General features: G+C 73.0%; 53 protein-coding genes. 27 read left to right on the forward strand and 26 right to left on the reverse strand.

Features of this window, described 5'->3' with window-relative positions:
- Positions 1-794, reverse strand: a 794-nt coding sequence (locus AKI01S_RS28675) for an N-acetylglucosamine kinase (protein ID WP_245681819.1), incomplete at its 3' end; no start/stop codon positions are given.
- A gap of 61 nt (positions 795-855) precedes the next feature.
- Between AKI01S_RS28675 and AKI01S_RS28680 the strand changes: the two genes are divergently transcribed.
- Both AKI01S_RS28680 and AKI01S_RS28685 read left to right on the forward strand, forming a co-directional pair.
- Positions 856-1,854, forward strand: a complete 999-nt coding sequence (locus AKI01S_RS28680; RefSeq protein ID WP_245681820.1) for a MurR/RpiR family transcriptional regulator — start codon at positions 856-858, stop codon at positions 1,852-1,854.
- On the forward strand, positions 1,851-2,747 hold the full coding sequence (locus AKI01S_RS28685) for an N-acetylmuramic acid 6-phosphate etherase (RefSeq protein WP_067824762.1): 897 nt from the start codon (positions 1,851-1,853) through the stop codon (positions 2,745-2,747). Before AKI01S_RS28680 ends, AKI01S_RS28685 begins: the two co-directional genes overlap by 4 nt.
- 159 nt (positions 2,748-2,906) lie before the next feature.
- Here the strand turns inward: AKI01S_RS28685 and AKI01S_RS28690 are convergent, their stop codons facing one another.
- Entirely contained in the window at positions 2,907-4,109 is a 1,203-nt protein-coding gene (locus AKI01S_RS28690) for an acyl-CoA dehydrogenase family protein (protein ID WP_067824764.1), read from the reverse strand.
- 71 nt (positions 4,110-4,180) lie between these two features.
- Between AKI01S_RS28690 and AKI01S_RS53730 the strand changes: the two genes are divergently transcribed.
- The 5 genes from AKI01S_RS53730 to AKI01S_RS28715 all read left to right on the forward strand — a co-directional run bounded on the left by AKI01S_RS53730 (position 4,181) and on the right by AKI01S_RS28715 (position 9,442).
- Entirely contained in the window at positions 4,181-5,590 is a 1,410-nt protein-coding gene (locus AKI01S_RS53730; protein ID WP_067824766.1) for a hypothetical protein, read from the forward strand.
- A gap of 20 nt (positions 5,591-5,610) precedes the next feature.
- Positions 5,611-6,243, forward strand: a complete 633-nt coding sequence (locus tag AKI01S_RS53735) for an HAD family hydrolase (RefSeq protein WP_067824768.1) — start codon at positions 5,611-5,613, stop codon at positions 6,241-6,243.
- Positions 6,244-6,261: 18 nt separating this feature from the next.
- Positions 6,262-6,768, forward strand: coding sequence for a DUF6912 family protein (locus tag AKI01S_RS28705; RefSeq protein ID WP_067824770.1), 507 nt, complete (start codon positions 6,262-6,264; stop codon positions 6,766-6,768).
- A gap of 171 nt (positions 6,769-6,939) precedes the next feature.
- Positions 6,940-8,571, forward strand: coding sequence for an L-glutamate gamma-semialdehyde dehydrogenase (pruA, locus tag AKI01S_RS28710; RefSeq protein ID WP_067824772.1), 1,632 nt, complete (start codon positions 6,940-6,942; stop codon positions 8,569-8,571).
- Positions 8,572-8,728: 157 nt separating this feature from the next.
- A complete protein-coding gene (locus tag AKI01S_RS28715) occupies positions 8,729-9,442 on the forward strand; it encodes an HAD family hydrolase (RefSeq protein ID WP_084000349.1) in 714 nt (237 codons plus the stop codon).
- Here AKI01S_RS28715 and AKI01S_RS28720 read toward each other — a convergent pair.
- The 4 genes from AKI01S_RS28720 to AKI01S_RS28735 form a co-directional block, all read right to left on the reverse strand.
- On the reverse strand, positions 9,423-10,091 hold the full coding sequence (locus AKI01S_RS28720) for an SMI1/KNR4 family protein (RefSeq protein WP_067824776.1): 669 nt from the start codon (positions 10,089-10,091) through the stop codon (positions 9,423-9,425). The two genes, AKI01S_RS28715 and AKI01S_RS28720, sit on opposite strands and share 20 nt — an antisense overlap.
- A 112-nt stretch (positions 10,092-10,203) precedes the next feature.
- The gene (locus AKI01S_RS28725; protein WP_218009844.1) at positions 10,204-10,863 is read right to left on the reverse strand and encodes a tRNA(His) guanylyltransferase Thg1 family protein; all 660 of its coding nucleotides are present in this window, start codon (positions 10,861-10,863) and stop codon (positions 10,204-10,206) included.
- Between the two features lie 81 nt (positions 10,864-10,944).
- The gene (locus AKI01S_RS28730) at positions 10,945-11,424 is read right to left on the reverse strand and encodes an ATP-binding protein (RefSeq protein ID WP_067824778.1); all 480 of its coding nucleotides are present in this window, start codon (positions 11,422-11,424) and stop codon (positions 10,945-10,947) included.
- 13 nt (positions 11,425-11,437) lie between these two features.
- Complete coding sequence (locus AKI01S_RS28735) at positions 11,438-12,664, reverse strand: L,D-transpeptidase (RefSeq protein WP_067824780.1); 1,227 nt, start codon at positions 12,662-12,664, stop codon at positions 11,438-11,440.
- A 254-nt stretch (positions 12,665-12,918) separates the two neighbouring features.
- Here AKI01S_RS28735 and AKI01S_RS28740 point away from each other — a divergent pair, with 254 nt between their 5' ends.
- On the forward strand, positions 12,919-14,862 hold the full coding sequence (locus tag AKI01S_RS28740) for an acetoacetate--CoA ligase (RefSeq protein ID WP_067824782.1): 1,944 nt from the start codon (positions 12,919-12,921) through the stop codon (positions 14,860-14,862).
- A gap of 51 nt (positions 14,863-14,913) precedes the next feature.
- On the opposite strand, the gene AKI01S_RS50935 is transcribed toward AKI01S_RS28740, so the two are convergent.
- From AKI01S_RS50935 to AKI01S_RS28775, 8 genes are all read right to left on the reverse strand, one after another.
- Positions 14,914-15,072 carry a hypothetical protein gene (locus AKI01S_RS50935; protein ID WP_218009845.1) on the reverse strand — a complete coding sequence of 53 codons (159 nt, stop codon included), beginning with the start codon at positions 15,070-15,072 and terminating at the stop codon, positions 14,914-14,916.
- Positions 15,069-15,605, reverse strand: a complete 537-nt coding sequence (locus AKI01S_RS28745; protein WP_067824789.1) for a glycosyltransferase — start codon at positions 15,603-15,605, stop codon at positions 15,069-15,071. Before AKI01S_RS28745 ends, AKI01S_RS50935 begins: the two co-directional genes overlap by 4 nt.
- A 59-nt stretch (positions 15,606-15,664) precedes the next feature.
- Entirely contained in the window at positions 15,665-16,270 is a 606-nt protein-coding gene (locus tag AKI01S_RS28750) for a dihydrofolate reductase family protein (protein WP_067824791.1), read from the reverse strand.
- Complete coding sequence (locus AKI01S_RS28755) at positions 16,267-17,175, reverse strand: GNAT family N-acetyltransferase (protein WP_067824793.1); 909 nt, start codon at positions 17,173-17,175, stop codon at positions 16,267-16,269. The genes AKI01S_RS28750 and AKI01S_RS28755 overlap by 4 nt, the downstream gene beginning before the upstream one ends.
- Before the next feature lie 65 nt (positions 17,176-17,240).
- Positions 17,241-17,831, reverse strand: a complete 591-nt coding sequence (locus tag AKI01S_RS28760) for a dihydrofolate reductase family protein (RefSeq protein ID WP_067824795.1) — start codon at positions 17,829-17,831, stop codon at positions 17,241-17,243.
- 54 nt (positions 17,832-17,885) lie between these two features.
- The gene (locus tag AKI01S_RS28765) at positions 17,886-18,404 is read right to left on the reverse strand and encodes a hypothetical protein (protein ID WP_157420215.1); all 519 of its coding nucleotides are present in this window, start codon (positions 18,402-18,404) and stop codon (positions 17,886-17,888) included.
- Positions 18,405-18,734: 330 nt separating this feature from the next.
- Positions 18,735-19,040 (reverse strand): AzlD domain-containing protein, encoded by a 306-nt coding sequence (locus AKI01S_RS28770; RefSeq protein WP_067824800.1) that lies wholly within the window; start codon positions 19,038-19,040, stop codon positions 18,735-18,737.
- The gene (locus AKI01S_RS28775; protein ID WP_218009846.1) at positions 19,040-19,759 is read right to left on the reverse strand and encodes an AzlC family ABC transporter permease; all 720 of its coding nucleotides are present in this window, start codon (positions 19,757-19,759) and stop codon (positions 19,040-19,042) included. The genes AKI01S_RS28770 and AKI01S_RS28775 overlap by 1 nt, the downstream gene beginning before the upstream one ends.
- A 17-nt stretch (positions 19,760-19,776) precedes the next feature.
- On the opposite strand from AKI01S_RS28775, the gene AKI01S_RS28780 reads away from it, so the two are divergent.
- Entirely contained in the window at positions 19,777-20,676 is a 900-nt protein-coding gene (locus AKI01S_RS28780) for a LysR family transcriptional regulator (RefSeq protein ID WP_067824804.1), read from the forward strand.
- Here AKI01S_RS28780 and AKI01S_RS28785 read toward each other — a convergent pair.
- The gene (locus AKI01S_RS28785; protein WP_067824806.1) at positions 20,666-21,442 is read right to left on the reverse strand and encodes a phytanoyl-CoA dioxygenase family protein; all 777 of its coding nucleotides are present in this window, start codon (positions 21,440-21,442) and stop codon (positions 20,666-20,668) included. The genes AKI01S_RS28780 and AKI01S_RS28785 overlap by 11 nt on opposite strands.
- A gap of 128 nt (positions 21,443-21,570) precedes the next feature.
- Here AKI01S_RS28785 and AKI01S_RS28790 point away from each other — a divergent pair, with 128 nt between their 5' ends.
- From AKI01S_RS28790 to AKI01S_RS28800, 3 genes are all read left to right on the forward strand, one after another.
- Positions 21,571-22,434, forward strand: coding sequence for an AraC family transcriptional regulator (locus AKI01S_RS28790; RefSeq protein ID WP_067824808.1), 864 nt, complete (start codon positions 21,571-21,573; stop codon positions 22,432-22,434).
- A gap of 238 nt (positions 22,435-22,672) precedes the next feature.
- Entirely contained in the window at positions 22,673-23,203 is a 531-nt protein-coding gene (locus AKI01S_RS28795; protein ID WP_067824810.1) for a hypothetical protein, read from the forward strand.
- 115 nt (positions 23,204-23,318) lie between these two features.
- The gene (locus tag AKI01S_RS28800) at positions 23,319-24,419 is read left to right on the forward strand and encodes a WD40 repeat domain-containing protein (protein ID WP_157420216.1); all 1,101 of its coding nucleotides are present in this window, start codon (positions 23,319-23,321) and stop codon (positions 24,417-24,419) included.
- On the opposite strand, the gene AKI01S_RS28805 is transcribed toward AKI01S_RS28800, so the two are convergent.
- Complete coding sequence (locus AKI01S_RS28805) at positions 24,412-25,161, reverse strand: SDR family NAD(P)-dependent oxidoreductase (RefSeq protein ID WP_067824814.1); 750 nt, start codon at positions 25,159-25,161, stop codon at positions 24,412-24,414. The two genes, AKI01S_RS28800 and AKI01S_RS28805, sit on opposite strands and share 8 nt — an antisense overlap.
- A 236-nt stretch (positions 25,162-25,397) precedes the next feature.
- Complete coding sequence (locus tag AKI01S_RS28810; RefSeq protein ID WP_067824816.1) at positions 25,398-26,144, reverse strand: dienelactone hydrolase family protein; 747 nt, start codon at positions 26,142-26,144, stop codon at positions 25,398-25,400.
- 109 nt (positions 26,145-26,253) lie between these two features.
- Here AKI01S_RS28810 and AKI01S_RS28815 point away from each other — a divergent pair, with 109 nt between their 5' ends.
- The gene (locus tag AKI01S_RS28815) at positions 26,254-26,736 is read left to right on the forward strand and encodes a MarR family winged helix-turn-helix transcriptional regulator (protein ID WP_067824859.1); all 483 of its coding nucleotides are present in this window, start codon (positions 26,254-26,256) and stop codon (positions 26,734-26,736) included.
- Positions 26,737-26,829: 93 nt separating this feature from the next.
- Here AKI01S_RS28815 and AKI01S_RS28820 read toward each other — a convergent pair whose 3' ends face one another.
- Entirely contained in the window at positions 26,830-27,393 is a 564-nt protein-coding gene (locus AKI01S_RS28820; RefSeq protein WP_218009847.1) for a MarR family winged helix-turn-helix transcriptional regulator, read from the reverse strand.
- 71 nt (positions 27,394-27,464) lie between these two features.
- Between AKI01S_RS28820 and AKI01S_RS28825 the strand changes: the two genes are divergently transcribed.
- Together AKI01S_RS28825 and AKI01S_RS28830 are read left to right on the forward strand one after the other, a co-directional pair.
- Positions 27,465-28,727: an MFS transporter gene (locus AKI01S_RS28825; protein WP_084000350.1), complete on the forward strand. Its 1,263-nt coding sequence runs from the start codon at positions 27,465-27,467 to the stop codon at positions 28,725-28,727.
- 42 nt (positions 28,728-28,769) lie between these two features.
- On the forward strand, positions 28,770-29,630 hold the full coding sequence (locus AKI01S_RS28830) for an oxidoreductase (protein ID WP_067824819.1): 861 nt from the start codon (positions 28,770-28,772) through the stop codon (positions 29,628-29,630).
- A gap of 5 nt (positions 29,631-29,635) precedes the next feature.
- Here AKI01S_RS28830 and AKI01S_RS28835 read toward each other — a convergent pair whose 3' ends face one another.
- Both AKI01S_RS28835 and AKI01S_RS28840 read right to left on the reverse strand, forming a co-directional pair.
- The gene (locus tag AKI01S_RS28835) at positions 29,636-29,830 is read right to left on the reverse strand and encodes a hypothetical protein (RefSeq protein ID WP_067824821.1); all 195 of its coding nucleotides are present in this window, start codon (positions 29,828-29,830) and stop codon (positions 29,636-29,638) included.
- Positions 29,827-30,135: a hypothetical protein gene (locus tag AKI01S_RS28840; RefSeq protein ID WP_067824823.1), complete on the reverse strand. Its 309-nt coding sequence runs from the start codon at positions 30,133-30,135 to the stop codon at positions 29,827-29,829. Before AKI01S_RS28840 ends, AKI01S_RS28835 begins: the two co-directional genes overlap by 4 nt.
- A 163-nt stretch (positions 30,136-30,298) precedes the next feature.
- On the opposite strand from AKI01S_RS28840, the gene AKI01S_RS28845 reads away from it, so the two are divergent.
- Both AKI01S_RS28845 and AKI01S_RS28850 read left to right on the forward strand, forming a co-directional pair.
- Entirely contained in the window at positions 30,299-31,120 is an 822-nt protein-coding gene (locus AKI01S_RS28845) for a helix-turn-helix domain-containing protein (RefSeq protein WP_067824825.1), read from the forward strand.
- Positions 31,117-31,374, forward strand: coding sequence for a DUF397 domain-containing protein (locus AKI01S_RS28850; RefSeq protein ID WP_067824827.1), 258 nt, complete (start codon positions 31,117-31,119; stop codon positions 31,372-31,374). The genes AKI01S_RS28845 and AKI01S_RS28850 overlap by 4 nt, the downstream gene beginning before the upstream one ends.
- A 6-nt stretch (positions 31,375-31,380) precedes the next feature.
- Here the strand turns inward: AKI01S_RS28850 and AKI01S_RS28855 are convergent, their stop codons facing one another.
- Together AKI01S_RS28855 and AKI01S_RS28860 are read right to left on the reverse strand one after the other, a co-directional pair.
- The gene (locus AKI01S_RS28855) at positions 31,381-32,277 is read right to left on the reverse strand and encodes a helix-turn-helix domain-containing protein (RefSeq protein WP_067824829.1); all 897 of its coding nucleotides are present in this window, start codon (positions 32,275-32,277) and stop codon (positions 31,381-31,383) included.
- Between the two features lie 59 nt (positions 32,278-32,336).
- The gene (locus AKI01S_RS28860; protein ID WP_067824831.1) at positions 32,337-33,005 is read right to left on the reverse strand and encodes a TetR/AcrR family transcriptional regulator C-terminal domain-containing protein; all 669 of its coding nucleotides are present in this window, start codon (positions 33,003-33,005) and stop codon (positions 32,337-32,339) included.
- An 89-nt stretch (positions 33,006-33,094) separates the two neighbouring features.
- Here AKI01S_RS28860 and AKI01S_RS28865 point away from each other — a divergent pair, with 89 nt between their 5' ends.
- Positions 33,095-33,592, forward strand: coding sequence for a hypothetical protein (locus AKI01S_RS28865; protein WP_067824833.1), 498 nt, complete (start codon positions 33,095-33,097; stop codon positions 33,590-33,592).
- A gap of 403 nt (positions 33,593-33,995) precedes the next feature.
- Positions 33,996-34,823, forward strand: a complete 828-nt coding sequence (locus AKI01S_RS28870; protein ID WP_067824835.1) for an alpha/beta fold hydrolase — start codon at positions 33,996-33,998, stop codon at positions 34,821-34,823.
- 207 nt (positions 34,824-35,030) lie between these two features.
- On the opposite strand, the gene AKI01S_RS28875 is transcribed toward AKI01S_RS28870, so the two are convergent.
- Positions 35,031-35,621 (reverse strand): hypothetical protein, encoded by a 591-nt coding sequence (locus tag AKI01S_RS28875; protein ID WP_067824837.1) that lies wholly within the window; start codon positions 35,619-35,621, stop codon positions 35,031-35,033.
- 120 nt (positions 35,622-35,741) lie between these two features.
- On the opposite strand from AKI01S_RS28875, the gene AKI01S_RS28880 reads away from it, so the two are divergent.
- The 5 genes from AKI01S_RS28880 to AKI01S_RS28900 all read left to right on the forward strand — a co-directional run bounded on the left by AKI01S_RS28880 (position 35,742) and on the right by AKI01S_RS28900 (position 39,844).
- Entirely contained in the window at positions 35,742-36,296 is a 555-nt protein-coding gene (locus AKI01S_RS28880; protein WP_067824839.1) for a TetR/AcrR family transcriptional regulator, read from the forward strand.
- Position 36,297: 1 nt separating this feature from the next.
- A complete protein-coding gene (locus AKI01S_RS28885) occupies positions 36,298-37,503 on the forward strand; it encodes an FAD-dependent oxidoreductase (protein ID WP_067824841.1) in 1,206 nt (401 codons plus the stop codon).
- Between the two features lie 94 nt (positions 37,504-37,597).
- Positions 37,598-38,509, forward strand: coding sequence for an NAD-dependent epimerase/dehydratase family protein (locus AKI01S_RS28890; protein WP_067824863.1), 912 nt, complete (start codon positions 37,598-37,600; stop codon positions 38,507-38,509).
- A gap of 40 nt (positions 38,510-38,549) precedes the next feature.
- The gene (locus AKI01S_RS28895) at positions 38,550-38,933 is read left to right on the forward strand and encodes a hypothetical protein (protein ID WP_067824843.1); all 384 of its coding nucleotides are present in this window, start codon (positions 38,550-38,552) and stop codon (positions 38,931-38,933) included.
- Positions 38,930-39,844 carry an NAD-dependent epimerase/dehydratase family protein gene (locus tag AKI01S_RS28900; protein WP_067824845.1) on the forward strand — a complete coding sequence of 305 codons (915 nt, stop codon included), beginning with the start codon at positions 38,930-38,932 and terminating at the stop codon, positions 39,842-39,844. The genes AKI01S_RS28895 and AKI01S_RS28900 overlap by 4 nt, the downstream gene beginning before the upstream one ends.
- A gap of 31 nt (positions 39,845-39,875) precedes the next feature.
- Here the strand turns inward: AKI01S_RS28900 and AKI01S_RS28905 are convergent, their stop codons facing one another.
- Complete coding sequence (locus tag AKI01S_RS28905; RefSeq protein WP_067824847.1) at positions 39,876-40,871, reverse strand: sigma-70 family RNA polymerase sigma factor; 996 nt, start codon at positions 40,869-40,871, stop codon at positions 39,876-39,878.
- 186 nt (positions 40,872-41,057) lie between these two features.
- Here AKI01S_RS28905 and AKI01S_RS28910 point away from each other — a divergent pair, with 186 nt between their 5' ends.
- Both AKI01S_RS28910 and AKI01S_RS28915 read left to right on the forward strand, forming a co-directional pair.
- Positions 41,058-41,465: a PPOX class F420-dependent oxidoreductase gene (locus AKI01S_RS28910; protein WP_067824849.1), complete on the forward strand. Its 408-nt coding sequence runs from the start codon at positions 41,058-41,060 to the stop codon at positions 41,463-41,465.
- Positions 41,466-41,500: 35 nt separating this feature from the next.
- Positions 41,501-42,058, forward strand: a complete 558-nt coding sequence (locus AKI01S_RS28915) for a dihydrofolate reductase family protein (RefSeq protein WP_067824852.1) — start codon at positions 41,501-41,503, stop codon at positions 42,056-42,058.
- On the opposite strand, the gene AKI01S_RS28920 is transcribed toward AKI01S_RS28915, so the two are convergent.
- Positions 42,042-42,770, reverse strand: a complete 729-nt coding sequence (locus AKI01S_RS28920; RefSeq protein ID WP_067824853.1) for an SDR family NAD(P)-dependent oxidoreductase — start codon at positions 42,768-42,770, stop codon at positions 42,042-42,044. The genes AKI01S_RS28915 and AKI01S_RS28920 overlap by 17 nt on opposite strands.
- 97 nt (positions 42,771-42,867) lie before the next feature.
- On the opposite strand from AKI01S_RS28920, the gene AKI01S_RS28925 reads away from it, so the two are divergent.
- Positions 42,868-43,515: a TetR/AcrR family transcriptional regulator gene (locus AKI01S_RS28925; protein ID WP_067824855.1), complete on the forward strand. Its 648-nt coding sequence runs from the start codon at positions 42,868-42,870 to the stop codon at positions 43,513-43,515.
- 7 nt (positions 43,516-43,522) lie between these two features.
- On the opposite strand, the gene AKI01S_RS51860 is transcribed toward AKI01S_RS28925, so the two are convergent.
- Positions 43,523-43,976 (reverse strand): hypothetical protein (locus AKI01S_RS51860; RefSeq protein ID WP_169814031.1); only part of this gene is annotated, 454 nt, incomplete at its 5' end.

Genomic DNA, 43,976 nt, shown 5'->3' on the forward strand with positions numbered 1-43,976 from the left:
TGGCCGCCCGCGCCGTACCCGGCGGCCAGCGCCGGGCCGGGGACGAGCCCGCCCGGCTGCTCGGGGCCGAGCACCGCCGTTCCGACGCCGTGCGCGACGCCGCCGGAGGACAGCGCCGAGCCGGAGCGGCCGGAGCGGGTCGTCGCCGCGCCGACCGAGGCCAGCGTCCGGTGCCGCCGCCGGTGCCGGGTGTTCTCCAGCTCCGCGATCACCGCCGGGCCGAGCAGGGCGTGCGGCACCGTCTCGGTCAGCACGGTCGGGTGGCTGCGGCCGTCCAGGGCGGCCAGCGTCGCGCGGACCGCCTCGCGGCCCAGCCACACCGCCGATCCCTCGTCGCCGACCAGCCAGCCGTAGGCGTCGGCGCGCCGCACGATCGTGCCGTCGCTGATCACGGCCGCGCCGGCACCGGTGCCGGAGAACACCACGATGCCCTTGTCGGCGTCGGTTCCGGCGGCGAACGCCACGGCGATGTCGGTGACGACGGCCGGGGATCCGCGCAGGCCCACCTCCCTCCACGCCTGTCGCGCGGCGGCGACGGCGGCGGGCCGTCCGGCCGAGCCCGCGCCGGCGATGCCGAACACCCCGGCCAGCACCAGGGAGCGGTCCAGGTCGCCGAGAGCCTCCCGCAGGGCCGTGGTGAGCGCCCCCGCGGTGTCGCCCCCGGAGTTGGGGTTGGCGCCGGGGCCGGTGCCACAACCGGCCAGGGCGCCCCCGAGCGTTAGTACGACACAGCGGGTCTTCGTGCCACCCGCGTCTATGCCGATCACGTACGGACCGGCCAAATGGGTCAACACACGCCGACCGTAGCCTTTTCTACCGTTGACGTGACATCACGAGGGTAAGAAAATTCCTTACATGAGGAAACCCACCGGCTCGGAGCCGGGGAGCACAGGGGAGGTCGGAACGCCTGTGGAACAGGCCGGGCCTCAGACGGGGACGCAGGGGGCGTCCTCCTCTCCGGGCAGCCAGGCCGCGCCGCTCAGCACCGTCGTGCGGGTGCGGTCCCTGCTGCCCTCGCTGCCCCCGGCGGAGCGTCGCGTCGCGCAACGTGTCATCGACGACCCCGAAGGGGTCGCCAACTCGACCATCACGGAACTCGCCCAGAACTGCGGCACCTCTGAGACCACCGTCATCAGGTTCTGCCGCGCCATCGGGTTCCATGGATATCCAGAGCTGAGGTTGACCCTGGCCACCGAGGCGGGCCGGGCGCAGAGCGCCACCGGCGGCCGGGTCATCGGAAGCGACATCAGTCCCGACGATTCCCTAGAGCAGATCGTGGAGAAGGTGACCTTCGCCGACGCGCGGGCGGTCGAGGAGACCGCGGCCCAGCTCGACATCAAGACGCTCGAGCAGGTCGTGGACGCCGTCGTCGCCGCGAACCGGGTGGACGTCTACGGCGTGGGCGCCAGCGCGTTCGTCGCCATGGACTTCCAGCAGAAGCTGCACCGCATCGGCCGGGTGTGCTCCGCCTGGTCCGACGCCCACATCATGCTCACCAGCGCGGCCGTGCTGGGGCAGGGGGACGTGGCCGTCGGCATCTCGCACACCGGCGCCACGGTCGAGACCATCGACGCCCTGGAGGTGGCCAAGGGCCGCGGGGCGGTCACGGTGGCCCTGACCAACTTCCCCAAGTCACCCATCGCGGAAGTCGCGCATCTCGTTCTGACCACGGCGGCGCGGGAGACGACGTTCCGCTCCGGCGCCACCGCCAGCCGGCTGGCGCAGCTCACCGTGGTCGACTGCCTGTTCGTGGGGATCGCGCAGCGAACCTACGGACCCACCCGTAAGGCCCTGGAGGCCACGTTCGAGGCGGTCCGCGGCCGGACCGTGCGACCCGACCGGAGGCGTCGGTGATCGACTGCGATCTGCCCACCGAGGGCCGTAACCCACGGACCCTCGACGTCGACACCCTTCCCACCATGGAGGTGCTGCGTCTGATCAACAGCGAGGACGCCACGGTGCCGATGACGGTGGCCGCCGTGCTGCCGCAGATCGCCGAGCTGGTCGAGCTCGCGGTCGCGTCGCTGCGCGCCGGGGGCCGTGTCCACTACTTCGGTGCCGGGACGTCGGGACGGCTCGCCGTCATCGACGCCGCCGAGATCCCCCCGACGTTCGGGACGTGGGGCCGCGTGGTCGCCCACCACGCCGGGGGGCCGGGGGCGCTGTCCCAGGCGATCTCCGACGTGGAGGACGACGCCGACCTCGGCGCGCGCGACGCCGCCGACGTGGCGCGCGGCGACATCGCGGTCGGGGTCGCCGCCAGCGGGCGCACCCCGTACGTGATCGGCGCCCTGCGGGCGGCGGCGCGGGCCGGGGCGCACACCGCACTGATCAGCTGTAATCCCCACACCCCCTACGGGGAGGAGGTCGACGTCCACATCGGCCTGGCCACCGGACCGGAGGTGATCAGCGGTTCGACGCGGATGAAGGCGGGCACCGCCACCAAGCTGGTGCTCAACTCGTTCTCGACGACCCTGATGATCCGGCTCGGGCGGACCTACTCGAACCTGATGGTCAGCGTGAACGCGCTGAACGCCAAGCTGCGCGCGCGGCTGGTCCGCATTCTCACCGAGGCGACCGGGTTCGACGCCCGGACGTGTGAGAACGCGCTGGCCGAGGCGGGCGGCAACACGCGCGTGGCACTGGTGTCGCTGCTCGGGGAGGTTCCGGCGGCGCGGGCGACCGCGGCGCTGGAGGAGAGCGACGGCGGGGTCCGCGAGGCGCTGCAACGACTGAGGTCCGCCTGACGGACCCCCACCGCGGGACCGGGGGTGCCGGTCCCGCCCGACCCTGAAGGAAGCTCCCGACGTCACGGACAGGTCGCGTCCCGCCCGGCGGAACCGGGCGGGACGCGCGCGTTCGCGGGCCGCGCGCGGGCTCACCCGTGCCGGCTCCCTCGTGCCGGCTCACTCGTACCGGCGCAGCTCCTGGCGGGCCACGGTGCGGACGTGGACCTCGTCGGGGCCGTCGAAGATCCGCATCGCCCGGACCCAGGAGTACATCTGCGCCAGCGGGGTGTCGTCGGAGACGCCCATGCCGCCGTGGACCTGGATCGCGCGGTCCAGGACCTCGTGGGTGATCCGGGGGACCACGACCTTGATCGCGGCGATCTCGCTGCGGGCGCCCTTGGCGCCGTGCCGGTCGATCAGCCAGGCGGTCTTGAGGGTCAGCAGCCGGGCCTGCTCGATCGCCATGCGGGACTCGGCGATCTGCTGGCGGACCACGCCCTGGGCGGCCAGCGGCTCGCCGAACGCCACCCGCGCCGTCGCCCGCGCGCACATCAGCTCCAGCGCCCGTTCGGCCATGCCGAGGGCGCGCATGCAGTGGTGGATGCGGCCGGGCCCGAGCCGCGCCTGGGCGATCATGAAGCCGTCGCCCTCCCGCGCGATCAGGTTCGCCGCCGGGACGCGGACGTCCTCGAAGACGATCTCCGAGTGGCCGTGCTGGTCCTGGTAGCCGAAGACCGGCAGATGGCGGACGATCCGCACGCCGGGGGTGTCGCGGGGGACCAGGATCTGTGACTGCTGGCGGTGCGCGGGGGCGTCCGGGTCGGTCTTGCCCATCACGATGAAGATCTTGCAGCGCTCGTCGGCGGCGCCGGTGATGAACCACTTGCGGCCGTTGACCACGTACTCGTCGCCGTCGCGGACGATGCTGGTGGTGATGTTGGTGGCGTCGGAGGAGGCCACCTCCGGCTCGGTCATCGCGAACGCCGACCGGATCTCCCCGTCCAGCAGCGGTTCCAGCCACCGCTTCTTCTGCTCGGGCGTGCCGAACATGTGCAGGACTTCCATGTTGCCGGTGTCGGGGGCGGCGCAGTTGACCGCCTCCGGCGCCAGGTCGGGGGACCGGCCCGTCAGCTCGGCGAGGGGCGCGTACTCCAGGTTGGACAGGCCGGAGACGTCGGGCAGGAACAGGTTCCACAGGCCCCGCGCGCGGGCCTCGGCCTTCAGCTCCTCGACGACGGGCGGGAGGGCGTGGGGGTCGGTGGCCATGTGCTCCGCCCGCCACCGCGCGTACTCCGGCTCGGCCGGGTACACGCGCTCGTCCATGAACTCCCGCAGTCTTTCCTGGTACTCGCGTGCCTTCGGGCTGGGTTCGAAGTCCATGCGGCCAGTCTGGCAGAACGAGATTCGGTTTCCCCGGCCGGGTGCGGGCGTGGATATCCTGCGGAGCGGTCATGACCACATCCACGGAGGCGTCGGCAGGCGCGGCGGACACGGAACCGGACCCCACGCCCTCGGAGCGGGGCGGCCGGTGGGGTCGCGTACGCCCGTTCGCCCGGCGGCACTGGCCGTTCCTGCTGGCGGCGCTCCTCGGGATCGCGCTGCGCGCCGCCGCGATGCTCGGCTACCGGCCCGTCATGTGGTTCCCCGACTCGATCGACTACCTGTCGGGCGCCGTCCACCTGATGCCCAGCCTCATCCGGCCGAGCGGCTACTCGCTGTTCCTGGCGCCGCTGCCCGGCCTGGCCTGGGTGGCGTTCCTGCAACACGCCATGGGCGTCGGGATGGCGGTCATGCTGTACGCGCTGCTGGTCCGGCGCGGCGTGCGGCCGTGGCCGGCGGGCGCGGCGACCGTCCCGGTGCTGCTGGACGCCTTCCAGGTCCAGCTCGAACAGATGGTCATGTCCGACACGCTGTTCGCGTTCCTGGTGATGGCCGCCGTGACCGTCTTCCTGTGGCCGCGCGAGCTGACGCGCCGCCACGTCGTCGCGGGGGCCGTGCTGGTCGGGCTGGCGGCGATCACGCGGACGGCGGGGCTGCCGTTGCTGGCCCCGCTGGTGGTGTTCCTGCTGGCGCGGCGGGTGCCGTGGCGGACCATCGTGGCGGGCGTCGCGACGGTGGTGCTGATGCTGGCCGGCTACGGCACGTGGTTCGCCGTCGAGCAGGGGCAGTTCGGCATGAACCGGAGCACGGGCATCTTCCTGTACGGGCGCGTCGCCCCGTTCGCCGACTGCCACAGGATGCGCGTGCCGGTCGAGGAGATGCCGCTGTGCCTGGCCTCCGACCCGGAACGCCGCTCGGTGCGCAAGTCCTACATCTGGGGCATGCAGGCCCCCCGGCACCGGGTGGACGCCGAGGGGTTCTCCAAGGAGAGCGAGGCGTTGATGCGCTCGTTCGCCGTCCGCGCCATCGTGTCGCAGCCGCTGGACTACCTGGCGATCGCCGGGACCGACATCGCGCGGACGTTCCGGTGGGGGCACCCGACGTTCCCCGACCGGGACACCTACGAGTACTACCTGTTCCGGGACGACGCCAAGGAGGCGCTGCCGGACGGCGACCGGCTGATCCGCAAGTACGACCCCGGCTTCACCGAGACGAGGGCCGTGCGGCCCTACTCCTCGTTCCTGGGGACCTACCAGCGGTTCGCCTACCTGCCGGGGACGGTGCTCGGCGCGTTCGTGCTGCTCGGCGCCGCGCGGATCGTGCGGGAGCGGCGCGCGTGGGGCGGGGACGCCCTGCTGCCCTGGGCGGCCGGGGTGACGCTGCTGCTGGTGCCGGTGTTCACCGCGCAGTTCGACTACCGCTACGTGCTGCCCGCCGTTCCCCTGATCATGCTCGCCGCCTTGGCGAAACGTCCCGGTTAGTAGTGCTTTACCATCGGGCCGTGGCCATCAGAGCAGTCATCACCGACTGGGGCGGCGTCCTGACCTCCCCGCTGAACGAAGCCGTCGCCCGCTGGCTGGAGGCCGACCGCATCGACGCCGACCGCTACCGGGCGATCATGCGGGCCTGGGTGAAGGCCGCCTACGACGGCGGCGGGCTGAACCCCATCCACGGCCTGGAGGACGGCACCCTCGACCCGGCCGAGTTCGAACGCCTGCTGGCCGCCGAGCTGCTCACCATCGACGGGAACCCGGTCGTCGCCGAGGGTCTGATCAACCGGATGTTCGCGGCGTTCGCGCCGGTCGAGCCGATGTACGCGGCGCTGCGGGAGGCCCGCGCGGCGGGCACCCGGACCGCGCTGCTGTCCAACTCCTGGGGCAACGAGTACCCGCGCGACCTGTTCGCCGACCTGTTCGACGCCGTGGTGATCTCCTGCGAGGTCGGGATGCGCAAGCCCGACCAGCGGATCTTCCGGCACGCCGCCGACCTGCTGGACCTCACCCCGGCCGAGTGCGTGTTCATCGACGACATCGACCACAACGTGCGCGCCGCCGAGGCCGTCGGCATGACGGCCGTCCTGCACACCGATCCCGACGCCACGGTCGCGGCGCTGCGCGAACTCGGCGCGCTGTAGCCCTACCCTTGTCCTGCCATGCGCGTCTATCTTCCGGCCACGCTGCCGCTCCTCGCCGAGATCCACACCGCCCGCCGGATCGGTCCGGCCCCGCTGACGGGCTACGCGGTCACGCCCGCGCTGCGCGAGTGGTACGCCGAGGGCGACCAGGAGGAGCTGGAGTACGCGGCGATGACCGCCGCCGCCCGCGCCTCGCTGCGCCTGCTCGCCCCCGAGCTCGACCGGGGGCCCGGGGCTCCGGCGCGGCGCGTGGTGCTGGCCGTGGAGGTGCCCGACCAGGACGTCGAGACCGTGTACGGCGACGAGGAACGCGCCCGCGTGCGCCTCACCGCCGAGGTCCCCTGGAAGAAGGTCGCCTCCGGGCACGTCGACGACCCCGACGCCGAGGCCGACGTGCGCGCGGCCGTCGCGGCGCTGGCCGCCGCCGACGCGGGCGACGAGGACGCCGCGTTCACCGTGGACGGCGCCGAGGGGCACGAGCTGATGTGGTACGCCACCCAGGAGCTCGGCGACCTCGCCCCCTGAGCTGGGCTCCCAGGGCACCGAATCGGGCAGAACCGGCAAAGTTTCATAGGCTGGTGGCGCGCGCGTCGCGGGCCGGTGGCCCGGGTAGATCCCCGGGCATCCGGGCGACGCGCTGGCGCATGCCGATCGTGCGCCACGACAACGATGTCGGGACCTGACAGGGAGCGACCAATGGACGCCGTCACCAACGTGCCGGTACCGGTGAACGAGCCGGTCAAGGGCTACGCGCCGGGCACCCCCGAGCGCGCCTCGCTCGAAGCCAAGATCAAGGAACTGGCCGGCGAGCGGATCGACCTGACCCAGACCATCGACGGGGAGCAGCGCCTGGGCGGCGGCGACCCAATCGAGGTGGTCGAGCCCCACAACCACGGGCACGTGCTGGGCACGCTGCGCAACTCCACCGACGACGACGTGCGCGCGGCCATCGAGGCGGCGCGGCGGGCGGCCCCGGGCTGGCGCGCCCTGTCGTTCGACGACCGCGCCGCGATCTTCCTCAAGGCGGCCGAGCTGCTGGCGGGTCCGTGGCGCAACGTGCTGAACGCCGCCACCGTGCTCGGCCAGTCCAAGTCGGTCCAGCAGGCCGAGATCGACTCCGCCTGCGAGCTGATCGACTTCTGGCGGTTCAACGTGGCCTACGCCCGTGAGCTGCACACCCAGCAGCCGATCTCCTCGCCGGGCGTGTGGAACCGCATGGAGTACCGCCCGCTGGAGGGCTTCGTCCTGGCGATCACCCCGTTCAACTTCACCGCCATCGCGGGCAACCTGCCCACCTCGGCCGCCCTCATGGGCAACGTGGTGGTCTGGAAGCCGTCGCCGACCCAGCAGTTCGCCGCGCACTTCACCATGCGGCTGCTGGAGGAGGCCGGGCTCCCGCCGGGCGTGATCAACCTGGTGACCGGCGACGGCCAGGCCGTGTCCCGCGTCGCGCTGACCCACCCGGACCTGGCGGGCATCCACTTCACCGGCTCCACCGCCACCTTCCAGCACCTGTGGCGGACCGTCGGCGAGAACATCTCCGGCTACCGGGGCTACCCGCGCCTGGTCGGCGAGACCGGCGGCAAGGACTTCGTCGTCGCGCACCCGTCGGCCGACCCGGCGGTGCTCCAGACCGCGCTGATCCGCGGCGCGTTCGAGTACCAGGGCCAGAAGTGCTCGGCGGCCTCCCGCTCCTACGTCCCGCGCTCCCTGTGGAACCGGATCAAGGACGACTTCCTGGCCACCGTCGAGTCGCTGACCATGGGCAACGTCGCCGAGGACCTGTCGGCGTTCATGGGCGCGGTGATCGACGAGCGGGCGTTCGCCAAGCACAGGGCCGCCATCGAGCGCGCCCGGTCGGTGGACACGGTGGACATCCTGGTCGGCGGCGAGTGCGACGACTCCCAGGGCTACTTCGTGCGCCCGACGGTGCTGGAGTCGGCGGACCCGACCGACGAGATCTTCACCACCGAGTACTTCGGCCCGATCCTCGGCGTCCACGTCTACGACGACGCCGACTACGACCGGGCGCTCGACCAGATGGAGAGCGTCGCGCAGTACGCCCTCACCGGCGCGATCATCGCGCAGGACCGGCAGGCCATCGCGGCGGCGTCGGAGAAGCTGCGCTTCGCGGCGGGCAACTTCTACGTCAACGACAAGCCCACCGGCGCGGTCGTCGGCCAGCAGCCGTTCGGCGGCGCGCGGTCGTCGGGCACCAACGACAAGGCCGGCTCGATCTTCAACCTGGTCCGCTGGGTCAACGCCCGGTCGGTCAAGGAGACGTTCGTGCCGCCGACCGACCACCGGTACCCGCACATGGGCTCCTGACCCGGCACGCGCCGCGGCCGCGACCGCCCCGGCGGTCGCGGCCGCGGCGTGACCGAGGCCACGTCCCCCGCCGGGGCGCGCGGTTGCGCGGAGTGACCGCGAGGGCCGACCATTGGTGCGCCCCCGCAGGGAACGGACCACGCTGATGGAAAACGGGATGACGACGTTGAACCGCCTGGTGCTGTGGAACATCGATCACACGCTGGTGGACGTCGGACGCGTCACCCGCGAGGCGTACGCCGCGGCGTTCCGCCGCACCACCGGCCGCCCCATGGTCCGGCTGGCCCCCACCCACGGCCGCACCGAATCGGAGATCATCTTCGAGACGCTGGCCTTCAACGACATCGCGCCGGACGACGACCACCTGCCGGCGTTCACGGCGGCGCTGGCCGAGACGTTCGCCGAGCGCCGCGCGGACCTGCGGGCCCAGGGCCGCGTCCTGGCCGGGGCCCGCGAGGCGATCGCCGCGCTGGCCCGGCTGAGCGCCCCCCGGACCGCCCAGTCGGTGCTGACCGGCTGCATCCGGCCCAACGCCGTCCTGAAGCTCACCGAACTGGGCCTGGCCGACCACCTCGACCTGGACACCGGCGGCTACGAGACCGGCGTCTACAGCAAGGCCGCGCTGCTGGACCTCGCCCGCACCCGCACCGGCGACAAGCACCGCACCCGCTTCCGCGAGACCGCCACGGTCTACGTCGCCGACCACCCGCGCGACGTCCAGGCCGCGCACATCGCGGGCTCCCCGATCGTCGCGGTGGCGACCGGCGGCGCGACCGCCGCCGAGCTGCGCGCGGCGGGCGCGGACCGCGTGCTGGACGACCTGTCCGACACGGGCGCGCTCCTGTCGGCGATCACCGAGCTGACGCTCTGACCTGCTCCTCGGCCTCCGCCAGCCACTCCAGGTACCACCGCCCGAACGTCGTGCGCTCCCCGCGCGGGCGCAGGTCCACCTCGTCGACGCGGTCGTCGCTCCAGACCGTGCCGCGCTCCGGCCCGCTGACCACCAGCCACTCGCGCGCCGCGCAGCCGTGGTGGCACAGGCAGACCGCGCCGACGGTCCGGTCCTCGTTCCACAGCAGCTCGGCGAGGCGTTCGTCCCACGCCTCGTAGGCCACGTCGAACGCGTCGACGTCCTCGAAGTCCTCCTCCTCGGGCCGCTCGGCGAGCAGGGCGTCGAGCGCCGCGGGATCGGGCCCCCGGACGGGGAACGGCTCGCGCAGCCGGGTGAGCGAGGCGAGGTCGGCCCCGTCGCCCTCCCAGCGCCACCCGTCCTTCCCCCGCCGCAGCGGGAAGATCCCGTGCGAGGGGCCCGCGCCGCCGCGCCCCGCGTGGAGCAGGAAGCCCCGGTAGTCCTCGGGGAGGGTGACGCCGAACTGCGCCTCGGCCTCGGCGAGCTCGTCCGGCGTCAGGACGGGCTCCAGCTCGAAGCGGTGGCTGTGCCCGCCGAACACCCCGGCGGCGTGCGGGGAGGCGGCGAGCGCGGCGACGCGTTCCCGCACCCGGATCCAGTCGATCGTCATGGTGGACGACTCTAGGCGGGAACGCCGACATCCAGCAGGCCGCGCACCAGGTCGCGGTAGGCGTCCTTCATCGGCAGCCCGCGCTCGACCCGCACCCGGCGGCGGGTCGCGGTCACGTCCACGCCGCGGACCGGGTCGTGGCCGGTCTTCTCGTAGGTCTCCCACCACAGGCCGACGCCGCGGCGTGCCAGGCGGGGACCTCGTTGAAGTTGACGCCGTGGGAGTGGAGCAGGTCGTTCTTGTCGGAGGTCGTCGTCCCCTCCAGGGCGCGGGTGGCCTGGCGGGGGGTGGCACCGCTCTTGCGGAGCGTCCAGTAGCACCAGCCGTTGAGGGCGCAGCGGGTCGCGTCGGCCTGCCGCCAGGACAGGTAGTCCAGGACGTCGCCGAGCCCCGTCCCCATCCAGACGCGGGAGTCGAACACCGCGACCTCCCCGGCGGCGGAGGTGAACGCGGCCGAGGCGATCCCCGCCGACAGCGACACCAGCTTCTCCACCTCCCGCCCGAACAGGTCGAACCCCGGCGGCAGCACCACCGAGATCTCGTCGCTCTCGGTGTAGGCGTACCGGCCGCCCAGCTCCTCCAGCAGGACCCGCGCGGTACCGGTCATCAGCTCGGAGAAGCGGAGGTCGAACGGCTTCTCGAAGCGACTCTCGGTGTACCGCGAGAAGCCGCGGCCGTCCACCCGGACCACGGCCCAGGCACCGGGCAGCAACGTCAGGGAGTGGAACCACTCCCGCTCCCGCATCCGCGTCTCAAGATCCGTCGTCCTCATCGGGCCCCTCTCGCACGACGCCGCGCAGGTGCCCGAGCGTGGCACGGATCCCCGCGCCGGGCATCCGATTTGTCCGTCGCCTCAGGGCGCGCCGGGGCCCTCCCCGGGCAGCGCGGTGACGGTGAAGCCTCCCTCGCCGTCGTGCTCCACCGACCACAGCGCGTCGAAACCGTCGTTCGGGTGGGGGCGGCGCAGGCGTTTGAGGGTCGCGTAGATCCCTACGTCGGGTACGCGCTCCGCGGGCGGCCGTGCGGCGTTGCGGGTCAGTGAGGCGGGGACGTCGGGCGGGAACCAGTAGGCGGTGATCCGCGCCCCGTACCGCCGTCCCAGCTCGATCAGCGGCGCCCACTCCTCGGGTGAGGGGTTGGTGTTGTCGACCGCGACGTCGCGCCCCGCCGCCAGGGCCTCGTCGACCAGCCGGAGCTGGCGGGCCTGGCGGCGGCGCGCCGACCGGGGGAAGGCGTCCTTGCTGACGTGGACGTGGGAGGCGGCCAGGCGCCGCCGGTAGAACGTGGTCTTGCCCGACGCCTGGAGGCCGATCAGGACCGCGAGCTCTGGCACGGGACGTCCGGTGTCAGCTCTGGAAGGACCGGGTCGTCACCGGCTTCCTGAGGGCGCTGCCCTCGGTCCACCTCTCGAACGGCATCTGCCAGTACCCCCAGCCGTTCCACCAGTCCAGCTTCCGCTTGGTGCCCGTGATGTTCACGATGTCACCCGGGTAGGCCCAGTTGAAGAACCACCTGGCCGAGGCCTCGGGGGAGCGGACGCAGCCGTGGGAGCAGTTGCGGTTGCCGAGGCAGGACGGGTCGTCCATGTTCTGGTGGATGTACTCGCCGCTGTTGGAGATCCGGTAGGCCCACGGGACCATCTCCAGGTAGTAGCCGGGCTCGCCCTTCTTCTTGCCGGGCGACTCCATCCTCTCCAGCCGGACCTTGTTCATGGTCAGGTGGACGCCGCTGGTGGTGAGCTGGTGGTCGACGCCGTCGGGCCACACGTCGCCGCCGCGGCCCAGGCTGACCGGCCAGGTCTTGACGACCTTGCCGTTGCTCCTGGCGACCGCGCGGTGGGTCGTGGCGGAGATGGTGACGGTGTGGGCGTCGCCGACGGTGAACTCGCGGGTGACGTCCCGGGCGCCGAACACCTTGTCGCCGATCCGCACGCCCGCGTAGTGCGCGACGAGCTTCACCCTCTGGTTCGGGGCCCAGGGCCTGCGCGGCCGGAACATCACCGACGGCAGGCCGTTGAACGACTCGTTGGCGGCCACCCAGCGCCAGGCGCCCTCGGTCGGATGCGTCGAGACGATCTCCAGGGAGTGTTCGACGGCCGCCCGCGCCCGCTCCGGGACCGGCTTGTTGAACTGCACCATGATCGGCATGCCGACGCCGACCTTCTGCCCGTTGGCGGGGATCACGTTGGTGATGGTCGTGGCGGCGACGTCCTTGACCGTGCGGAACCCGCTGGTGGCGTTGGTGGTCTTGCCGTTGCCGGTCGCGGTGGCCGACACCTGGTACCTCGCGCCCGGCGTGAGCGTCCAGGACGACCGCCAGGTCCGCTTGTCCGGCGACAGCGAGCCGGGCACCTCCGCGCCCCGGCTGCGCACCGTGACCTGGCTGAGCGTCCCGCCGTTCGCCGTGACGGTCACGCCCCTGTCGGGCGGGGCGTCCGTCGTCGCGTTCGCCGGGCTGATCGACACCGAGGGGGCGCCGTCCTTCCCTCCCTGGACCGTCTCGTCCCCGCCGCCCGAGGAGCAGGCCGCAACCAGCCCCAGGACGAGCACCAGCACCGTGGTTCCCCGTCGCACCGTTTTCCCTTGTTTGGTCAAGAAACTTCAAGGTTGAACGTTACTCAGAACCGGACCGCCACGCCGCCATCCGGGCCCAAGTGGGGGGCGTGGCGTCCGCGAGTCCCCAGATTGCCACGCGGCGGGCCCCGACGTGCGGGGACGGCGCCCTCCGGCTCGCCGCGGTCCCGGGAAAGCGCCTGGTTGCGCCGGAGGGGAGGGATCCTCCAGATTGGGAACGCCGCGCGAAGGGGCGCGGTAGGAGGGGAGTGCTCATGTCCCAGGTGCCCGAGGGCGTCCCGCTGTGGGAGCCGTCCGAGGCCGTCATCGCCAACGCCCGTCTGACCCACTACCAGCACTGGCTGTGGGATCGCGGGGTGCTCACCGAGTCGCCCGGGGAGCTGTGGGACTGGTCGGTGACCGAGGTCGACGCGTTCTGGGACTCGGTCTGGGAGTACTTCGACGTCCTCGGCGACCGCGGTGACGGGCCGGTGCGGATCGGCGGGCCGACGCCGGTGGACGGGTTGCGGTGGTTCCCCGGCGCGACCCTGAACTACGCCGCCAACGCGCTGCGCCGCGCCGACACCCACCCCGACGACACGGCCGTGGTGTTCCGCTCCGAGCAGGGCGGGCACCGGGTGATGTCGTTCCGCGAGCTCGCCCTGCACGTCGGCGAGGTCCGCGCGGGCCTGGTGGAGCTCGGCGTCGGCCGGGGCGACCGCGTCGCCGCCTACCTGCCCAACATCCCCGAGGCGCTGGTGTGCTTCCTGGCCACCGCGTCGCTCGGCGCGATCTGGTCGTCGTGCTCGCCGGACTTCGGGTCGTCGTCGGTGATCGACCGGTTCGCGCAGATCGAGCCGAAGGTGCTGCTGGCCGTGGACGGCTACGCCTACAACGGCAGGCGGTTCGACCGCCGCGACACCGTCGCCGAGATCCGCGCGGCGCTGCCCACGCTGAACGCCACCGTCCTCGTGCCCTACCTGGACCCGGCCGCGACGATGCCGGACGTCCTGCCGTACGCGGACCTGCCGCGCGGCGGGCACGCGCCGGAGTTCGAGGCGGTCCCGTTCGACCACCCGCTGTGGGTGGTGTACTCCTCGGGCACCACCGGCCTGCCCAAGCCGATCGTGCACGGCCACGGCGGCATCGTGCTGGAGCACCTGAAGGCGCTGTCGTTCCACCAGGACCTCGGCCACGAGGACGTGTTCTTCTGGTACACCACCACCGGCTGGATGATGTGGAACTACCTGGTCGGCGGCCTGCTGGTGGGGGCCACGATCGTCATGTACGACGGCGCGCCGCTGGACCTGTGGACCCTGGTCGCCGAGACGAACGCGACGTACATGGGCGTCGGCGCGCCCTACCTCACGGCCTCCCTGAAGGAGGGCCGCCGCCCCGGCGCCGAGCACGACCTGTCGCGGCTGCGCGGCATCGGCTCCACCGGCTCGCCGCTGCCGCCCGAGGGGTTCACCTGGGTGTACGAGAACGTCGGCCGCGACCTGCTGCTCGGCTCGTTCTCCGGCGGGACGGACCTGTGCACCGGCTTCGTCGGCCCGTGCCCGCTGCTGCCGCTGCACGCGGGCGTGATCCAGACGCGGGGGCTGGGCGCGAGGGTGGAGGCGTTCGACGACGCGGGCAAGGCCGTGGTGGACGAGGTCGGCGAGCTGGTGCTCACCGAGCCGATGCCGTCGATGCCGGTGTTCTTCTGGAACGACGAGGACCACGCCCGCTACCGCGAGTCCTACTTCGAGATGTACCCGGGCGTGTGGCGGCACGGCGACTGGATCAAGGTGCGGCCGGACGGCGGCTGCGTGATCTACGGCCGGTCCGACTCGACCCTGAACCGGGGCGGCGTCCGGATGGGCACCGCCGACTTCTACCGGGTGGTGGAGGCGTTCGACGAGATCGCCGACAGCCTGGTCATCGACACCGGGCGGCTGGGGCGCGAGGGCCTGCTGCTCCTGTACGTCCAGCTCGCCGAGGGCGTGGAGCTGACCGACGACCTGGTGGCCCGGCTGAAGCGGGAGCTGCGGTCGGCGCTGTCGCCGCGCCACGTCCCCGACGAGATCCACGCCGTCCCGGGCGTCCCGCGCACCCTGTCGGGCAAGAAGCTGGAGGTCCCGGTCCGCAAGATCCTGCTGGGGACGCCGGTCGAGCAGGCCGCCAACCCCGACTCGATGGCGAACCCGGAGACCCTGCGCCACTTCCGACCACTGTGACCCGCCCCGCGGGGGCCGTCCGGCCCCCGCGGCGGCCGGCGGGCGGACACGTCAGGTCCGGGTCGCCGAGTCCGGGTCGATGCCTTCGCCGCGGGCGCTGGCGTCGATGATGTCGCGGAGCCAGGTGGCCAGACCCGGTTCGATCGCGTCCCAATGATGGAGGGCGCGGACGGTGACCCCCGCGGCGTCGTCCATCGCCGTGCCGGTCACGCCGTCGAGTCTGGCATGCGCGGTCTCGCCTCCTTGGGGAGAGGGATGCCGGCCGCTTCGAGGTTGCGTGCCTCGGGGCTGTCAGGGTCGAAGGTGCGGGCCGCGGTGAGGATGACGCGGGCGTTCTCCGGGGTGACGACCTCCAGGTCCACGGTGTTCCACGGGGTCTTCCGCGGTCCCGTCGTGCATCCGGGCACCAGCGCGGTGCACGCTCGCGCGATCTCGTCGATCTGGCTCAGCACGCAGGAGAAGCTCACGCTCACCGTGGGAGGGGCCGGCGGGGCGCCGGTCGGGACGAGCAGGACGTCCTGGAACATCCACCGTCGAAGGTGCGTGACGTGGCCGGGGGTCGTGAAAAGGTCGATGAACCCGAGCCCGCGAACCCAGAAATCCACGGACGCGGCCAGGTCCGACGTCGGCACGGTGACGAACATCGGCATGGCGTAGATGCCCCGGAAGATCTCAGGTGGCGTCGCGTCAGGCCCGGGGTGGGGGACCGGGCTGACCTCGAACGCTTCGTAGTAGTCGCTCATGCGTCGATCGTGGAGCCTGACGCGGCGTGAGGGTCAAGCCCGGACGGCGGCGCCGCCCGTCACCCCACGGTGCCGAACTCGGGGCGGCCGTCGGCCTCGTAGGTCTGGAGCATGACCCCGGCGCTGGTCGTGCGGGAGTCGGCGAGCCGCAGGGCGGTCGGGACGGCGCCGTCGAACAGCCGCTTGCCCGTGCCCAGCACGACCGGGAACACCAGGAGCCGGAACTCGTCCACCAGGTCGGCCCGGACCAGCGTCCGGACCAGGTCGATGCTGCCGTGGACCTGGAGCTCCTGGCCCGGCCGGGCCTTGATCCCGGCGACGGCGGCGGCGACGTCGCCGCGCAGCAGCTCGGTCCCCGCCCAGCCGGCCTTGTCCAGGGTGCGGGTCGCCACGTACTTGGGCAGCGTGTTGAACCTGGTCGCCACGACGTCGTCCTCGTCGGTGACGTCCGGCCAGTACGCGGCGAAGATCTCGTAGGTCCGGCGGCCGAACAGGAACGCGTCGGCGGGCCGGAACCAGGCGTCCACCGCGTTCCCGAAGTCCTCGTCCACGTACGGGGCGAGCCAGCCGCCGTACTCGAACCCTCCCTCGCGGTCCTCGTCCGGCCCGCCCGGGGCCTGGGCGATGCCGTCGAGGGTCACGAACGTGGTCACGGTCAGCTTCATCGTTCCTCATCCTCTCGTCGCCGGATCCAGCCCCGCTCGGTCCGCGTCAGCTCCTCGAACCCGAGGCCGCGCAGCAGGCGGAGCCGGTCGTGCTCGTCGTCCAGGGCGTAGTCGAGCAGGCGTTCCACGCGCGCCAGCCGCAGCCAGCGCGCGGCCCTCCCGACCAGCCAGGTGGCGGTCGCGTCGTCGTCGGCCTCCAGGTTCCCGACGTCGGCCCAGCCCGCCAGGTGCGCGAACCGGCCGCCCTCGGCCAGCCCGGTGTCCACCTCCACGAACCCGACCTCCCGGCCGTCGCGCCGCGCGGTCAGCCGGGTGCCGTTGACCCCGACCGTGCGGTGGACGGCGAGCCCGTCGCCCCCGTCCTCGGTCCGGAGCCGGTCCACCTCCGCGAGCAGCACGACCTCGCGCCGCCCCTCGGGGCGGAACCCGGCGCGTTCGTACAGGTCCCGGACGTGCGGCCACTGCTCGGGAACGCCGTACACGCCCGGCGCGGGGAGCGTCCCGTCGGCGTACCAGCGCGCGGCCCGCCACCCCGCGCACACCTGGAGGCACCGTTCCATCAACGGCCCGGCCGCCGCCGACGCGTCGGGCCAGTACGCCGCGTCCGGCCAGAACAGCAGCCAACGGATCTCGGCGGCGTCCCGGTAGGTCCCGCCGACCTCGGGGCCGTCGCCGTACCGCACCAGGTGCGCGGCGGCGACGATCCGGCCGCGCTGCTCGGCGACCAGGGTGACCCGCGCGGTCACCCAGGGATCGACGACGAACTCGCCGGGCTCCCGTTCCAGGGCGCCGAGCACCGCGTTGACGGACAGGGAGACACCGGGCACCACGGCCTGCACGTGGGCGTTGACGAGAGCGGCGAGCTGGTCGCGATCGCTCCGTCGGAAGACCCGCACCTCGATCATCGGACGACCTCCGGACACACGTCATCGAACGGGGAGGCCGCCACCGGTGCGGTACACCTCGCAGACTACCCCTGCGCCCTGCGGTAGACGCAGACGTTGACGCCGGTGGGGGAGGTGACCGTGGAGACGTGCTCCAGGGCGTGCTTCGTCCCCTCCGCCGGGAAGATCGACTTGCCGCCGCCCAGGATCACCGGCATGGAGATCAGGATCAGCTCGTCGAACAGCCCCTCCTCGATCAGCGTCCGCGCCAGCGTGGGGCTGCCCATGAGGATCGCGTCGCCGTCGCCGGTCCCGCGCAGCCCGCGGATGCGCTCTACGGCCTCCGCGTTGCGGATCAGCGAGGTGTTCCAGGTCATGTCCTTCTCGTCCAGGCTGTCGGACACGACGTACTTGGGGAGGGCGTTCAGCTTGTCCGCGAACGGGTCCCCGGCCTGCTGCGACCACGCGGCGGCCATGTTCTGCCAGGTGCGGCGGCCGTACAGCAGCGTGGTGGCGTTCTTCATGGCCGCGTCGAAGGCCCCGCCGACCACCTCCGGGTCGAAGTACGGCTGGGTCCAGCCGCCGTGGGCGAAGCCGCCGTCGCGGTCCTCGTCGGGCCCGCCCGGGGCCTGCACGACACCGTCGAGGCTGATGAAGCCGCAGATCACGATACGCATCGGGGTGTTCCCTTCTCCGGTGTTCCTTGATGGCTCAAGCATGGCGGGGGGTGCTTACCGCTTCCTTACCGCTCCGGCCCGGATCGCGCCCACGGCGCTCACCGCGAGCAGCAGCAGGAACGTGAAGAGCGCGGGATCGACCCACCCCGGCACCTGATCCTTCCCGCAGACGGTGTCGTGCAGCGGGAAGAACCCCGCCGACCTGCTGGAATCCCCCGAGCAGGAAGGGGAGGCGCCGTCGACGACGCCGCTCCCGGAGATCCCGTACCCGTACACGGCGACCAGGGCCCACAGCCACGCCAGGCACAGCCGAAGCCAGGTGGCCAGCTCGGCGCCGGGCCCCTCCCGCTGCCCCGACACGACCGCGAAGGCGCCCGTCACCCCGGCCGCGACGGCGGGGACCGGCCAGAAGAACAACCACATCATGGGGAACAGCACGATCAACGGCCCGTACCCGGCGGCGCCCAGGGCGGCGGCGGTCCCCAGCAGCAGGAACGGCAGCCGCTTGCGGGGCGACAACGTCCCCCAGACGAGGACGGCGGTCGCCGCGGCCACCACGGAGAACGGAGCCACAGCCTGGGAGAAGGTCACGAACGGCGAGTCCAGCAGGCGGGAGAGAACCCCGTCAACGCCACCCCCAAACCCGCACAACTCCCGCACATCCCCCGCGAAAGCGGGCCTCCTCGATCCGCCCGTCCGGGACTCCCACGAGCCACCGCAGCGCCTACGGCCCGGACGCGCCCCGCGAGCCCATGACCTTCCGGGGCCGTACCTGCGCGACCGCTTCCCCGCACCGGACTCGCGCCCCCGTCACGCCCTTCCTCGCGTGGTTGGGGGCGGCGGCGCTGAGAACGGCGCGGGTCCTGGCCGAAGGTCCCCGGCGCGACGGGAGCGGGCGGCCGGTCACCACCAGGTGATCAGTGCGCCCACGGTGCCGCCGGTCAGGATGGCGGGGAGGAAGCCGAGGCGTGGGGCCGCCACGGCCGCTGCCAGTGCCGCGCACAGCAGGGGTGGCCTGACGTCCCCCTGGGGTGCGACCTGGGTCGCCGCCACGGCCGCCAGCAGCGCGACCGGCAGGAGCGCCACCATGCCGTCCGCTCGGGACTCTCCGGACGCCTTCGCGCCGCGCCGTGCGGCCAGCGCGACGCCGCCGAGGCGGACCAGGTAGGTGGTCACCGCCAGGCCGCCGATGAGGAACCAGATCGCCATCACACCTTCACCCGCTTCCGCACCAGCGCGGCCGGAACGACCGCCAGCGCCCCCAGCAGCACCGGAACGCCGGGCGGGGCCCAGGCCGCCGCCACCACCGTCACACCGGCCGCCGCCACCGCCGTCGCCGCCTCCCGGACGCCCCGGACCAGCGGCACGACCAGCGCGGCGAAGACCGCGGCGGCGGCCGGGTCCAGGGAGCCGCGCGCCCCGGCCGGGAGCGCCGTCCCGAAGGCGGCCCCGGCCAGCGTCCCGGCCGTCCACCCCGTGAACAGGATCAGCCCGACGGTCACGAACGTCCGCCGCCGCTCCGCCGCCGTGGCGCGGGTCAGCGCCGCCCCGGCGGACTCGTCCGAGACCAGGTGGGAGGCGGCGAACCGGTCCCGCCAGGAGCCGAACACGTCGCCCAGCGCGAACCCGAACACCCCCAGCCGCAGGTTGACCAGCGTGCCGACGGCCAGCGCCGCCACCGGCGAGGCCCCGCCGCCGAGCGCGGCCAGCCCGGCGAGCTGGCTGCCGCCCGCGTGCACGAGCGCGCTGGCGGCCACCGCCTGCCAGACCGACCAGCCGCTCTGGACGGCGAGCGCCCCGAACACCGCCGAGTAGACGGCGGCCCCGGTGCTGGCCCCGACGGCCAGCCTGATGTCAGAACTTCCCGGTGTCTTCACGGCGGCCAGTCTCCCCACGGCCGCCCGCGCCGTCGCATAGCCCGCGGGCATGGCCATAGCCTCGGACTATGAGCAAGACCGGCGACATCACCCTTCCGGCGCTGCGCGCGTTCGCGGCCGTCGCGCGGACGGGCTCGTTCACCGCCGCCGCCGAGACGCTGGGCGTCAGCCAGCCCACCGTCAGCGCGGCGGTCGCCCGGCTGGAGGCGTGCTCGGACGCGCCGCTGCTCCGCCGGGAGCGGACGGGCGCGACCCTGACCGCGCACGGCCGCCGGGTGCTGGAGCACGCCGTCTCGGTGCTGGCCGCGGTCGACGGCCTGGCGGCCGCCCTCTCCGGCGCGGCCGCGCCGGGACTGACCGTCGGTTTCATGGGGGAGGCCGCCGGGCCCCGGACCGCCCTGGTGGTCGACGCGGTCCGCGCCCGGACCGGGGGCCGCGTCACGCTGCGCAGGTTCGACTTCGACGACCCGACGTGCGGCCTGCTCACCGGCGACAGCGACCTGGCCGTCGTCTGGCCGCCGCTGTCCACCGGCGCCCTGGACACCCTCCCGCTCGGCGCCGACCGCCGCGCCGTCGCCCTGCCGGTGACGCACCCCCTGGCCGCCCGGCCCGCCCTGCACCCCGCCGACCTCGGCGGACTGGCCTGGGTGACGCCGAGATCGCCCGACCCGGTCTGGGCCCGCTTCCGCCACCCCGCCGCGGTCGGCGTCGCGGACGCGACCGTGGCGGCCGGGTCCGGCGCGATCGAGGAGACCCTGGAGCTGGTCGCCGCCGGGGCGGGGGTCGCCCTGGTCTCGGAGAGCACCGACCAGCACTACGCGCGTTCCGGCGTGGCGGTGGTGCCCCTGCTCGGCGGCCACCACTGCACCACGGCCCTCGCCTGGCGCCGCGACGACGCCAGGCCCGCCGTCACGGGGACGGTCGCGGCCCTCCGCGCCCTCCTGGCGGCGCGTCCGGTCACGGGGTGAGGCGGGGGAAGTGCTCGTCGGGCAGCGGGGCGCCCACGGTCAGGCCGAGCGGGTCGGTGACGGGATGGGAGGGACCGGGCGCGAGGGTCAGATCGGCGTCCACGTAGATGACCACGTGGGCGATGCGGGGATCGTCGGTGAGGTTGGGCGTGGCGCTGTGCGCGAGGCGGGCGTTGTGGAACGTGCAGTCGCCCGCCCGCAGGGGAACGGTGACGCGCTGCTCCCACTCCAGATCAGGGGCCACGGCGAACATGTCGGCGTGGTCGGACAGGTCCTGCGGCCGCAGCCCGTCCAGGCGCTGGGAGCCCGGGATGAACGTCATGCAGCCGCGGTCGACCGGGACGTCCACCAGCGCCACCCAGGCCGAGAGCGCGTGCCGGGAGCCGGCGTGGGGCCAGTACGGCTGGTCCTGGTGGAACTCGGTGGCGGCCCCGTTGCGCGGATCCTTGATCAGGAGCTGGTCGTGCCACAGCCGCAGCGGGATCCCCGCCAGCCGGGTCGCGATGGCCGCCAGGCCGGGGTGCAGGGTGAGCTCGCGCAGCGTCGCGTCCTGCCGCCACAGCTGGAGCAGCTGCGTGAAGACCCTTCCGCCGTGGTTGTCGCGGACGGTGTGCCGGACCGCCAGCGCGGCGTCGGCGAACCTGGCGGCGTCCGCCCGGGAGATGACGCCGGGCAGGTGGACGAAACCGTCACGGCGGTACGCGGAGACGGCGTCCTCGGAGAGGTTCTCGGGTGTGGTGCGGGGGGTCGTGCGGGCGACGGCCATCGTCGTTCTCCTCGCCTTGCCGGACGGTTCGTTCCGACAACTGTCGCGATCGCGGGGGGAGAGCGGCTAGCACGGGAGCCCGGCAGGTGTAGCACAATCTTGACAACCGCCTGGAGGAGGGAGGCCCGGTGCATCGCGTACGGCGAGCGGAGGTCTTCCCGCCGGGCGGGCCGCCCATCGTCGCCGAGCGGTACGAGCCGCGCGGCGACATCGCCGCCCACGGCCACGACTTCGTCGAGCTGGCCGTGGTCACCGGCGGCGCCGCGACGCACGTCTCGGCCGCGGGCGAACGGGAACTGGGCCGCGGCTCGGTGGCGATGCTGCGGCCGGGGGACTGGCACGGCTACCGGGACTGCCGCCGGTTGACCGTCCACAACCTGTACGTCGGCCCGGAGGTGTTCCAGCGCGAGCTGGCCTGGCTGCGCGCGGACCCGCGGCTCGGGCGGATCCTGCACGGCGCCGGCCGGTCCGGCCACCCGCCGCGGCTCGACCCCGCCACGCTCCGCGTCGTCGAGACCGGCCTCGCCGCGATCGCCGAGCTGCCCCGGCCGGAACCCGCGCACGCCGTACGGGTGGGCGTGCTGCTCTGCCTGCTGGGCGGCGTGGCCGCGTCCCTCCCCGCGGACCCGGCCGGGCGGGGCCACCCCGCGGTGACGGCCGCGGCGCGGCTGCTGGAGGACGACCTCCAGCGCGCCTGGAGCCTGGACGAGCTCGCCGCGGCGGTGAGCACGTCACCGGCCTACCTGGCCCGCCTGTTCACCGCGGGGCTCGGGGTCCCGCCCATGGCCTACCTCGGCAGGCTGCGCGCCGAGCGCGCCGCGGCGCTCCTCATCGAGACCGACCTGCCCGTCGCGGCGGTCGGGAGGCTGGTCGGCTGGAACGACCCCAACTACGCCAGCCGCCGTTTCCGGCACTTCTTCGCCCTCAGCCCGGCCGCCTACCGCACGCGCTTCCGCCCTGGCGGGTCGGCGGCCCGTTCGCGCCGGGACTGACGGCCGTACCATTTCACACCGGATTTTCGGCGAGATGTCGCCCGGATTATCATTTGTAGAATTGCTTGCGAAATGCCGATGACCGGGAATGCTTTTAGTGCTGTGGTACTGCTTTCGGGTGAAAATCGCAGGTTCTGAATGCGGGGCGAATGGTCCTGTGGGCCCTGTCTGCGGCGGAGGGGCGTCCCAATAATCGAACTGCCATCGGACCCCGGATTTCCGAGGAAGGGACACTCCCGTGTCGCTGAAGAAGCTCCTGCCGCTCGCCGCCACCGCGCTCACCACGGCGGGCCTCGTGGCCGCCGCCCCCGCCGCCTCCGCCGAGGTGGAGACCGGCAAGGTCACCGCCAAGGTCGGCAAGGCCAAGTACATCGCCTACACCAGCTGCAAGGCGAAGGGCCGCTGGGGGAAGGGCTACATCAAGACCGACGGCAAGCCCACCAGGAAGCGCCCGCTCGTCACGGTCGTCGAATGGGGATACGCCATCCAGAAGACCAAGGGCAACCACAGGAACTCGATGGTCCGGGCGCTGCTGGCCGTTCACGAGGGCGGCGGGAAGTGGCGCCTGTCCGGCGGCCCCGGCTACACGGGGAGCAACGCCGTCGAGGACAACAAGTGGCACAAGGGAAAGCGGGTCCAGTGGTCCTCCATCGGCCGGGGCCGCATCGGTGAGAACGCCATCGCGTTCTGGTTCGACTTCGACAAGGGCACCGGCGGCCACTGCGACGCGAAGTTCATCCGCGCCTCGCAGCTCAAGCCCATCAGGTGACCGGACGGCGGCAGGGGCCCGGCGCCTCGAAGGCCGCGCCCCCGCCGTCGCGCCCACCGGCACCGGTTTCCGCGTTCCACTGATCATGTCGGGGCCGGACGCTATGGTCCGCCGCATGAATGATCATCGAATCTCCCGGTCCTTTCCCGACCCGGAGGGCCACGCCGTTCACGCCCTCGCCCCCGTGGACCTGGGCGGCGTCCCGGCGGTGGTCGGCAAACACGGCGACGGCTCCCTGTGGACCTGCGACCTGACCACGGGGGAGCGCGTCGCGCGCCCCATCGACCTCGGCAGCGCCGCCCCCGAAGACCCGGTTCCCGACGCCGAGGGGATCGTCTGGGACGACGAGGAGTTCGAGGACGAGAAGGGGGAGGCGGACGCGTACGAGGTCGTCTCCCTGCTGGCCGCGACGTCTCTCGACGGCCGTCCGGTGCTCGTGACCGGCGGCGGCCGGTTCGACCTCACCGCGCTGCTCGGCGAGGACCACATGGGCGGTGCGGTCCGCTGCTGGGACCTGGTCACCGGAGAGAAGATCGGCAAGTCCGTGACCGGGCACGGCCTCGGCGTCACAGCCCTGGCCGTCCTCCCTTCCGGGCGCGGGCCGCTGGTGCTCAGCAGCGGTGAGGAGGGAGTGCTGCTGGTGTCGGCGCTCGCGTCCGGCGAGCGCGTCACGGAGATCCGGGGGAGCTACAACGGCGTGATGGCCGCCGCCGTGGTGGACGGCCGCCCGATCGCCGTCACCGGCGGCCACGACTCCCACATCGAGGTCTGGGACGTGCTCACCGGGGAGGCCGTGGGAGGTCCCTGGCAGACGACCGGCACCTACGTCTCCGCCCTCGCGGTGACCGAGCTGGACGGCCGTGCGGTGGTCCTCACCGCCGGTGACGGCAACACGCTGGGAACATGGGACCTGGCCACCGGCCGACCGGCCGGAACACCGCTGTCCGGGCACACGAACGACATCGTGGAGATCACCCTCACCCGGTTCGGCGGGCGCCCGATCGCCGTCACCGAGGCCCTGGAGGAGCCGCCCCGGGTCTGGGACCTCGACCGTGGCGAGCGGCTCGGCGGCCCGCTGGCCGTCCCCGACGAGCAGGCCCCGACGACCGTGACCGCCACCGAGATCGACGGCGAGCCCGTCGTGGTGACCGGTCACCACGACGGCACCATCCGCGTCTGGTGGATCTCGCGGTTCGCCGGCGAGGCGGTCAGGTGAGGGTGTGCCCCCCGTTGACGGTGAGGCATTCACCCGTGATGTACCCCGCCGCGTCCGAGGCCAGGAAGCACACGGCCGCCGCGACGTCCTCGGGCGCGCCGATCCGCCCGAGCGGGACCTCGGCCCGGTACCGCTCCCGCTCGGCCGCCGGGAGGTCGCTGTGCCGTTCGACGGGGATCCAGCCGGGGGCGACCAGGTTGACCGTGATGCCGTGCGGCCCCAGCTCGCGCGCCCAGGAACGCATGAGCCCGAGCTGCGCCCCCTTGGCCGCCACGTAGGCCGACATCCCCGCCAGCCCCCGCGCCACGATGTCGGAGCCGATGTGGATGACGCGCCCGCCGCCACCGGCCCTCATCCCCGGAAGCACGGCCTGCGTCAGCAGCGTCGGGCTCTTGACGAAGAACGAGAGCTGGTCCAGGTGCGCCTGCCACGTCAGGTCCTCAAGCGGGATCTCGGGCTGCGGCCCGGTGGCGTTGGCGACCAGGACGCGCACCGGGCCGAGCCGCCGCCCGACCTCCTCGACCAGCCCGGTCACCTCGGCCTCGTCGGTGACGTCGGCCGCGAACGCCTCGGCCGTCCCGCCGTCGGCCCGCACGGCCCGCACGACCTCGTCCGCCCGCTCCCGTCCGGACCGGTAGTTCACCGCGACCGGATGCCCCTGCCGCGCCAGCCTTCGGGCGATCACCGCCCCCAGCCCCCGCGAGGCTCCCGTCACCAGGGCCACCGCATCATGTTCGACCATTGGCCGATCTTGCCCTGCGGCTCCCGGAGTAGTCCTCCCCGGCCCGTCGCTCAGGCGGCGTCGAGTGCCTCGGTGATCTTGCGGATCAGGTCCGCCATGACCGGGCCGGGCTCGGCCTTGCGGGTCCGGGCGGCGGTCTCGACGGCGACCAGGACGGCGCCTGAAACCCTCGCCGTTCGCTCCCTGACCGGCCGCCACCGTCGTGGTGTCGGGCTCCGCCGGACGGCACGGTGTTCTCAGTCGTCGGCCAGGGTGCGGGCGAGGAGGGGGAGCAGGCGGTCCCAGTGGCGCTGTAGTGCGGCGGGGTCGAAGGCGTCGGTGTCGGACATGGTGAAGCCGTGGACGGTGCCCGGATAGATCTCGGAGGTGTGGTCGATGCCCGCCGCGTCCAGGGCCCGGTTGAGTTCGTCGAGGGCCTCGGGCGTGAGGTCGCTTTCGGCGTGGCCGAGGTGGACCCGGGCGGTGAGCGTGGAGAGGAGACGGTTCAGGCTGTCGGGCCCGCCCGCGCCCACGGGAGCGTGGAAACCGGCGACGGCGGCCACCTGGCCGGGGTGGGCCGCGGCGGTGCGCATCGCCAGGAGCCCGCCGATGCAGTAGCCGGTCACCGCGATCGGCCCGGCGCTCACCCCGGGCCGGGCGGTGAGGAACCGGACGTAGGCGTCGGCGTCGCGCAGGATCCGTTCGGTGGTGTGCGCCTCGATCATGGGCATCAGCCGGGCGAGGATCGCGGGCCGGACGTCCTCCCCGATGTGCTCGGGAAGCTCGATCACCGGGGCCGGGCCGTGCCGGTAGAAGAGGTTGGGGACGAGCACGTGATAGCCGTGCCCGGCCAGTTCGGCGGCCATCTCGCGCAGCACGGGCCGGATGCCGAAGCCGTCCGCGTACATCAGCACCCCCGGGTGCCGCTCGCCGTCGTCGGGAAAGACGGCGAAGCCGTCGGCCTGGCCGTCGGGGGTGGGGATCCGCACTGTCTCGGTGGGCAAGGGCTGCCTTTCGTGGAGTTCACGCGACCAGCGTTAGTCGCACTAACGTTTCCGGCGGGAACGAACGTATATCGTTAGTCCGACTAACGCAATGGAGGGGGTCGGCGCCATGACCAGAGCCGAAGCCGCGGACCTGCCCGACACCGGCGCGCTCAGGACGCCCGACAGGCTGCGCCGCCGGGCGAGCCGGTTGCTGTCGCAGCTGACCATGCGGTCGGACCGGCTGGTGGGCGAGGGGCTGGCCCGGGTCGACGCCCGCACGTGGCACTACGCCGTGCTCGCCTCGCTCCAGGAGTACGGGCCGGGCAGCCAAGCGGAGCTGAGCAGGCGTTCCGGCATCTACCGCAGCGACATGGTCGGCGTGCTCAACGAACTGGCCGAACGCGGCCTCGTCGAGCGGGCGCCGGACCCCGACGACCGGCGCCGCAACATCATCACCATCTCCGCCGAGGGCCGCCGCCACCTGCGCCGCCTCGACAAGGTCCTGGACGACCTCCACGACGAGCTGCTCGCGCCGCTGAGCCCGGCCGAACGCGATCAGTTCGTGCGGACGCTCACCCGCCTGCTGGACCACCACACCCGGGCGTCCTGACCCCGCGTAGCGGCGTCCGGCACGCGAACCGGCCCGCGGCCGCCCTCGGCGGGCGGGCCGATGGGCCCGTCCGGTCAGGAGTCGGGGGAGCCGTCAGCGGAGTTGGTGGCGCGGGGTGTCGTGGCGTGAAGCGGGACCGAACGTGTCCTCCAGATGGCCGAGGAGTTTGGCCAGCAGGCCGTTGAGCTGCTGGAGCTCCTGGCCGGTGAGGGCGTCGCCGAACAGGTCGCGCTCGCCGGCGGTGCGCTGCCGGGTGGCCTGGCTCCAGCGCCGGCGGCCCAGCTCGGTGAGCCGGACCGGTCGGCGGCGGCCGTCGCCGCCGTCGGCGACCGGCTCGACCAGCCCGGCCTGGATGAGGCGGTCGATGCGCACGCTCATGGTTCCGGCGGTCACGCCGATCTCGTCGGCCAGCTCCTTCGGGGTGCGCTGGTGCGGCGGGGCCGAACGTTGCAGCGCCGACAGCGCCGTCCAGTCGCCCACCGTCAGCCCGTGGTCGGCGGCGACCTGACCCAGCAGGCGTTCGAACTGGCGCGAGATGCGGCCGATGCGCTGGCGGGCGGCCTCGGTCTGCGGATCCACCCCGGCCATCTGCGCGGTCCACTCGTCCAGTTCGGCGGCGATCGAGTCCTGGGGAGCGCGCGGGTCTTCCGTGGTCACGATTGACATCCTTTGAGTTTCAAACTAACTTCCATTGAGTCTCAAAGTAACTATAGGCGCGAGGGGGATCCATGCCGCGAACGCGCAGGTCAGCACGGGTGCCGATGCCCTGGGCGGGACTGTCGGCCCTCTCGGTGGCGGGGTTCGTCACCCTGCTGACCGAGGCCGTCCCGGCCGGGCTGCTGCCCCAGCTCAGCGACGGGCTGGGGGTCTCGCGGGCGATGGCGGGACAGCTGGTGACGGTGTACGCGGCCGGGTCGATGCTGGCGGCGATCCCCCTGACCGCGCTGACCCGCCGCCGACCGCGCCGCCCGGTGCTGCTGGCCACCATCGCCGCCGTCGCGGCGGCCAACGCCCTGACCGCCTGCTCACCCTGGTTCGCCCTGACCTTCGCCGGACGGCTGGTGGCCGGGCTGGGGGCCGGGCTGCAATGGGCGATGCTGGCCGGATACGCCATGCGCCTGGTCCCCGCCCCCGCCAGGGGACGCGCCCTGGCGGTGGCGATGGCGGGGGTGCCGGTGGCACTGGCGTTCGGGGTGCCCGCCGGGACCTTCCTGGGCACGGCGCTGGGCTGGCGCGCGGCCTTCGCCGTCATGGCGGCCCTGGGAGTCGCGGTGGCGGTGTGGGTGCGCTGCTGCGTGCCCGCCCTGGACGGTGAGGCGGCCGGGCGGTCCCTGCCGGTGCGCCGGGTGCTCGCGTTGCCGGGCGTGGCCGCGATCCTGGTGGCCGGGTTCGCCTTCGAGGTGGGACACACCAACCTGTACACCTACATCGCGCCGTTCCTCGGGCGGTCGGGGTTGCAGGAGCGGGTCGGGGTGGTGCTGCTGGCCTTCGGGATCGCCTCGATCCTGGGCCTGTGGATCACCGGGACGCTGATCGACCGGCGGCTGCGGACCGTCGTGGTGGCCGTCTTCGCCGCCCTGGCCGCCGTGATGATCGTGCTGGCGGCGGCCGGGACCCGTCCCGGGGTGGTGCTGGCCGCCACGGCGGTGTGGGGGCTGGCGCTGGGCGGGGCCCCGACCGTGTTGCAGGCCGCCTCGGCGCGAGCGGCCGGGGAGTCCGTGGAGATCACCCAGTCGTTGCTGGTCACCATGTTGAACGCCGGGATGGCGGCCGGGCCCCTGCTGGGCGGCGGCCTGGTCGCCGCCGCCGGGGTGGCGCCCCTGCCCTGGGCCAGCGCCGCCGTCCTCACCGGAGTCCTGGTCGTGGCCGTGCTCGCCCGCCGCCACGCCTTCCCCGCGACCGTTCCCCCGGTGTCCGCCCCGGCTCCGACCGCCTCAGGGTCCGCCGACGGCGCCGCCGCCCGTTCGGAGCCGCCCTCGACCGGCCGCTGACCCGCCCACGCCACCGTTCGAAACGATCATCAGGAGAAGCCCATGGACGCCCACCCCGCCCCCGGATGCCCGGAGCCGAAGGTCTGGTTCATCACCGGGACCAGCACCGGTCTGGGCCGGGCACTGGCCGAGGCCGTGCTCGACGCCGGTGACCGGCTGGCGGCCACCGCCCGCGACGAGACCACCATCGCCGACCTGGCCGACCGTGCCCCGGACCGGGTGCGCGCGCTGCGGCTGGACGTCACCGACCCCTCCGCCGTCCAGCGGGCGGTCCAGGAGGCCACGGCCGCGTTCGGACGGATCGACGTGCTGGTCAACAACGCCGGATACGCCATGCGCGGCGCCCTGGAGGAGATCACCGACGGGCAGTTGCGCGACCAGTTCGACACCAACGTGTTCGGCCCGGTCAACCTGATCCGCGCGGTCCTGCCGGGCATGCGCGCCCAGCGGTCCGGGCACATCGTGCAGATGTCCTCGGTCGGCGGAGTCAGCACCACCCTGGGCGGCACCGCCTACGCCGGAACCAAGTTCGCCCTGGAGGGGCTGTCGGAGGGGCTGGCCGCCGAGGTGGCGCACCTGGGCATCGGCGTCACCATCGTGGAGCCCGGCCCGTTCCGCACCGACTTCGCCGGACGTTCGGTGCGCTGGGCCGCCCCGATCGACGACTACCGGCCCGTCCTGGAACCGGCCAAGACCGGTTTCCTGGCCCAGAACGGCGCCCAGCCCGGTGACCCGGTCCGCGCCGCCCGCGCCATCGTCACCGCCGTCAGCAGGCCCCACCCGCCCCTGCGGCTCCCCCTCGGCGGTCCCGCCTTCGACCGCATCCGCGCCCACCTGCGGGCCCGGCTGGAGGAACTGGACCACCTGGAGACCCTCGGCCGTGCCACCGACTTCCCCGCCTGAGTTCGTCATGTTCCGCCATCGGGCGGTCTCGCCCCGCGGTCCTCGGAGCGGTCCTCGGCCTCCAGCGTTTCGAGGTGCCGGGCGGCCATCGCGCTGATCACGGTGATGGTGTCGGGGAGGAGACCGTGCTCGCGCATCGCCTCCTCGTAGGCGGCCGAGACGATGGCGAGGGCCGACCGCAGCGGAACGCGCGCGCTCATGCCAGCGACTCGCGGGGGAGCGGCCGGGCGAGGCGCAGCCGACGGGCGATCTCGGCCGCCGCGAGCGCGGTGGCGGTGACGGGGCCGATCGGACGTTCCTCGGACACCCACGTGAACGTCCAGCCGTGCGTGAGGTCGAAGTCGCAGCCGATCTCGGCGACCGCGCCACGGTTGGTGACGCAGGCGACGAACAGGATCGGAACGCCGCGCCGGAACACCACCCCGGACCGCAACTCCGGCTGGTCTTCCTTGATGACCTGGTCCAGAACACCGAGGAACGTGCTCCGCTGGTTCGAGGGAACCATGGACTTTTCCGCCTTTCGGGAGCCGCTTGCGGGGAACGTGTGACCAGGCTCACACGCTTGGTTGCTCTCGGACACGAACCCCGGTTAACCCCCGAACAACCCGCGCCGAGACCGTTCCCACCGACAGCCGGTTTGCCGACCGGCTTAGCGTTCAGGGAGTCCCATGCCCTCGCGTTCCGAGCCCTATGAAGACCTGGGACACATCGCGTACGCAAGAGAGCTCACGGCGTGGAGGGAGGCGGCGGGTCTCACCAAGAAGCAACTGGCTGACGCTCTCGGCTACACGGACCAGCTCATCGGGCAGTATGAGCGCCGCACGAACTCTCCCTCCAGGCGCGTTTCCGAGGACCTGGACACGTTCTTCAAGACCAACGGCGTGTTCACGCGGCACTGGAAGCTCATCCATGAGCTGCCCAACGCCATGCCTGTGTTCCCCGGCTTTGAGCGGTACGTGGAACGTGAGCGAGAGGCGGTATGCGTCAAGGCGTTCAGCGCGCTCCTGGTCAGCGGACTGCTCCAGATAGAGGACTACGCACGTGCCGTTCTGGCAACTGCCAACCGTCCCAACCTGGAGGAACGTCTCGCTCAGCGAATGGAGCGGCAGGCGATCCTGACGCAGGAGGACGCTCCAGAACTCTTCTTCTGCATGGATGAAGGCGCGCTACGACGAGTTGTGGGCAGCCGGGAGATCCAGCGACGGCAACTCCAAGCGCTGCTTGATGCGAGTGAGCTCCCGAACGTCCGGCTTACCGCCGTTCCCTGGGGCAGTGGGTACTACGCGGGACTGGCGGGCAGCCTCATCGTGCTTGGCTTCAGGGATGCGCGACATGCCGCGTACATCGAGACGGCGGGCGTATGGAGAGCATTCATCGAGCAGCCCGAGATGGTGATGCCTTACCTCATTCAATACGACACGATCAGAGGGCATGCTCACCATGTGGATGAGACACGAGCTTTGATCAAGTCTGTGATGGAGGACCTGTGAACCCGACGGATCTCTCGGTCGTGCATTGGCGCAAAAGCAGCCACAGCGACCACGAGGAAGGGTGCGTCGAGGTTGCGGCTACACATTGGCGTAAGAGCCGCCACAGCGATCACCAGCAAGGCTGCGTTGAGGTGGCGGACCTCCGCCCTGCGATTGCCGTTCGTGATTCCAAGGATCCGGACGGGCCCGTGCTGGCGTTCGATGTGGACGAGTGGCGGGTGTTCTCGCGCCGGGTGCGGCGCGGCGAACGCTGAGTGCGGCTAGCGGGTGCACATGGTCCATGACGGGCGGGCCGAGATCCACTGTGGTCCGGCGGGGTCCGTGAGCGCCGGGTCCGTGAGTGCCGCTGTGGCCCGGCGGCTCTCGTCGGCCATGGCGGCGGGGGTCGTCCCGGCGAACGCCACCACGTCGCGGTGCAGGTGGGACTGGTCGGTGTAGCCGCCGTCGGCCGCGACCCGGGCCGGGTCCCGTCCCTCGGCCAGGCGGTGGGCGGCGCGGTCGAAGCGGACCAGCCTCGCGGCGCGCTTGGGCGGCAGGCCGATCTGCGCGTGGAAGCGGGACCACAGGCGTTTGCGGCTCCAGCCGAGTTCGGCCGCCAGCCGGTCGACCCGGACCCGGCCGCCGCTGGCGGCGATCCGCTGCCAGGCCCAGGCCACTTCCGGCTCCACCGGCGCGCCCGCCGCGCGCCGGTGGACGAACAACGCCTCGGCCAGCGCGAAGCGTTCCTCCCAGGAGGAGGTGTCGGCCAGGCGCTCACGGATCCGTGACGCCTGCCGTCCCCACAGGTCGTCCAGGGCCACCACGGCGCTGCCCAGGTCGGCCGGATCGACGCCCAGAACGGCGCGTGCGGCCACCGGGGTCAGGCGCACGTGCAGGCACTCGACGTTCTCGCCGCGCACCCGGACCGCGCCGCCGAGCCCGGGCCCGGCGACGAGACCTCCCCGGTGCCGCCGCCCGTCGGCGTCGTCCACGATGAGCGGGGCGGGGCCGAGGTCCAGCGCCAGCATCACGGCCGCGTGCGGCACCACCCGGTGGTCGGCCGGAGCCGCGCCCCGAAGGAACCCGGCCATGGTGACACCGGCCACCCGGCTGGGCCGTGCCGGACGCACGACGTCCCACACCGCCGCATCGCCGCGTTCGTGCGCGATGAGCCGCATGGCCCGATGCTAGAGGCCGTCTTCAATCCCTTCGCATGGCCGCTGCGAGGATCGCGGTCTTACCGGGCCGGTGTGCCACGGGCGGTCAGGCGTGACTCCAGTCCGGCGAGGAGGGCTTGGAGCCCGAACTCGAAAGTGTCGTCGGACGGCCGGGCGGTGTCGGAGTCGATGCGGGCCCGCAGCCGGGGGAAGGCCCGGGCGATCTCGAACACTTCGGCGGTGATCTCGCGAAGCTCCTTGTCGCCGTCGGCGCCGCTTCGCCGGAGCTGCGCCCGCCAGGCCGCCTGCGCCGCCTCCCCCTGCGCGGCGCCGATCACGAACATGAGGACGGTCGCGGCCGCCTGGTCCGCTTCGGCCTCGGTGAACCCGGCCGACTCGTAGACCCCCAACGACTGCTCGTCGAAGCGGGCTTTGTTGGGGCCGTAGATGAGGTGCGTGCTCATCGCCGGGATCAACCAGTAGTGCCGCACGACCATCGCGTACGCCCCCCTCGCCAGCGACGCGGCGGCCTCCCGCCATCCCGTCCCGGCCGGATCGGGCATCGGGATCTCGCCGAACACGTGGTCGGCGGCGAGGACGAGGAGCTTGTCCTTGTTCTTCACGTGGTAGTACATCGCCGACGCGGCCGACCCGAGATGCGTGCCCAGACGACGGACGTTCAGCCCGTCCACCCCCTCGGCATCGAGCACCTCGACGGCGGCCCGGACGATCTGCTCCTTGGTCAGCATGCCGCTCACCCTAGCCCGCGTTGAACTTAGATCAAATCGCCGCTACGTTGTCGAACTAAGTTCAAATGCCTGTCCAAGGAGGCCCCCTCGTGTCCGTCGTCATCGCCCTCCAGATCCTGACGGCCCTGACCTACCTGGCCGTTCCGCTCGTCGGCCACCGGCACGGCGCCGCCGCGCAGCGGGCGGCCGAGACCGAGATCCGGCGCCAGGGCCGCACCCCCGCCGTCCTGGCCGAGCACGGCCTCGACTTCACCGCCAGCAAAGCCAGCGTGGCGGTCTCGGTGATGATCGCCGCCGGGCTCGCGGCGCTCGCCGTGCTGAACCTCGCCGACCAGCCGCTGCCCACCTGGATCCTGCAACCCATCCTGCTGGTCGCCGGCGGCTTCATCACCACCAGCCAGGTCTTCGTCGACCGGTACGTGGAGAACGCCCTGCGCAGGTCCGACACCGCGACCATCGACGTCAAGGCGCTGATGGGGGCGGCCAAGGAGGTCTTCCCCGGCTGGTTCCGGCCCCTTGTCATCGCCCGCTTCCTCCTCACGACGGTCGGCTCGCTGGCCATTCTCGTCTCGCTGGCTGTCTCCTGACGAGACAAGTGAGGGCTTCGCGGTGGCCGTAGACCGTCATGGCCCGAACCCCCGGCCACGTGGTCACAGCTCCATCAGTAGGGCGGCCAGGGTGACAGCGCCCCGATGGGACCCGGTGGTCTCGTCGTGGCGGGTGGCGATGCCATGCCAGTGCTTGACAGCGCTCCACCACGTTGCGGCGTACGCCAGGATCCGTACCGCTCGGGCACATCCCGCCAGGGCGTCCCGGGGCGGAACTTCCACGCGATCCCGCTTGGGCACCCGCCGGTCATCAACGCGGGGCCGTCCCATCCGCTGCCGCGCCGTCCGACCGCGTCCGCTGTCGGCGACAGGACCCGGGCGGGCCGGGGGAGGGGAACATTCGTCCAATCCACCGGCGTGGACCGGCGGTCACAGTGGGCCCATGACCCTTCCTGACGGGAAACCGCACGCGCACGGCGACGCCGAGGCCGCCAACCTCCACGTGTGCCAGGACGGCCCTGGCGACGCCCCCGCGCTCCTGCTCATCCACGGGTCCGCCTCCTCGACCCGCTCGTGGGACCCGCTGGTCCCGCTGCTGACCGGATCCCATCGCGTCATCCGGATCGACCTGCTCGGCCACGGCCGGTCGGCCAAACCGGAGGACCGCGGCTACACGGTCCCGGACCAGGCGCGCCGGGTCGGCGCGGCGCTGGACCGGCTCGGCGTCGGGCACGCCGCCGTGGTCGGCCACTCCAGCGGCGGCGCGGTCGCCACCGCCCTCGCCGAACGGCGGCCCGGCCTGGTGACCGCGCTCGCGCTCATCGGCACCGGGCCCGGGATGGACGCCTCCATCGCGCCGCAGGTCGCCATCGAGCCCTCGCAGTGGCCGCACCTGACCGACGAGCAGCTCCGCCTGTTCGCCGGTTCCGGGTTCAGCCGTCCGGGCTACGAGATCCCCCAGGAGTTCCTGGACGACGTGCGGGCCATGACCTTCCACACGCTCACCGCCTCGATGCGGGGCACCCTCGCGTACCTGAGGGAACGGCCGCTCCCGGACCGGCTGGCGCCCCTCGGCACACCACTGCTGGTGATCTTCGGTGAGGAGGACCGGAGGTGGCGGCCGTCCTCCGCCGCCGACTACCGCGCCGTTCCGGGAGCGAGGATCGAGATGCTGCCCGGCGTCGGCCACTCGCCCATGCTGGAGGCCCCGCCCCTCACCGCCGCGACCCTCCTGGACTTCACCACGACCCACGCCGCGCGGACGGACTGAACCGCTGCCGTCCACCAGCTCGGGGATCCACCGGGAGGAACACGGCCAGGGTTCCCGGACGATCGTCCTGCTGCCGGGGTTAGGCGCCACTGCCGACCCGCTGGGAGCACTCGCGCGACGCCGCCGCGGCCTCCGCGTCCTGGTCTTCGACCTGCCCGGACACGGCCGGTCCGCCGGAGCGCCGACGGACGGGAGGCCGCCCACGCCTCAGGCGAGGCCGCGCTTCTCGCACTCGGCCTTGATGAGCTCGTCGGTGAGGACCTCAGGGTTCACCGCGTACTCGGGGTCGCGGAGGGCGTCGTAGTCGCGGGTGCCGAGGGGCAGGCCCAGTTCGGCGAGCCGGTCGGCGAGCAGGGTGAAGGCCACCCGTTCGTCGGGCTCGTCGTGGTACCGGGCGCGGTCGGCGGCGCACGCCTCGGCCAGGGTGCTGCCCACCATGCTCCAGTACGAGCCCTCGGTGTCGAGCTGGATGAGGGGCGGGGGACGGTCCGCGGGCTCGTCGGGGTGCAGCCAGTAGCCGATCCAGCCCTTGTCGCTCTGCGCCACGATCCCGAGATGGCCGCTCATCTCCGCGAGCGCGGCGTCGATGGCCCGCGTCTCGGGGTCGGCGTCCGCGTCGCGATGACCGGTGTCGAGGAACGGGTGGGGCTTCCCGGCCTCCAGGAAGGTGATGCCGAGCAGGTCCCGGAACTCGGTGCGCCCCTGCCACTGCGCCACCAGCATCATGCGCAGGTCGTCCGGGAGGGGGCGGCCGCCCAGACGCTCGCGGGAGAACTCCACGAGCCGCTCTTCGAACATGGGATTCACCTCCAGCGTCGACGGCACAGCCTGCGACCCCCGACGTGATCTTGTCAACGGCCCCGCCCGGGGGGCGCCCGCATGCTACGTTGAATAAACATTTATTCAACGAGGTGGGCGATGGCCAGGTCACGAAGTGAGCAGGCGGCATGGCGCCGGGAGCAGCTGCTGGACGCGGCCCTGCGGGTGTTCGCCGACAAGGGGGTGGACGGGGCCACGGTCAAGGACGTGGCCCAGGCCGCCGGGGTGACGCCGGGGCTGCTGTACCGCTACTTCGACAGCAAGGAGGCGATGGTGGAGACCCTCCTGTCGGAGCGGGGCTTCCTGCCCCGGCTGCGCGAGCTGGGGGAACTGCGGCACGACGACCGTCCGGCGACCGAGGTGCTGACCGGGTTGCTGGAGGCGTTCGACCGGCTGCTGGCCGACAACGCCGAGCTGATGGCGGTGTTCTTCAGCGCCGCCCAGGCCCGCGCGCCGCTGGCGGGGCTGGTGGGCCAGGGCCAGCGGCTGATCGGCGACTTCCTGGCCGAACGGGTCGCGGCCGGTGAGCTGCGCCCGCACGACACCGCCACGGCGGCCCGGACGCTGTTCGCCGCCGTCGCCGTCAACCGGCGGCTGGGCACCCCCATCGACGTCTCGGCCCTGGTCGGGCTGCTGTTTCCGGAAGAGGGATGAGATGCGCGCACAGTGCTGTGTGGTGGGGGGCGGCCCCGCGGGCATGATGGCCGGGCTGCTGCTGGCCCGCCAGGGTGTGGAGGTGGTCGTGCTGGAGAAGCACGCGGACTTCCTGCGGGACTTCCGCGGCGACACCGTCCACCCCTCCACGCTGGAGCTGATCGCCGAGCTGGGATGGATCGAGGAGTTCCTCGACCTCCCGCACACGAAGATGCCGCGGGTGACGGTCAACATGGGCGGCCGGGACGTCACCTTCGCCGACTTCACCCGGTTGAACGTGCGCTGTCCCTACATCGCGTTCATGCCGCAGTGGGACGTGCTGGACTTCCTGGCGGGCAAGGCCGCGGCCCACCCCTCCTTCCGCCTCCTGCGCCGCGCCCGGGTGACGGAACTGCGCACCGAGCGGGGGCGGGTGACCGGAGTCCTGGCCGACACCGAGGACGGTCCCGTGGAGGTGCGGGCCGACCTGGTGATCGGGGCCGACGGCCGCCACTCCACCGTACGGGCCGCCGCCGGCCTGGCCCCGGTGGGCTCCTCACCTCCCATGGACGTGCTGTGGTTCCGTCTGCCCCGCCGCCCGGAGGACCAGGTGCCGTTCTTCCAGGGCGGCCAGGGGGCGCTGATCTCCATCGACCGCGGCGACTACTGGCAGATCGCCTACGCGATCCCGACGGACGCCTTCGGCGAGCTCAAGGCCGCGGGGCTCCCGGCGTTCGGGGAACGGGTGGCGCGACTGGCGCCCGCGTTGGCCGACCGCGTGGACCAGCTTGACGACTGGGAGGCGGTGCACCGGCTGAGCGTCCGGGTGGACCGGCTGCCCCGGTGGCACCGGCCGGGGCTGCTGTGCATCGGCGACGCCGCCCACGCCATGTCACCGGCGGGCGGGGTGGGCATCAACCTGGCGGTGCAGGACGCGGTGGCCGCCGCCAACCTGCTGGGCCCGGTCCTCGCCCGGGGCGACAGCCCGTCGCGGGCCGACCTGGCCCGGGTGCAGGCGCGCCGGGAACGCGCCGCGCGGATCACCCAGGCCTTCCAGCTCGGCATCCTGCGCGACCTGTACCCCAGGGACCTGGACGACGACACCACCCGGCACGTGCCGCCGATCTTCACCGCGTTCCGGGCGCTGCCGCCGCTGCGCCACCTGATGGGCCGCTTCATCGGCATGGGCGTCCGTCCGGAGCACATCGCCTCCCCGCCCGCGCGGTGATCGCCTTTTTTCTCGGAATCGCCTTCCCGAGTGTCACGAACCGGCCGGGTCGTTTGTCTCGCATGCAGACGTCCACGTCGAAGAGGAGATGATCATGAGGGTGTTCGTAGCGGGAGGCGCCGGGGCGTTGGGGCGGCGGCTGGTGCCGCAGCTCGTGGAGCGGGGGCACGAGGTGATCGCGACGACGACGAGCGCGTCCAGGCTGGGCCTGCTGGAGCGGATGGGCGCCGAGGCGGTGGTGATGGACGGGCTGGACGCGGGTTCGGTCGCCGAGGCGGTGGGCCGGGCCCGGCCGGAGGTGATCGTGCACCAGATGACCGCGATCTCCGGCAAGCCCGACTTGAAGAACTTCGACCGCTGGTTCGCCACCACCAACCGGCTGCGCACCGAGGGGACCGACCACCTGCTGGCCGCCGCCCGGACGAACGGCGTGTCCCAGTTCGTCGCGCAGGGCTACGCCGCCTGGAACGGCATCCGCGAGGACGGATGGGTCAAGACCGAGGAGGACCCGCTGGACCCGAGGAGCACGGGCCAGGCGGCGGCGGCGATCCGCCACCTGGAGGCCGCGGTCGCCGGGTTCGGCGGCACGGTGTTGCGCTACGGCGCGTTCTACGGGCCGGGCGCCAGCGACGACCAGGCCGAGATGGTGCGCAAGCGGCAGTACCCGATCGTCGGCGACGGCGCCGGTCACTGCTCGTGGGTGCATCTGGACGACGCGGCGGGCGCCACCGTCCTGGCCGTGGAGCGGAAGGCGACGGGCGTGTTCAACATCGTCGACGACGAGCCCGCCCCGGCCCGCGAGTGGCTGCCCTACCTGGCCCGGTGCGTGGGGGCCAAGCCGCCGATGCGGGTCCCCGTCTGGCTGGCCCGGCTGCTGGCGGGGCCGACGGCGGTGACGATGATGACCGAGGGACGCGGCTTCTCCAACGCCAAGGCCAGGCGGGAACTCGGCTGGCAGCCGCACTACGCCTCCTGGCGGCAGGGCTTCAGGGAGGGGCTGGCGTGACGCGGGCCGAGAGCCTCCTTTCCCGGAACGGGGAACGCGCATGAGGAACAGCCCCCGCCCCCTGGTCACGATCGGTGTGCTGCTGAGCGCGGCCGGCATGCTGGTGTTCGGTTTCTGGGCGCTGCTGTCGCCCGCCGGCTTCATCGACTACGTGAACTACCACCCGGTGAACGAGCACCTGGCGCACGACGCCGGGGCCTTCCAGATCGGCATCGGCGCCACCCTGCTCTTCGCCCTGGTCTGGTCGGACGCGCTCGTGGTGTCCCTGGCCGGGTTCGCCGTCGCCAGCGGCCTGCACACCATGACGCACTTCATGGACCGGCATCTGGGCGGCCACGGCACCGACGTCCCGATCCTCGGCCTGTTCACCCTGATCGCCCTGGCCACCATCTACCTGCGTCTGCGGAAGAGGGAAACGACATGAGGGTGCTGCTCGCCGGAGCCACCGGCGCGATCGGCCGCCCGCTGCTGGAGGAGCTGCGCGCGGCGGGGCACGAGGTCCTCGCCCTCACCCGGAAACCTGCCGCCCAGGTACCCGGCGCCCGCCTGGTGGTCGCCGACGTGCTCGACCGGGACGCCCTGCTGCGCGCGGTGGAGGGGATCTCCGCCGACGTGGTGATCCACCAGCTCACCGCGCTCAGCAAGCCCCCGGCCCGGTACGCCGACATGGACATGACCAACACGCTGCGCACGGTCGGCACGGCCCACCTGCTGGAGGCCGCGCGGACGGTCGGGGCCCGCCGGTTCCTCACCCAGTCGATGGTGCCCGGCTACGGGTACGCCGACCACGGCACCCGCCTCCTGACCGAAAGCGACCCGTTCGGGCGGCGGCGCGAGGGCAAGGTGGGCCCGATCGTGGCGGCCCTGCACTCGACCGAGCAGCAGGTCCTCACCGCCGACGGCATCGAGGGCATCGCCCTGCGCTACGGCGCCTTCTACGGCCTGACCGGCTCGGACGGCGTCATCGCGGCGCTGCGGGCGGGCAAGCTGCCGGTGCCCCGCGACGGTGGCGGCACGATGTCGTGGATCCACCTGGCCGACGCCGCCGCGGCCACGGTGGCCGCCATGGACAAGGGAAGGGCGGGCCAGGCGTACAACATCGTCGACGACGAGCCCGTCACCTGGGGACAGATGATCGCCGAGCACGCCGGGGCGGCGGGGACCCGGCCGCCCCGGCGCCTGCCCGGCTGGGCGATCCGGCTGGCCGCGCCGTACTTCGCCACCCTCATGGTCGACACCTCCATGCGCGTGTCGAACCTCAAGGCCAGGGCCGAACTGGGGTGGACGCCCGCGCTGCCCACCTACCGCGAGGGCGTGCACGCGCCACGGGCCTGAGGACATCCGGCCGCGAGACCGTTCGCCCTCCTCAGCGCGGGGGCGTGCGGGTCTCGGGGAGGCCGAGCCGGGTGAGGATCCCGGGGAAGCCGAAGGCGACGATCCGGGAGATGCCCGCCTCGGTCACGGTGAGCACGGCGAGCCCGAACGCGCGGTGGACCCCGTCCGGCCCGCGGCGGTAGGCCGCGGCGGCGGGCTGGCCGTTGGCCGTGGTCGGGACCATCAGCCAGTCGCCGGGGGAGCCGGCGGCCGAGGCGAGGAAGGGCACGCAGGTCGCGCGGCCGGAGAACCAGGTGGGGGTCGGCGGCATCTCCAGCGCGGCGTCCTGGCGGAGCAGCCTCTCGAACGCCGCCGCGTCGCTGTTCTCGAACGCCGCGACGTACCCCTCCAGCAGCTCCCGCTGGCGGCGCCCGGAGGGTTCGGCGGCCAGGTCGGCCGCCGGGCCGACCTCCTCCAGCCGGGCGCGGGCGCGTTGCAGGCTGCTCTTGACCGCCGCCGTGGTGGTGCCGAGCATCCGCGCCACCTCCGGGGCGGGGAAGGCCAGCACGTCCCGCAGGATCAGCACGGCCCGCTGCCGGGGCGGCAGGTACTGGAGGCACGCGATGAGGGCCAGCCGCAGGCTCTCCCGCGAGACGACCACGGCGGCGGGGTCCTGGGCCGCGGCGGTGACGAGCGCGTCGGGGAGCGGTTGCAGCCAGGGGCCGTGCGGGTCCGCCGTCTCCGGTGGCGCGAACGGGTCCTCGCCCGGCGCGCCCAGCCCGGAGGGCAGCACGCGGCGTCCCGCCCGGCGCAGCGCCGTCAGGCAGACGTTGGTGGCGATCTGGTACAGCCAGGTCCGCAGGGACGAACGGCCCTCGAAGCGGTCGTAGGCGCGCCACGCCCGCAGGAAGGTCTCCTGGACCAGGTCCTCGGCCTCGTCCACCGAGCCCAGCATCCGGTAGCAGTGCGCCAGCAGCTCACTCCGGAACGGTTCGGCCAGGGTGGCGAAGTCCTCCACCGTCCCGGCCGCTTCTCCCGTACGCGTCATCCTCGTCCGTCCCCACCCGCCGACAGCACCGTCCGCACATGGAGACCTCCCGCCGCGCCCAAAGGAATCGGCGTCCGCGGAACCGCCGGGTGACCCGCGTCACAGCCGTTCCGCGAAGCGATTCCCGCCGGGCCCCCGCCGGGTCTCCATGAACGGAACCAGCACCCCGACCGCGGAGGAGAGCCCGTGACCGTCGCCCTGCCCGCCGCCGCCCGGAGCCTGATCGACGGGCCGCACACGGCGGTCCTCGCCACCACCAACGCCGACGGACGGCCGCAGTCCTCGGTCATCTTCGTCAAGCACGACGGCGACGCGGTGGTGTTCAGCACGATCAGGGGGCGGCTGAAGACCCGCAACATGGAGCGCGACCCCCGCGTGAGCCTCCTGGTGGCGGACGCGTCCGGGTACGCGGAGATCCGCGGCACCGTGACGATCACCGACGACCCGGACAAGACGCTGCTGCACGAGCTGTACGCCCGGTACATGGACGGCGCGGAACCGCCGCCGGAACCCGACGCCGAGCGGGTCATCGTGCGCGTCACCGCCGACCGGGTCTGGCTGTGGCCGCCCGCGCCCGACGCCCGGAACGACTGACACCCCCACCACCTTCCCGACCGAGAGGACCGCACATGCGCCAGATCATCGAGTCGACGCTGATCAGTACCGACGGGGTCGTGAACGATCCCGGCTCCTGGGCCCTGGACCACTTCGACGAGGAGTTCCACCAGGAGGCGTTCGAGCTCCTGCGGGGCTGCGACGCCATGCTCATGGGGCGCGGAACGTACGAGGACCTGTCCTGGCGCTGGCCGGGCCGGCAGGGGGACTTCGCCGACGCGATCAACGGCATCCGCAAGTACGTGTTCTCCTCGACGCTGGAGCGCGCCGAGTGGAACAACTCGGTCCTCGTACGCGGCGACGTGGTCGCCGAGGTGCGCGGGCTGAAGGAGCAGGAGGGCGGCGACCTGGTCGTCTTCGGCCACGGGCGGCTGTCGCACACCCTCCTGGAGAACGGCCTGCTCGACCGGCTCCGCTTCGCGGTGCACCCCGTCGTCGTGGGGCGGCCCCTGGGGCCGTTCCCGGAGAACCCGCGGACGCCGCTGACCCTCGTCGGCACGCACGCCCGCCGGTCGGGCGTCGTCGTGCTGAACTACACCGTCCAGCACGACCCGGTCACGCGAGGGCGTTGAACACCGTCTCGGCGCGGTCGCGCGCGGTGTACATCTCCCAGGCGGTCGCCGCGATGGCGTCCGGGTCGAGGGTGTGCCCGGCGGCGTCGCCGTACTTCTCGGGGGCCGCCGTCACCATCGCGTGGATGTCGCCGCGCTCGACGAGCCCGCCGATGGTGAGCGTCCCCGCGTAGACGCCCCTGTCGGCGAGCGCCGCGTTGAGGGTCAGGGCGTAGTTGCGCAGCGCCGCCGAGGAGAGCGCCATGTCGCCCAGCGCGGGCATCGGCACCACGGAGCTGAGGCCGCCCGCGAACAGCAGCCCGCCCGCGCCGCGCTCCAGCATGCCGGGGAGCACGGCGCGGGCGGCGTCCACGGCCGGGTAGATCCAGTCCATCGCCCGGCGGACGTGGTCGGACCCGGCGTCCAGGATCGGCGTCGGCCCGCCCGCCGGGTCCGCGCCGAACGCGCCGTAGTAGAGCACCTCGACCGGGCCGAGCCGGTCGGCGATCTCGTCCAGGACGGCGGGGAACCGGTCGCCGCGCACGTCGGCGGCGAACGCCTCGGCCCTGACGCCCGCGTCCGCCAGCGAGCGGACATAGCCCTCGTGGCGGTCGGCGCCGCGCGAGACCAGCGCCACCGGGCGGCCCTCCCGGCCGAAGCGGTGCGCGATCGACATGCCGAGGCCGGGGCCGGTGCCGACGACGACGGCGGTTCCGTGTGCGGCTGTGCTCATGGTGCGTCCTCCGGAACTAAGTTGAGGGATCCCTCAAGTTGTTGGCCCGACGGTAGCACATAAATTGAGGGTCTCCTCAAGTTCGTATGATGGGCCCATGCCGACCGGATCCAGGCCGCTGCGGGCCGACGCCGCCCGCAACCGCGACAAGCTGCTGGCCACCGCCCTGCGGGTGTTCGGCGAACGCGGCCTGGACGCGCCGCTGGAGGAGATCGCGCGCGGCGCCGGGGTCAGCATCGGCACGCTCTACAACCACTTCCCGACCCGCGAGGCGCTCCTGGACGCGATCCTGCCCCAGCGGATCGCCGCCCTGGACGAGGTCGCCGCCGACGCCCTCGCCGACCCCGACCCGTGGAACGGCTTCGTCCGCTTCGTCGAGGGCCTCTTCGAACTCCAGGCCCAGGACCGCGGCCTCAACGACGCCCTGGCCCAGCGCGCGCCGCTGTCACCCGAGGTGGTCGCCGCCTGCCACAGCGGCTTCCGGCACACGGACCGGATCATCGCGCGGGCCAAGGAGGGCGGGGCGCTGCGCGCCGACTTCGAACCCACCGACCTGGCCACCCTCGTCTGGGCGATGTCCCAGGTGATCCGCCAGGCCATGGACACCGCCCCCGACCTGTGGCGGCGCTGCCTGGCCTTCTTCCTGGACGGCCTGCGCGCGGACGCCGCCCGGCCCGTCCCCGTCCCCGCCCTGACGGCGGAGCAGCTCACCGCCGTCCTGCGGGCGCCCGGCCCGCGGCCGTGACCGGCGCTCAGGCCGCGCGGAACACGACGACCGTGGTGAACGTCGTGCCGTCGACCTGGACGGCGTAGCAGCCGGGCCCGCCGACCGTCGTCGTTCCCGGCAGGTCGCTCGCCGGGGACGGAAGCTCGGCGTGGTAGCCGCCGTCACGCTCCTCGCCCGTGTAGGCGAACCTGCTGGCCGCGGTGCCCCCGCCGTCGATCCGGGCGGCCCGGACGAGGACCGGCCCGCGGTATCCCGCGCCGATCCAGCGGACCTTCTTGACGTAGGAGCCGTCGGAGCGGCGGTCCCGGGCGCGGAGTTCCAGCACGGTGCCCTTCCCGAAGTAGTCGGCGACCGGATACACCGGCCCGTCGCCGAGCACCGCCGCCGCCACGCCGGGCCCGGACCACGGGCGCGGGGCGGTCGTGGGGCACGCGGCCCCCGCCGCGACGGAGGGGAACCGGAGCGGCCGGGACGCCAAC

The sequence above is a fragment of the Actinomadura kijaniata NBRC 14229 genome (genome assembly GCF_001552175.1).
In the GTDB taxonomy this organism is placed as follows: Bacteria; Actinomycetota; Actinomycetes; order Streptosporangiales; family Streptosporangiaceae; genus Spirillospora; species Spirillospora kijaniata.

What these genes read in the sequence shown, in the direction of transcription:
- AKI01S_RS28680 (WP_245681820.1), top strand. Translation starts at nt 856, where the DNA reads ATGAGGAAACCCACCGGCTCGGAGCCGGGGAGCACAGGGGAGGTCGGA.
- AKI01S_RS28690 (WP_067824764.1), bottom strand. Translation starts at nt 4,109, where the DNA reads ATGGACTTCGAACCCAGCCCGAAGGCACGCGAGTACCAGGAAAGACTG.
- AKI01S_RS53730 (WP_067824766.1), top strand. Translation starts at nt 4,181, where the DNA reads ATGACCACATCCACGGAGGCGTCGGCAGGCGCGGCGGACACGGAACCG.
- AKI01S_RS28705 (WP_067824770.1), top strand. Translation starts at nt 6,262, where the DNA reads ATGCGCGTCTATCTTCCGGCCACGCTGCCGCTCCTCGCCGAGATCCAC.
- pruA (WP_067824772.1), top strand. Translation starts at nt 6,940, where the DNA reads ATGGACGCCGTCACCAACGTGCCGGTACCGGTGAACGAGCCGGTCAAG.
- AKI01S_RS28715 (WP_084000349.1), top strand. Translation starts at nt 8,729, where the DNA reads ATGACGACGTTGAACCGCCTGGTGCTGTGGAACATCGATCACACGCTG.
- AKI01S_RS28720 (WP_067824776.1), bottom strand. Translation starts at nt 10,091, where the DNA reads ATGACGATCGACTGGATCCGGGTGCGGGAACGCGTCGCCGCGCTCGCC.
- AKI01S_RS28725 (WP_218009844.1), bottom strand. Translation starts at nt 10,863, where the DNA reads ATGAGGACGACGGATCTTGAGACGCGGATGCGGGAGCGGGAGTGGTTC.
- AKI01S_RS28740 (WP_067824782.1), top strand. Translation starts at nt 12,919, where the DNA reads ATGTCCCAGGTGCCCGAGGGCGTCCCGCTGTGGGAGCCGTCCGAGGCC.
- AKI01S_RS28745 (WP_067824789.1), bottom strand. Translation starts at nt 15,605, where the DNA reads ATGAGCGACTACTACGAAGCGTTCGAGGTCAGCCCGGTCCCCCACCCC.
- AKI01S_RS28750 (WP_067824791.1), bottom strand. Translation starts at nt 16,270, where the DNA reads ATGAAGCTGACCGTGACCACGTTCGTGACCCTCGACGGCATCGCCCAG.
- AKI01S_RS28755 (WP_067824793.1), bottom strand. Translation starts at nt 17,175, where the DNA reads ATGATCGAGGTGCGGGTCTTCCGACGGAGCGATCGCGACCAGCTCGCC.
- AKI01S_RS28760 (WP_067824795.1), bottom strand. Translation starts at nt 17,831, where the DNA reads ATGCGTATCGTGATCTGCGGCTTCATCAGCCTCGACGGTGTCGTGCAG.
- AKI01S_RS28770 (WP_067824800.1), bottom strand. Translation starts at nt 19,040, where the DNA reads ATGGCGATCTGGTTCCTCATCGGCGGCCTGGCGGTGACCACCTACCTG.
- AKI01S_RS28775 (WP_218009846.1), bottom strand. Translation starts at nt 19,759, where the DNA reads ATGCCCGCGGGCTATGCGACGGCGCGGGCGGCCGTGGGGAGACTGGCC.
- AKI01S_RS28780 (WP_067824804.1), top strand. Translation starts at nt 19,777, where the DNA reads ATGAGCAAGACCGGCGACATCACCCTTCCGGCGCTGCGCGCGTTCGCG.
- AKI01S_RS28785 (WP_067824806.1), bottom strand. Translation starts at nt 21,442, where the DNA reads ATGGCCGTCGCCCGCACGACCCCCCGCACCACACCCGAGAACCTCTCC.
- AKI01S_RS28800 (WP_157420216.1), top strand. Translation starts at nt 23,319, where the DNA reads ATGAATGATCATCGAATCTCCCGGTCCTTTCCCGACCCGGAGGGCCAC.
- AKI01S_RS28805 (WP_067824814.1), bottom strand. Translation starts at nt 25,161, where the DNA reads ATGGTCGAACATGATGCGGTGGCCCTGGTGACGGGAGCCTCGCGGGGG.
- AKI01S_RS28815 (WP_067824859.1), top strand. Translation starts at nt 26,254, where the DNA reads ATGACCAGAGCCGAAGCCGCGGACCTGCCCGACACCGGCGCGCTCAGG.
- AKI01S_RS28825 (WP_084000350.1), top strand. Translation starts at nt 27,465, where the DNA reads ATGCCGCGAACGCGCAGGTCAGCACGGGTGCCGATGCCCTGGGCGGGA.
- AKI01S_RS28830 (WP_067824819.1), top strand. Translation starts at nt 28,770, where the DNA reads ATGGACGCCCACCCCGCCCCCGGATGCCCGGAGCCGAAGGTCTGGTTC.
- AKI01S_RS28835 (WP_067824821.1), bottom strand. Translation starts at nt 29,830, where the DNA reads ATGAGCGCGCGCGTTCCGCTGCGGTCGGCCCTCGCCATCGTCTCGGCC.
- AKI01S_RS28840 (WP_067824823.1), bottom strand. Translation starts at nt 30,135, where the DNA reads ATGGTTCCCTCGAACCAGCGGAGCACGTTCCTCGGTGTTCTGGACCAG.
- AKI01S_RS28845 (WP_067824825.1), top strand. Translation starts at nt 30,299, where the DNA reads ATGCCCTCGCGTTCCGAGCCCTATGAAGACCTGGGACACATCGCGTAC.
- AKI01S_RS28855 (WP_067824829.1), bottom strand. Translation starts at nt 32,277, where the DNA reads ATGCGGCTCATCGCGCACGAACGCGGCGATGCGGCGGTGTGGGACGTC.
- AKI01S_RS28860 (WP_067824831.1), bottom strand. Translation starts at nt 33,005, where the DNA reads ATGCTGACCAAGGAGCAGATCGTCCGGGCCGCCGTCGAGGTGCTCGAT.
- AKI01S_RS28870 (WP_067824835.1), top strand. Translation starts at nt 33,996, where the DNA reads ATGACCCTTCCTGACGGGAAACCGCACGCGCACGGCGACGCCGAGGCC.
- AKI01S_RS28875 (WP_067824837.1), bottom strand. Translation starts at nt 35,621, where the DNA reads ATGTTCGAAGAGCGGCTCGTGGAGTTCTCCCGCGAGCGTCTGGGCGGC.
- AKI01S_RS28880 (WP_067824839.1), top strand. Translation starts at nt 35,742, where the DNA reads ATGGCCAGGTCACGAAGTGAGCAGGCGGCATGGCGCCGGGAGCAGCTG.
- AKI01S_RS28885 (WP_067824841.1), top strand. Translation starts at nt 36,298, where the DNA reads ATGCGCGCACAGTGCTGTGTGGTGGGGGGCGGCCCCGCGGGCATGATG.
- AKI01S_RS28890 (WP_067824863.1), top strand. Translation starts at nt 37,598, where the DNA reads ATGAGGGTGTTCGTAGCGGGAGGCGCCGGGGCGTTGGGGCGGCGGCTG.
- AKI01S_RS28895 (WP_067824843.1), top strand. Translation starts at nt 38,550, where the DNA reads ATGAGGAACAGCCCCCGCCCCCTGGTCACGATCGGTGTGCTGCTGAGC.
- AKI01S_RS28900 (WP_067824845.1), top strand. Translation starts at nt 38,930, where the DNA reads ATGAGGGTGCTGCTCGCCGGAGCCACCGGCGCGATCGGCCGCCCGCTG.
- AKI01S_RS28905 (WP_067824847.1), bottom strand. Translation starts at nt 40,871, where the DNA reads ATGACGCGTACGGGAGAAGCGGCCGGGACGGTGGAGGACTTCGCCACC.
- AKI01S_RS28915 (WP_067824852.1), top strand. Translation starts at nt 41,501, where the DNA reads ATGCGCCAGATCATCGAGTCGACGCTGATCAGTACCGACGGGGTCGTG.
- AKI01S_RS28920 (WP_067824853.1), bottom strand. Translation starts at nt 42,770, where the DNA reads ATGAGCACAGCCGCACACGGAACCGCCGTCGTCGTCGGCACCGGCCCC.
- AKI01S_RS28925 (WP_067824855.1), top strand. Translation starts at nt 42,868, where the DNA reads ATGCCGACCGGATCCAGGCCGCTGCGGGCCGACGCCGCCCGCAACCGC.